Here is a 57,671-nt window from a genome sequence, read left to right as displayed (position 1 = left end):
TGCCGGCATAGTCTGCAAACCCAGCATAAAAAACACCGCATAGCCGCACACGCCGACGGAAGCAGCCGCCGTCAAACCCAGCCATTGCCGCGCCGACAAAGCTGCCAAAGTTGCAAACCTGCTGCGCGCAAACAACCAGCCCAACAACAAAACCGAAGCCAGTACAAACCGAACCGCCCCGCCCGTCAGCGGCGGCAGCGACTGCCCCAGCATCCGCCCCATCGGCCAAGACGCGCCCCACAGCACCGCCATCCCCAGCAGTTTCAAATGTACAGAATAACGTTCCATCTCATTCCTTTTATCGACAAAGGCCGTCTGAAAATGTTTCAGACGGCCTTTATCCACTTAGGATTTCACAATACGACCATTAGGGTAAATACTGCGGTATACAGCATAGGGGAGTAATAAATAAATTACACAAAGAGGTAAAAAAAATATTAACAGAAAAACAGAAATTATCCATCCATCCAGTACACCAATTAATGCACCGAATAAAAAGAACAAGATAAACATCCCTATAGTAAAAACCAATATTGCCGGAATATTAAGTATAACAGCTTTGAAATTGGCTTTGATAGCATCCCATGCATTCATATCATCTAAAACGATTAAAGCAGGTGTCAATAAGAATAAGATTAGAGCAACAAATGAAATCAATGACATGAACGGAAGAATTGCTACCCCACCCCATCGATCTGTCAGAAAAAACATTGGTAAAATGAGTGACCCTACAATAACACCAAATAGCATTTGTAATAAATACAAAATAAAGAAACTCATTTTCTTATGTTGAAAGACAATAAAAAAATCCTGTGTATTAAAGATATTATGATTACTGGTTCTATGTGCGACAAACATTACCCCTCCGAGCAGACAAATACCCACCCAACCTAACACAATATTTTTTAAATTAGAAAGCACATCAATTTCCAGAAAATCCACAATAGAGGCTACAAGTCCTACAATAATATAAAGAAATAATACACCTATCCATTTCCACGAATGAAGTTTGAAAATACCGAAAGCATCGGTAATCCATTTTATACCAGCAAAAGCAGAAAGGCGTTTAGGTTCATGATACCGAACTTCCTGTGAAGTAAGTATTTGGTTTTCCATAAAATTCCTATTATAAAATCAAAAATTTAAACACAATAAAGGTAGCCAGCGCATACTGACTGCCTTTGGACAATTATTTTGCTTGCCAAGAATCTTTCAACGTCACCGTGCGGTTAAACACCGGCGTGTTTTTGCTGTGTTCTTTGCGGTCGGTTACGAAGTAGCCGATACGCTCGAACTGCCAACGGCTTTCCGCCGGCAAATCTTTTGCGACAGGCTCGGCGTAGGCGGTGATTTCCTTGATGGATTCAGGGTTGAGAAAATCGGTGAACGGCAGGTAGTTGCCGTCTTCGCCGCGCACGGCATCGGGACGCTCGACGGTAAAGAGGCGGTCGTACAGGCGGACTTTGATTTCGGCGGCGTGTTCGGCGGAAACCCAGTGAATCACGCCTTTAACTTTACGGCCTTCGGGATTTTTGCCCAAGGTATCGTGGTCGATGCTGCATTTGAGTTCAACCACATTGCCTGCCTCATCTTTGACTACTTCATCACACTTAATCACATAGCCGTGGCGCAAACGTACTTCGCCGCCAGGAATCAGGCGTTTGAAGCCTTTAGGCGGATTTTCGGCAAAGTCGTCGGCTTCGATGTAGATGGTTTGGGAAATAGGTACTTCGCGATCGCCCATTTCTTCGTGGTTCGGATGGAACGCGGCACGGCGGCTTTGGGTTTTGCCGGTTTCAAAGTTGGTCAGGGTCACTTTGAGCGGATTCAAAACCGCCATCAGGCGTGGCGCAGAGTTTTCCAACTCTTCACGAATCGCGCCTTCCAACACGCTCATATCGACGATGTTTTCAGATTTGGAAATACCGGCGCGTTTGGCAAACAGGCGCAGGCCTTCGGGCGTGTAACCGCGACGGCGCATACCGGAAATGGTCGGCATACGCGGATCATCCCAGCCGGAAACGTGGCCGTCTGAAACCAGTTGGTTCAGCTTGCGTTTGGAGGTGATGGAATATAAAAGCTCCAAACGCGAAAACTCGTATTGGCGCGGACGCGTGGCATGCGGCGCGGGGATGTTGTCCAACACCCAGTCGTACAGCGGGCGGTGTGCTTCAAATTCGAGTGTACACAAGGAATGCGTGATGCCTTCGATGGCATCGGAAATGCAATGCGTGTAGTCGTACATCGGGTAGATGCACCATTTGTCGCCGGTATTGTGGTGATGGGCGCGGCGGATGCGGTAGATGACGGGGTCGCGCATATTGATGTTGCCTGAAGCCATATCGATTTTCAGGCGCAAGGTTTTGCTGCCGTCGGGAAACTCGCCGTTCTTCATGCGCGTGAACAGGTCGAGGTTTTCTTCGATGCTGCGGTCGCGGTAAGGACTGTTTTTGCCCGCTTCGGTCAGCGTGCCGCGGTATTCGCGCATTTCTTCGGGCGTCAAATCATCGACATACGCTTTGCCGTCTTTGATTAAACCGACGGCGTAGTCGTAAAGCTGGTCGAAATAGTTGGAAGCGAAACGCGGCTCGCCCGCCCAATGGAAACCCAACCACTCAACATCTTCTTTGATGGCGTTGACGTATTCGTCGTTTTCTTTTTCAGGATTGGTGTCGTCGAAACGCAGGTTGCACAAACCGTCATAAATATAAGCCAAACCGAAGTTCAAGCAGATGGATTTGGCGTGGCCGATGTGCAAATAGCCGTTCGGCTCGGGCGGGAAACGGGTTTGGATGGCTGTATGTTTACCACTTTTGAGGTCTTCTTCGATAATGGTGCGGATGAAATGGTTGTCCGCAAATTGGTCTTTATTCAACATAATATTTCTTTGATGGGAAAATGATTTTCTGTTTTCAGACGGCCTGAGCATTCAATCAGGCCGTCTGAAAGGAATGGAATGATGGCTCAATTGTACCTGACTTGGCTACTTTGATACAGGGTCGGCAACCTGCCACGCCACTCCGCGTTCGTTTAGGGTTTTCTGCATGGCGGCGGATGGTGTGCGGTCGGTAAACAGCTTATCGAATGCGCCAATATCGCCCAGTCTGACCAAGGCATTGCTGTTAAACTTGCTGTGGTCTACGCCAAGATAGCGCACGCGGGCATTGTTCACCATTGCCTGCATGACGCTGACTTCCTTGTAATCGTCATCCAAAAGCGAGCCGTCGTTTTCTATGCCGTGGGTACTCATGATGGCATAGTCGACTTTGAATTGGTTGATGAAATCGACGGTCGCCACGCCGGTAATACCGCCGTCCAAGGGGCGGACCACGCCGGAAGCGATGATGACCGTGTAGTCGGTACGCGCCGCAGTGATGGAGGCGGCGTAGATATTGTTGGTGATAATCCGCAGGTTTTTACGCTGTCTGACCAACTCGGCGGCGACGGCTTCCATGGTGGTGCCGATGCTGATAAAGAGCGAGGCATTATCGGGAATGGTGGAAGCAATCAATCGGGCAATGGCGTTTTTTTCCTGCTGCTGATGGTTGCGCCGCTCCTGCCCTGCCGTTACGACTGAAACGTCGCCCAAAGATGCGCCGCCGTGATAGCGTTTGAGCTGTCCGGTCTCGCTTAACTCCTGCACATCGCGGCGTATGGTTTGCGGCGTAACATCCAAATTCGCCGCCAATTCTTCCACCGTCATAAAGTTATGTTCGCGGACAAGGCTGAGGATATGTTCGTGTCTTTGGATTTTTGGTTTCATGGCGTTTCGCTTTGTAGGGATAAACCAATGGCCGTCTGAATATTTCAGACGGCCTTGTTATTGTCAAACCGATTACATCTCGAGTTTTTGTTCCAAGCGTTCCATACACGCGCCTAAGTGGCGGCGCATGACTTTGGTCACACGGTTGCGCTTGCCTGCCAGCAATAAATCGAGGATTTCTCGGTGTTCATGGTGCGAATTGGAATCGATGTTGCGCTTTTCTTTGCGAAGCGGATCGGAAACAGCCACAATCAATGAAGAACGCGCGCACAAGGTATTCATGATTTCAAACAGGACATCGTTGTCCAGCAGCCGCGCCAATTCGACATGGAAGGCATTGGACAGGCGGTTCCAACCCACGCGGTCGCCGCTTTCGGAGGCTGCGCCCTCTTGCTCAATCATGGCATAAAGCGGTTGCAGACGCGTTTCCAAATCAGGCATATCGATGAGGACGCTCAGAATCATGCTTTCCATTTCGATACGCGTGTTGAACACGTCTTTCATTTCTTTCAAGTCCGGCACATGGACAAATGCGCCGCGGTTGGGCTGCAAATCGACGATTTTATCGTGCGCCAAAAGCGACAATGCGCCACGCACGGTATTGCGCGAACAAACCATTTGTCGGCAAAGCTCGGACTCGGTCAGTTTTTTGCCCGGCAGCAGCAGATGGTCGGTAATGCCGTCCAAAATCAATGCGTACACGCGGAAGAGTTCCGAATCGTGACGCTCTTCCAAAATAAGCGATGAAGTTGCAGGCGCAACGTTGGTATTATTTTCGTAATCCATAATGTTTCCCCAGTATCCGTATTAAGGCGCAAGCGTTTACAAACCTGCATCTTTCGGGGTTGTTTAAAATATAATTAAAAATTGTTGACAATGTTAAACGAAACTTGCACAATGAGATCAACAAGCCAAGTTATAAAGGCTGATAGAGAGAGAGAAAAAGGAATAAAAAGCAAGCAGATATATTCATGTTAATGCGTGAATATATCTGCTTTTTTGTGTGCAGCCGTCTCACGCTCCGGCTTTTTCCTTGAAAACCGCCTTATTCTGTTTCGACAATCTCGAAGCTGTGGCTCATTTTTGCCGCTTTGCCCAGCATAATCGATGCGGAGCAATATTTTTCGGCAGACATCTGTACGGCGCGTTCAATCGCACTTTCTTGCAAATCCCGACCATACACTTTGAAATGGATATGGATTTCGGTAAACACGCGCGGCGCGGTGTCGGCGCGTTTGGCAGTCACTTCGGCACGGCAGTCGGTGATTTTTTGGCGTTGTTTCTCGGCAATCATCACGACATCGATGCTGGAACAGCCTGCTACACCCAACAACAGCATTTCCATCGGGCTGGGGCCGCGTTTGACTTCGCCTTCAGCCGCCGCACCTTCCATCACAACGCTGTGTCCGTTTGCCGTTGTACCGACGAAGCACATTCCGTCTATCCATTTTGAAGTAACTTGCATGGTGTCTTTTTTATCCGTAAAAGCATTAATCCAATATTGTAAACAATTTCAAGTGATAAACCTAGTCAGGCCGTCTGAAAAATACAATCAATTACAATCGGCCTAAACGCATTATTCGTCCCGATACGCCCAATGATTGACCGGCCCATGCCCTGCCCCGATGCCCAAAGGATGGGAAATGGCGGCGGCAATATAGTTTTTTGCCGTTTGAACCGCCTCGGGCACGCTAAACCCTTTTGCCAACTCGGCAGTGATGCAGGCAGAAAACGTGCAGCCCGTGCCATGCGTATGCGGCGTTGGGAAACGTTTGCTGTTCAGCTCGATGGTCTCGTATGGCGTAAACAGCCAGTCGGTGCAATATTCGCTTTGGCTGTCGGCAAGATGTCCGCCCTTAATTACTACATTTTTCACACCCCAATCCTGAAGAATTTTGGCGGCGCGTTCCGCATCTTGGCGGTTTTCAATATTAATACCCGTCAATGCCTGCGCTTCGGGCAGATTGGGGGTCAATACGTCCGTATGCGGTAGCAGCAGGCGTTTCATGGCTTCGACGGCTGAATTTTCCAACAACGGTGCGCCGCCTTTGGCAATCATGACCGGATCCAACACGCGTTTGCCGAAATCGCATTCGGCAGTTTGTTCCGCCACGCATTCGATGATTTCCGCCGTACCCAGCATGCCGATTTTATAGGCGCGGATTTGGAAATCCTCCTGAATCGCGGCAATTTGTGCGGCAATCATGTCGGTCGGTATCGGATGCACTGCCGATACGCCCAAAGTATTTTGTGCGGTAACCGCTGTCAGTACGCTGGTGCCGAACACGCCGCGCATCTGAAATGTCTTCAAATCCGCCTGTATGCCCGCGCCGCCTCCGGAATCGGAGCCGGCAATCGTCAGCGTTTGAATAAAAAGTTCGTCCATCATATCCTCCTGTTTTTCAGACGGCCTTGTGTTTATCGTTGTTGAGAGCAGTTTGGTTTTATCCGCAAACAAAGGCATTCGCCGTCTATCTTTCCGAATGCCTTATTTGTTGTTTTACCCAAAACAAACGTACGTTCTCGGGCGAAATATCTTAACAAACAAAAGGCCATCTGAAAACTATTTTCATTTTCAGACGGCCTGTTCAATTTTAAACCTATTCAGGCTTATTCTTCGTATGCGTCAATCGGCAAGCAGGAGCAAACCAGATTGCGGTCGCCATACACTTCATCTACCCGTTTGACGCTCGGCCAGAATTTGTGTTCGCGGACAAACGGCAATGGGAAGACGGCTTCTTCGCGGGAGTACGGATGCGCCCATTCACCGGTTACATCTGCTGCGGTATGCGGAGCATTCACCAGCGGATTGTCCTCTTTCGACCATTCGCCACGCTCGACTTTCAGCACTTCCTGTTTAATTTGTTTCAGGGCGGCGATGAAGCGGTCGAGTTCGGCTTTGCTCTCGCTTTCGGTCGGCTCAATCATCAGCGTACCGGCAACAGGGAAGGAAACCGTCGGCGCATGGAAGCCGTAGTCCATCAGGCGTTTGGCGATGTCGGTTTCAGTGATGCCGCTTTCGGCTTTAAGCGGACGTAAATCGACGATACATTCGTGCGCGACGCGGCCGTTTTTGCCTGTATACAGGATCGGATAGTCTTCGCTCAGACGCTTGGCAACGTAGTTGGCGTTGAGCAATGCCCAGCGTGTCGCCTGTTCCATGCCTTGTTTGCCCATCATGGTCAGGTACATCCAAGTAATCGGCAGGATGGACGCAGAACCGAAGGCCGCAGCAGCAACGGCGGTTTGGTCGGCACTGGCGCTGCGGGTGTCGGTCAAGGCGTGTCCCGGTGCAAACGGGGCAAGGTGGGCTTTCAAACCGATAGGACCAACGCCCGGGCCGCCGCCGCCGTGGGGGATACAGAAGGTTTTGTGCAGGTTCATGTGCAACACGTCCGCGCCGACTTCGGCAGGCTGCATGATGCCGATTTGGGCGTTGAGGTTGGCACCGTCCATGTAAACCTGTCCGCCGTTTTCATGGATGATGCGGCAGATGTCGCGGATGCCTTCTTCGTACACGCCGTGGGTGGACGGGTAGGTAATCATGATGGCGGACAAAGCGTCGCGGTATTGCTCGGCTTTGGCTTTCAAATCGTCGATGTTGACGTTGCCGTGTTCGTCGGTATCGACAACGACGACTTTCAAACCCAGCATAGCGGCAGTCGCAGGGTTGGTGCCGTGGGCGGATTTGGGAATCAGGCAGATGTTGCGGTGTCCCTCGCCGTTGGCTTCTTGATAGCGGCGGATGGAGAGCATGCCGCTGTATTCGCCCTGCGCGCCGGAGTTGGGCTGGAAGGAAATCGCGTCAAAGCCGGTGATGGCTTTCAGGCTGTTTTCCATATCAGCAAGCAATTCGCGGTAGCCGGCGGTTTGCGCTTCAGGAGCGTAAGGGTGGATGTCGGTGAACTCTGCCCAAGTAATCGGCAACATTTCCGCAGTCGCATTGAGCTTCATGGTACAGCTGCCCAATGAAATCATGCTGCGGTTCATCGCCAAGTCGCGGTCTTCGAGTTTTTTCAGGTAGCGCAACATTTCGTGTTCGGTATGGTAACTGTTGAACACAGGATGTTGCAGAATGTCGTCTTGACGCAGCAATTCTGCATTCAGACGGCCTTTGACGTCATCGGCAAATGCGAACGTATCCTTGCCGGTAAACGCGCGGTACAAATCAACCAAATCTTCGTATGCCGATGTTTCATGGAATGCAGCCGCAACTTGAGTATCGTTGACGCGGCGCAGGTTGTAACCCGACGCCAAAGCAGCGGCAAACACTTGGTCTGCTTTCTCTTTGCTGCCGAAATCGACGGTAACGGTATCGAAGAAGACTTTGTGAACCACATTCAGGCCGTCTGAAACCAGCGCATCGGCAAAGGCAGAAGCCAACGCATGGATACGGTTGGCAATGCGTTTCACGCCTTCAGGACCGTGGTAAACGGCATACATACCGGCCAAGTTCGCCAGCAATGCCTGTGCGGTACAAATATTGGATGTCGCTTTTTCGCGGCGGATGTGTTGCTCGCGTGTGGACAAGGCCATGCGCAAGGCAGGTTTGCCCGATGCGTCTTTGGATACACCGATGATACGGCCCGGGGCAGAACGTTTGAACTCGTCTTTAAATGCGAAATAAGCGGCGTGCGGACCACCGAAGCCCATCGGTACGCCGAAGCGCTGGGTGTTGCCCAAAGCAATATCTGCGCCCAATTCAGCCGGAGACTTCAGCAAAACCAAGCTCATGATGTCGGCGGCAACGGCAACGATTGTGCCTTTTGCTTTCAGACGGCCGATAACATCCTGCAAGTCTTGCACATCGCCGTCTTTGCCGACGTATTGGAATAGCGCGCCGAAGTATTCGCCCTCGTCGGCTTGGGCAAAATCGCCGACCACCAGTTCAAAGCCGAAATATTTGGCGCGGGTTTTCATCACGTCCAAAGTTTGCGGATACACGCGCGCATCCACAAAGAAACGCTCGGATTTCACTTTGCCCACGCGGTGCGCCATCGCCATCGCTTCGGCGGCGGCAGTCGCCTCGTCCAGCAAAGACGCGCCTGCCACAGGGAAACCAGTCAAATCGATACACACTTGTTGGAAGTTCAACAAAGCTTCCAAACGACCTTGGGCAATTTCCGCCTGATACGGGGTGTAGGCAGTGTACCAACCCGGATTTTCCAATACGTTGCGCAAAATCACGTTCGGCACGCGGGTCGGGTAATAGCCCAAACCGATATAAGACTTATTGATCACGTTTTTAGACGCGATGCCTTTCAATTTCGCCAACGCGTCCGCCTCGGTCAGGGCTTCTGGCAAATCGAGTTCGGACGGCATACGGATGCTTTGCGGCACGGTATTGCCGACAAAATCATCCATGCTCTTCTCGCCGAGCGCTTCCAAAAGCGCAGCCTCGTCGCCAAAGCTCAAATGGCGCGCGGCAAATTCGTTCGGGTTGAACAATTCAGATAGTTTCATTTCTACTCCTTCGGTGTTATCGATATCAACACTGTTTTTTCTTGCAGATGTTGTTTCAGACGGCCTCCGCCCACTTTGGACGACATGCCAATATTTCCCTATAAACCGGACAGGTTTCCACATGCGCGCCGGGCAGGTAGCCGGTACTCATCAGAAATTCGCCGACGATTTCGCCGCCGACAAATTTGAAATGTTTTTTAAACAGCTTCACCCATTCAGCCTTGTCGAGCGGATGGTTCGCATCCAACCAGTTTTTGAATGAGCCGTATTCTTGCTGTATTTGTTTGATTTGGCGCGCGTTATAAATGGCTGCGTTGATTTTCAGGCGGTTGCGGACGATGCCTGCATCGGCAAGCAGCCGCTCAATATCGGCTTCGTCAAATGCGGCAACCGTATCGATGTCAAAACCTTTAAATGCCGTCTGAAATGCCTGCTGCTTCTTCAGCATCAGCGTCCAGCTCAATCCTGCCTGATTGATTTCCAATACCAGCCGCTCAAACAATTCATTGTCGTCCTCAATCGGAAAACCGTATTGCGTGTCGTGATAATGTTGGTTGGGATTGTCCGTATCGTCAGGAAGCGTGGCGACAAATTCGCAGTAATTCATGTTTGCTAAGGAAAAATTGAAACAAAGGCCGTCTGAAAGCATTTTTCAGACGACCTGAGACCTGCAATATCAAACAGGCGCAAAACCTGTTTGGATGTTTGCAAAAATCAAGCTACTTCGCCTGCGTATTGTTCGGCAGTCAGCAGACCGTCGTAATCGGCAGGGTTGGCAGGTTTGATTTTGAAGAACCAGCCTGCGCCGTAAGGGTCGCTGTTGGCAGTTTCCGGAGCGCTTGGCAAATCCTCGTTGACGGCAACGATTTCGCCTGCAATCGGAGCGTATACGTCAGATGCGGCTTTTACAGACTCAACCACACCTGCTTGCTCTTCGGCAGCCAGGCTTGCACCGACTTCTGGCAGCTCGACAAACACGATGTCGCCCAACAGCTCTTGCGCGTGGTGGGTAATGCCAACGGTGATGGTACCGTCTTCTTCAAGGCGCAGCCATTCGTGGCTGGCAACGTATTTCAGTTCTGCTGGGATGTTGCTCATGGTTTGATACTCCATTGATAGGGGGTTATTTTCAGACGGCATCTGCACAGCTTAGCGTGCGCAGATACCTCGTGCGATTAATTCTTCCAAACGTCCGTAATGGACGGCAATCATATTGTTTTTATCTTGTTCCAATTTTTGCTTTTGGGAGGAAAGAAGTTTAGGGGATGCAGAATAATCCAAATATGCTTCGTTTATCTTGCGCTTGTTACTTGCCATTACGCCGCTTGCGCGGAATACAACGATTCCTTGTTTGGATCTCATATTGTCTGCAACGGCAACCTTCAGACCTTTGCTGCGGTAATCTGCACAAATGCCTGTAACAGCCGATACTTTATCCACTTCAACTGTGCCCGCATAACGGCTGAACGCATACAGGGTAAATGATTTCGCTTGCAACAATGATTTCAGGTCGGAAGCACGGCTTCTACCCTTATTATCTTGCACGGCAATACTCAAATCATCATTCATGCGGATAATATCAAGAGCATATTCCCCGTCTATCGTCACCTCGCCGGCAATCTTTCCATTGCCGCCAACGGTTTTCATAAATATTGCAGTACGGGATTTTCCTTCTGTATCGAAAAACATCAATCCGCGCTCGCCGGCAGACGAAGCGCAAGCCGATAACATCAATAACAACAATAAACTGCCAAAGGTTGCTTTCATAGGAAATAACAATTCCTTAAAACCTGCTTTCAGACGGCCCTTAACAAAAAAGGCCGTCTGAATCGATATTAATCAAACTGTTTTTGACCGTTGCGCACAAACGGCAGCTTCAATACGCGCACATCGACTTCCTTGCCGCGAATCAGAACTTTGGCGGTATTGCCGTCAAAATCTTTCGGTACGCGGGCGATGGCGATGGATTGTTTCAGGCTGGGCGAGAATACGCCGCTGGTGGTTTCGCCTTTGCCTTTGTCGGTCAACACTTCCATATGCGCGCGCAGGATGCCGCCTTTGTCGAGCAGCAAACCGACTTGTTTGACGGCAACGCCTTTTTCTTTCAATGCCAGCAAGGCGGCTTTGCCGACGAAATCGCGGTTTTCGTCTTTCAAATCAACCGTCCAGCCCATGCCTGCTTCGAGCGGGCTGGTATTGTCGTCCATATCGTTGCCGTAGAGGTTCATACCGGCTTCCATGCGCAGGGTGTCGCGTGCGCCGAGACCGCAAGGCTGTACGCCTGCTTCTTGCAGGGCTTTGAAGAATGCGACGGCTTCGGTGCCGGGCAGGATGACTTCGACGCCGTCTTCGCCGGTATAGCCTGTACGGGCGACAAACCAGTCATTGCCCAAGTCTGCACCTTGGAACGGTTTGAGGCCGTGAATCACGTCCGCCCATTCAGGTTTGACGGTCAGGAGTTTTTCGATGGCTTTCGGGCCTTGTACGGCAAGCATGCCGAGGTCGTAGCGCGGATTGAAGGCAACGCCGAATTCTTGTCCGACTTTATGGAACTGGGCGGTGTCTTTTTCGCGGGTCGCGCCGTTGGACACGATGCGGTATTGGGTTTCGGCTTCATTGGTGCGGTAAACGATCAAATCGTCAATCACGCCGCCGTTGTCGTTGAGCAAAGCGGAATAAAGGGCTTTGCCGACAAAAGCGAGTTTGGCGACATCGTTGGCAATCAATTTGCGGAAAAAGGCTTTGGCATTTACGCCTGCTACGTCGGTAACGAGCATATGGGATACGTCAAACATACCGGCATCGGTACGCACGGCTTCGTGTTCGGCGATTTGTGAACCATAATGGATGGGCAGCTCCCAGCCGGCAAAATCTACCAGCTTCGCGCCTGCATCTTGATGGGCTTGATGAAATGGGGTGGTTTTCAGAGCAGTCATTCTCAAGTTTCTCCGGATTTTTTGTTCAGATGCCGCCCGCGCACCTGTGCGCGGATGACCCTATCTGTCCTTGAACCTGAGATTTTCGGCCGTATCCGCATGATGGCAAACCAGTCTGCTCACTGCTTTGCGCGGTTGTCTGAATGGTGGTTCAGACGGCCTTCTCCCCTTCGGTGGACGTTATTCTAACGCCGCTCTCCAGATTGTTTGTTTCAATGTGCAGTCCCTGATACCTGAGCGATTTAAGGGTGTCTGCGCCTTCGGTGGTTACATTGTAGTTGGTTGTAACACTCTCCTGCACATTTCCCGATTATGTCTTGAATCGGCAGTTTGGGCAAGTAGCCGACGAATATTTATGATGTGAATATCCGTCTTTTTATTGGGGCGGCAAAACTTGAGCCTTTATAAAATTGTTAGCTATGCGGCAAATGTTTTTGCAAAAGTCTCAGGCCGTCTGAAGCCCTTACCCGTTTTTCCTATATAATTCTGTTTTTTCGATTTATCCGCGCCCATCATGAACCGTCTCAAACGCATCAAAACCATCCTCTGCACGCTCTACCGCTACCGCCTTGCCGAGCTGATTGCCTCGCTGGTCCGTCCGGGTTGGGCGCGGACTTTCCTCAATATGCTGCCGCAGTCGTCCAAGTTCAAACACGAAATGCCTGCCGTGCGCCTGCGTTTGGCGTTGGAAAGCCTGGGGCCGATTTTCATCAAATTCGGACAGGTATTATCGACGCGTCCCGATTTGATTCCGCATGATTACGCGATCGAACTGGCAAGGCTGCAGGATAAAGTACCGCCGTTTGACGCGCAGCTTTCGCGCTCGCAAATCGAAAAATCGCTGGGCCAATCCATCGACACTTTATACGCAGAATTTGAAACTGAGCCTGTTGCCAGCGCGTCCATCGCCCAGGTACACAAAGCCCGCCTGCATTCGGGCGAACAGGTTGCAGTGAAAGTCTTGCGTCCCAACCTTTTGCCCGTTATCGAACAGGATTTGTCGCTGATGCGCTTTGGTGCAGGCTGGGTAGAGCGTTTGTTTTCAGACGGCAAGCGTTTGAAGCCGCGCGAAGTGGTGGCCGAATTTGACAAATACCTGCACGACGAATTGGACTTGATGCGCGAAGCCGCCAATGCCAGCCAGCTCGGACGCAATTTCCAAAACAGCAATATGCTGATTGTGCCGAAGGTGTTTTACGACTACTGCACCAGCGACGTGCTGACCATCGAATGGATGGACGGCACGCCGGTATCCGATATTGCCAAACTCAAAGCCGACGGCATTGATTTGCACAAACTTGCCGATTACGGCGTGGAAATCTTCTTCACGCAAGTCTTCCGCGACGGTTTTTTCCATGCGGATATGCACCCCGGCAATATTCTGGTCGCCGCCGACAACCGCTACATCGCCCTCGATTTCGGCATCGTCGGCACGCTGACCGATTACGACAAGCGCTATCTTGCCATCAACTTCCTTGCCTTCTTCAACCGCGATTACCACCGCGTCGCCACCGCCCACATCGAATCGGGCTGGGTACCCGCCGACACGCGTGCGGAAGAATTGGAAGCCGCCGTCCGCGCCGTGTGCGAACCGGTGTTCAACAAACCGATTTCGCAAATTTCCTTCGGCTTGGTGCTGATGCGCCTATTTGAAGTCAGCCGCCGCTTCAACGTCGAAATCCAGCCGCAGCTTGTGTTGCTGCAAAAAACGCTGCTCAACATCGAAGGTTTGGGCCGCCAACTTGATCCCGATTTGGATTTGTGGAAAACCGCCAAACCGTTTTTGGTGCGCTGGATGAACGAACAGGTCGGCCCCAAAGCCCTTTGGCGCAACCTCAAAAACGAAGCCCCCGACTGGGCGCAAATCATCCCTTCCCTGCCGCGCAAAATCAATGCGTTGGTTGACGAAAACCGCCAGCAAGAAATGCGCGATGCCTATGTGCATTTGGTCAAAGTACAGCAACGCCAAAGCCTGTGGCTGGCTGTGATTGCGGTTGTTTTATTGCTGATTTTGCTGTTTAAGTAAACTGAAATACAGCTTTAAACGACATATAAAAGGCCGTCTGAAATCTGATTTTCAGACGGCCTTTTATATGCCTATCTATTCTTTTTTCTCATGCGGAACATGTCCGCTTTCGGCTTCGATATGCCGTCTGAAGCGCAAACCTGCGGCATGGTAAAACGGATGCGGCGAGAATTGGCGCGAGACTTGCGAAGCGAAGATGCACGTCAGCAGCATCCAAAACAGCAAATTCTGTCCGCCCGTCATTTCCATTACCACTACGGCGGCGGTCAACGGCGATTGGGTCGCGGCGGCAAGGAATGCGGCCATGCAGAGCAAAACCGCGACATTGGACGCGTCGCCCAGTTGCGCAAAAGAAGCCATGTGTTCGCCTATCATCGCGCCGATGGTTAACGACGGCGTGAAGATGCCGCCGGGAATGCCTGCCCAGTAGCTGAACACGGTTGCCGCCCATTTTGCGGCGGCCAAGCCGATTGGTGCCTCATACGCGCCTTTGAGTGCGGCGGCGGCTTCGTGATAGCCCGTGCCATAGGTTTTGCCTTGATAAAACGTACCGAGCAGCGCCAGCAAAATGCCCATTACAAAGGCAACCACCAACAAATGACGGCGGATGAAACTGCGCCAGCGCACCGGTGCGAATGCCGCTGCGCCGCGATACAAAAAGCTGCCGAACAATCCGCCTGCCACGCCGCAGACGATGCCCGACACTGCGGCCCACATCAGCATATTTGGCAGCTCGTGTCCTTGAAACCCTGAAAAATACGGGTTGTTGCCCTGTATCGCCACTTGAATGAAACCGGCCGCCAACACGCCCATCAAGATTTGGCGTTCCCAACGCAAAATCACGCCGCGTCCCAATTCTTCGATGGCAAACACCACGCCGGCCAAAGGCGCGTTAAACGCCGCCGCCAAACCGCCGGCCGCGCCTGCGGCAATCAAATCGTTTTCCTGCATACCCCTAAACGCCAGCCCGTGCTTTTTACACCACGCGCCCCAAGCGTTCATGACCGCCGCACCCACTTGTACAGACGGCCCTTCCCTACCGATCGACGCCCCCAAAATCATGCCCAAAAACGTCAGCGGAATCTTAAAAAAGGTTTCGCCCAGACGAATCAGACGGGTTTTCTGCGCGCCATACGGCAAAGACAACGAAGCGATGACCTGCGGAATACCGCTGCCGGAAGTGTACGGCGCAAATTTGCGCGTAAACCACGCCAAAAGCGGCAAGCCCAGCGGCAAGGCCACCCACGCAAACCACGGATATTTGCCCGCCAGCAAAGCATTCCATTCCAAAGCCAAATCCGCCAGACGCGCAAACAGCAAAGCCGTCAGGGCAACCAGCGCCGAGCCTACCAGCAAAAACAGAAAAGCCATGCTTTTTTTCGACAGGCGTTTGGTTTGGCGGATTTTGTGGGCGAGGCGCGCCGCCCAAGTCTGTGGAAATTTCATAATAGGCACGCAGTCAATGTGTTCAGACGGCCTTGATGTTTTTCTCAAAGGCCGTCTGAACACAAGGATAAAGGTTTTTAAGAACGGTAATCCGCGTTAATCGACACATACTCGTGCGACAAATCGCAGGTATAAACAACCGCCTCCGTATCGCCGCGTTGCAAATCGATGCGGACGGTGATTTCCGGACGGTTCATCACGGCTTGCCCTGCTTCTTCGGTATAGCTTTCCGCACGGCCGCCGTTTTCGGCCACCAACACGTCATCCAGCCACATTTTCAAAGCATCGACATCCAAGTCTTCAATACCGGCATAGCCGACGGCGGCCAACAGACGGCCCAAGTTCGGGTCAGAGGCAAAGAACGCGGTTTTCACCAAAGGCGAATGGGCAACGGCATAAGCCACTTTGCACGCCTCTTCGCGGGTTTTCGCGTTTTGCACTTCAATCGTGATGAACTTGGTTGCGCCCTCGCCATCACGGACAATCGCCTGCGCCAATTCCAATGCCAGCGAACCGAGCAAGGCTTTAAGCTGGGCATAGCGCGGATCGGCGGTATTGTCGATTTCGCTCTGACCGCAACGGCCTGTCGCCATAATGACGAAGCTGTCGTTGGTGCTGGTATCGCCGTCCACGGTAATCGTATTGAAACTTTCGTCTGCGATTTCTTGCGTCATCAGCTGCAAAATCGGCTGGGACACTTTGGCATCGGTGGCGATAAACGACAACATGGTCGCCATATTAGGATGAATCATACCCGAACCTTTGGCGATGCCGGTGGCGCGGACTGTGTGTTTCTCGCCGACCAAGCCTGTGCGTGAAGCGGCTTTTGGTACAGTATCCGTCGTCATGATGGCACGGGCCGCATCCGACCAGAATGCAGGGCGCACTTGCGGCAAAGCGGCCACGATTTTATCCACAGGCAGCGGCTCCAAAATCACGCCGGTCGAAAACGGCATAATCTGATTGGATTGGCAGCCGACCTGCTCTGCCGCCGCCGCGCACACTTTAATCGCGTCCAGACGGCCTTGTGCGCCTGTACCCGCATTGGCATTACCCGTATTGATGACTAAGGCACACACGCCGTCTTGGTCAAACAGATGCGACTTGGCGATATGCACCGGCGCGGCGCAGAAACGGTTTTGCGTAAACACCGCGCCCACCGTATGTCCGCCGCCCAACACCATCAGCGTCAAATCGTCGCGGTCTTGTTGCTTGATGCCGGCACGACCTGTAAACAGACGGATGCCGTCGATTTCCAACAATTCGTCTGCACGTTTTTCAGTCAAATTTACAGCCATATCATTTTCTCCTGTTTACACTATTTTCAGACGGCCTAAACGCTATACGCCCAATAAGGGAATCAAGATAGGCACCAATACCGCCGTCAATACGCCGTTGAGCGTCAAGCCCAAGCCGGCATATGCGGCCATACGGCGGCCGTATTCCAAAGACGCCGCAATACCCATCGCATGTGAGGCCGTACCCAAAGACATTCCCACTGAAGAAGGCATATACAACGTCCCTTTCAACACTTTATATCCGGCCATCTGTCCAAAAAGCCCGGCAATAATCACCGTTGCCGCCGTAATCGCCGGAATACCGCCGATAGACGCCGTGATTTCGATCGCAATCGGGTTGGTCACGGATTTAGAAGCCAGCGACAGAATCACTTCGCGCGAAGCGCCCAGCCATTTGGCAAAATACACGCCCGTAACAATACCTGTCACGCTGCCCGCCAACTGCGACAGCACCACCGGCAACCACTGGCTGCGGATACGGTCCCAATTTCGATAAAGCGGCACGGCCAGCAATACGACTGCCGGTTTCAACCAAAAATCGATAAACTGCGCTGCGTCGTGATACAGCTCGTAATCGATGGTAAATACCTTCAAATACCCCATCAACACCAGCGTACTGATCAATACCGGATTACACAGCACATTCCCCGTGCGCTTCCGAATCTGCACTGCCAAAGCATATACGGCCAAAGTCAGGAACAGCATGACTGAGGGCATGCGCAACAGCCCGTCTATGTTCATCACATCCACCTCCTGACCCACTCATGCACTTTGCCGGTCACCAACAATACGCAGATCGTACTGCTGATTGTGGCCGTCAAAATCGAAAACCAGTCGTTTGCAATCACGTCCAAATAGCTGATGACGGCCACGCAAGGCGGCACCAAAAACAAAGTCAGGTTTGCCATCAAAATATCTGCCAGTTCTCCCACCCAAGACAATTTGACCCAGCCTGCCTGAAGCGCGGCAAACAGCAAAGCCATGCCGACAATACTGCCCGGCAGCTTCAACCCCAAAATCCAAACGGTTGCCTCGCCCAAAGCCAGGCAACCCAATACCACCAATAAAGCACGAATAATATTCATTAAGCCGGTTTCTCCTTATCCTTTTTCAGACGGCCTCAAAAAATTTATTAATCATTGAATCATATCGTGCCACAGGCCGTCTGAAAAGGGAAGAAACGGCTTCCTACAAGTTTAATGAAAGATAAGTATGATTACTCTAACGGATTGACTTAGGCAATGTTGAAACCCTTACCCTGCTTTTTGTCTTTAACGGCCGCTGCAAACCGGGCATTCGGGATTACGTCTCACCCCGTATTGCTGCCATTTTCCGCTCAACGCGTTATAGGTAGAAAGTTTGCCATGCGACGGCGTACCGATACCGATCAACACTTTAAGCGCTTCGGCAGCTTGGGTCGTTCCGATAACGCCGACTAATGGCGAAAAAACGCCGAATAATGCACAAGCGCCGTCGCTGGCTTGTTCGCCGTCAAACAGGCAGGCATAGCAGGGCGTATCGGGAAAATCGGGACGGTACACGGCGATTTGTCCGTCAAAGCCGACGGCCGCGGCGGAAACCAAAGGAGTGCGCGTGGCAACGGCGGCGCGGTTGACCGCCTGGCGTGTGGGATAATTGTCGGAACAATCGAGGATGATGTCGGCGGCGTTTGCCAATTCGACAAGCTTAGCCTCATCGAGAAATTCGGCAATGGCTGTAATGTGTGTTTGGCTGTTGATCTGTTTCAGACGGCCTTGCATGACCAAAGCTTTGTTTTTGCCGATGTCGGCTTCGGTAAACGTGATTTGGCGTTGAAGGTTGGTCTCGTCGATGGTATCGGCATCGGCAATCGTCAGGCGGCCGATACCGGCGGCGGCAAGATACGGCAAGGCCGCCGCACCCAGCCCGCCGCAACCGACAACAAGCACATGGGCGGCCAAGAGTTTTTCTTGGCCTTCGATACCGATTTCATCAAGCAGGATATGGCGGCTGAACCGCAAAAGTTGTTGATCGTTCATCATAACAATAAGGCCGTCTGAAACCCAACGTTCAGACGGCCTGAGTGGTTTAGAAATTAATATTTTCGTAGGCGTTGTCAAACAGGAAAGGACGGCCTTCGCTGCTGGTTTCGGATTCGAGGCGGATGCCGCTGAGCATCATATTGCGGTCAACGTCTTTCATCATGTCGTAAACGCTCAAGAGCGCCAAATTGAGGCCGGTCAGGGCTTCGGTGGCAATGCTGCCGTTGCTGTTCGCTTGGACGGTCAGCGTGGCCTTCAGGCAAGCCAGCTCAACGTTAATATCGAAATCAACCTGCACGCCGATGATACGGCCGGGCAGGTGTAGCGGAATCAGGTTGGCGGTCTGTTTGATGCTCTGAATGGCGGCAACGCGGGCGATGGTCAGGATACTTGCCTTTTCGGTGGCATTCTCTATCAACACCCGTATCGCCTGCTGGCTCATGTTGACGGTGCCGACGGCGACGGCGGTGTGTTGCTCAGGAAAATCGGGCTGGTTGGGAAATTCAATCATGGGTTTCTCGCCTCTGTTTTGATGGGCAATATTTTACGGCATTTTACAGACACCGGCCACGCGGCGGATACAGACGGCCGTTTTCCAGTTTGAAATGTATCGGACGGCAGCATTGGCAGTTTACAAAAATTTGCTATACAATGGATTCAGGACAAACCCAAATTAACATTTAAATAAGAGAAAAATCATGCAACTGCATATCTTAAACAATCCAAAAGATGCCGCTCTGGCGGCGGATGCGGAATTTTTAAAACAGTCTCTTTTCAATCTGCTGCATGAGGAAGCGTCGCCTTTGGTGGTCGAAACCGTTAAGTTATTATCGACTTCAGACGACAGCGCCGCCTTGATTGAAAAGGTGTTGCCGCAATTGGACGAACAACAAACCCACGATTTAACCTTGGCCTGCGGTCTGTTCGCACAGATTTTGAACATCGCCGAAGACGTGCACCACGAACGCCGCCGCCAAATCCACGAAGAGGCCGGACACAACAGTGCCGAAGGCAGCCTGACGGAAACCGTGCGCAAGCTCAAAGCCGGAAAAGTCAACGGCAAAGCGTTGCAACAACAACTGGACAATACAGTCGTTACCGCCGTTTTGACTGCGCACCCGACCGAGGTGCAACGCCAAACCGTCTTGAGCTTCAACCGCCGTATCCGCGCGCTGCTGCCGCAACGCGAACGCTGCACCAACCCCGAAGCGCTGGCTCAGTTGCGCCGCGAAATCGACACAGTCCTTTTGGGCTTGTGGCAGACCAGCGAAACGCGCCGCCACAAACTCAGCGTCAACGACGAGATCAACAACGGTGTATCCATCTTCCCAATGAGCTTCTTTGAAGCCCTGCCCAAACTCTACCGCACAATGGAACGTGATTTTCAGACGGCCTATCCCGGCGTCCGCGTTCCGAATATCCTTAAAATCGGCGGCTGGATCGGCGGCGACCGCGACGGCAACCCGTTCGTTTCTGCCGAAACCTTGCGTTTTGCGTTCAGACGGCATGCCGACGCAGTGTTCCGTTTCTATCGCGGCGAACTCGACAAACTTTACCGCGAATTGCCACTCTCCATCCGCCGCGTCAAAGTCAACGACGACGTGATGGCACTGGCCGCCCTCTCGCCTGACGAAGAAATCGCCCGCACCGAAGAACCCTACCGCCGCGCCATCGCCTACATCATGGCACGCGCCATGGGCAAGGCACGCTCACTCGGTTTGGGCATGGGCTGCAAATTCGGCTTCCTCGAGCCTTATGCCACGGTTGAAGAGTTCCTCAACGACCTGAAAAAACTGCAACGCTCGCTCCACGAAAACGGCAGCCAACTGCTGGCAGAAGGCCGTCTGGCCGACATTATCCGCAGCGTGTCCGTGTTTGGCTTCCACATGATGCCGCTCGACCTGCGCCAACACGCAGGCAAACACGCCGATGTGGTTGCCGAGCTTTTCCAACACGCAGGCTTGGAAGACTACAACAGCCTGAACGAAGAGCAAAAACAAGCCGCCCTGTTGCGCGAATTGAGCCATCAACGTCCGCTGTACAGCCCGTTCATCACATACAGCGACCATACCCGCCACGAACTGGCAATTTTCAACGAAGCGCGCAAAATCAAAGACGAATTTGGCGAAGATGCCGTTACGCAAAGCATTATTTCCAACTGCGAACAACCCAGCGACCTGCTCGCCTTGGCATTGCTGCTGAAAGAAAGCGGCCTGTTGGTAGTGGAAAACGGCAAACCGCACAGCCGCATCAACATCGTGCCTCTGTTTGAAACCATCGAAGCGCTCGAAAACGCCTGTCCGGTCATGGAAACCATGTTCCGCCTCGACTGGTATGATGCCCTGCTCGAAAGCCGCGGCAACATCCAAGAAATCATGCTCGGCTACTCCGACTCCAACAAAGACGGCGGCTACGTTACCAGCTCATGGTGTCTGTATCAAGCAGAGTTGGGCTTGGTCGAACTCTTCAAAAAATACGATGTCCGCATGCGCCTGTTCCACGGCCGCGGCGGCAGCGTAGGTCGCGGCGGCGGCCCTTCTTACCAAGCCATCTTGGCGCAACCCGCAGGCAGTGTTGCCGGACAAATCCGCATTACCGAGCAAGGCGAAGTCATTACCGCCAAATACGCCGACCCGGGCAACGCCCAACGCAACTTGGAAACCTTGGTTGCTGCGACTTTGGAAGCCAGCATCCTGCCGGATAAAAAAGACCCTGATGCCAAACTGATGCAGGATTTGTCGGACGTATCGTTCAAATACTACCGCGAACTGATTACCCACCCCGACTTCATCGACTATTTCCTGCAAACCAGCCCGATTCAGGAAATCGCCACCCTCAACCTCGGCAGCCGCCCCGCTAGCCGCAAAACCTTGGCGCGGATTCAGGATTTACGCGCGATTCCGTGGGTATTCTCATGGATGCAAAACCGCCTCATGCTACCGGCTTGGTACGGTTTCGGCAGCGCAGTGGAAACCTTGTGCGAAGGCAAACCCGAAACGCTCGCCGCCCTGCGCGAACACGCCCAAAGCAACCCGTTCTTCCAAGCCATGCTCTCCAATATGGAGCAAGTGATGGCGAAAACCGACATCACCTTGGCAGAAAACTATGCCGGTTTAAGCGAATCGCCCGATAAAGCAAAAGTCATCTTCGGCATGATCAAGGAAGAATACCAACGCAGCCGCAAAGCACTGCTCGACTTGTTGCAAACCGAAGAGCTCCTGCGCGACAACCGCAGCCTCGCCCGTTCGCTTGCCTTGAGGATTCCATATTTGAACGCCCTCAACGGCCTGCAAGTCGCCATGCTCAAACGCCTGCGCAAAGAGCCCGACAATCCGCACGCCCTGCTGATGGTTCACTTGACCATCAACGGCGTGGCGCAAGGTTTGCGTAATACCGGTTAAGGCAGCACGGAAAAAAGGCCGTCTGAAACAGTTTTCAGACGGCCTTTTATTATAAGAACACACCAGCATTGCGGCTGTTTTGAGTACCTCCACAATATGCTATAATCCGCCGTTAAACTTTTATCTTTTCAGGAAAAACCATGAGCTTGAAATGCGGCATCGTCGGTTTGCCCAACGTCGGCAAATCCACCCTCTTTAACGCGCTGACCCAATCGGGTATCGAAGCGGCAAACTATCCTTTCTGTACCATCGAACCCAACGTCGGCATCGTTGAAGTCCCCGATCCGCGTATGGCCGAATTGGCAAAAATCGTCAATCCGCAAAAAATGCAGCCTGCCATCGTCGAATTTGTCGATATCGCCGGTTTGGTTGCAGGCGCAAGCAAAGGCGAAGGCTTGGGCAACCAGTTCCTTGCCAACATCCGCGAGACGGACGCGATTGTTAACGTTGTACGTTGCTTTGACGATGACAACATCGTCCACGTTGCAGGCAAAGTTGATCCGATTGCCGACATCGAAACCATCGGCACCGAGTTGGCACTTGCCGACCTCGCCAGCGTCGAAAAAGCCATCGTCCGCGAAGAAAAACGCGCCCGCTCAGGCGATAAAGACGCGCAAAAACTGGTCGATCTGTGCAAAAAACTGCTGCCTCATCTGGACGAAGGCAAGCCTGTACGCTCCTTCGGTTTGGACGCAGAAGAACTCGCCATGCTCAAGCCGCTGTTCTTGCTGACTGCCAAACCTGCCATGTACGTCGGCAACGTTTCCGAAGATGGTTTTGAAAACAACCCGCACCTCGACCGCCTGAAAGAATTGGCTGCAAAAGAAAACGCGCCGGTTGTGGCCGTCTGCGCCGCGATGGAAAGCGAAATCGCCGAACTGGAAGACGACGAGAAAGCTGAATTCCTCGCTGAAATGGGCTTGGAAGAACCGGGCCTGAACCGCCTGATTCGTGCCGGCTATGACCTCTTGGGCCTGCAAACCTACTTCACCGCCGGTGTCAAAGAAGTCCGCGCTTGGACCATCCACAAAGGCGACACAGCCCCACAAGCCGCCGGCGTAATTCACACCGATTTTGAACGCGGCTTCATCCGCGCCCAAGTTATCTCCTACGAAGACTTCATCGCTTTAGGCGGCGAAGCCAAAGCCAAAGAAGCCGGCAAAATGCGTGTAGAAGGCAAAGAATATGTCGTACAAGACGGCGATGTGATGCACTTCCTGTTTAACGTATAAACCCAGCGTAACGTTTTTTCAGACGGCCTTTTCTAAGATTAAGGCCGTCTGAATTTATTTTCAGACAGCCTCATGTTTTGAAATATCAACAAAACAAGACATCATCTCCATAATAAATGCGGGCATAGCCCGTAATTTTTCTCTCTTTAAATCTCTCATCTCTTGCCAACACCTTACCTAAAAATAGCACAAGGTTACATCATCAATAACAATATCATTGATATGACAATAAAAAATTAAACAATACCACATCGTATTGATTCATTATAAAACAACATATTAAATACTATGTTGAAACTATCAACTGTATTCCTACTCTAATCTAATCCTATTCAAACGCATATCATCAGCAATCATTCTAAGAAGGCAAACAAACTGCCCAGTACTGACAAACGATGGCTGACCTCCAAAATGCTGCTATTCTCGGCAGGAATCACTTTTCAGACGACGCCATTAAAATAAACTAATTAAAATCAAAATATTATGAGCAAAGTTTTATCTTACCGCCCAGATATTGATACATTGCGTGCCGTTGCTGTTCTATCCGTTGTCATTTTCCATATTGAAAAAAACTGGCTGCCTGGCGGCTTTCTTGGTGTTGATATCTTTTTTGTTATTTCCGGCTTTCTGATCACGATGATTATCCATCGTGAAATGAGCAGTGGGATTTTTTCGTTCAAAAAGTTTTACATCCGCCGTATCAAGCGGATACTGCCCGCATTTTTTACCGTATTGACGGTAACGCTGATATGCGGCTTTCTTTTATTCACCAAAGATGATTTCTCCCTTTTATGGAGGACAGCCCTGTCCACCTTGGGGTTCATCTCCAATATCTTTTTTGCAAAGGGTCAGGGCTATTTCGACCCCATACAAGAAGAAAAACCTTTGCTTCACATTTGGTCTTTATCGGTCGAAGAACAGTATTATTTCGTCTTCCCGATATTGCTGTTACTGGTTGTCCGCAAAAGCTGGTGCACTCAGTTTGCCTTCCTCATCACGCTATGCGTATTCAGCATTTTGGCTTCTTTTATGCCGACTGCACTGGATAAATATTACCTTCCCCACCTGCGCGCCTGCGAAATGCTGATCGGCTCGTTGACGGCAGTGTGGATGCAATACCGGCAACAACAAGCGCTGGATACCGGCAAACAATATGCGGCGGCAGGCGCATTACTTTCCGTATGCGTACTGTTTGCCTGCCTGTTTACCTATACGGAAAAAACTGCCTATTTCCCGGGGCCTGCCGCCATCATTCCTTGTTTGGCCGCCGCCGCATTCATTTATTTCAATCAATTTGAACACCGGCTGAAAAAATTTTTCCAATGGAAGATTACTGTCGGCATAGGCTTGATTTCCTATTCACTATATCTCTGGCATTGGCCTGTATTGGCTTTTATGAGATACATCGGTTCAAACAATCTGCCTTCCTATTCGACTGCGGTCGCGATTGTCTTAATGTTTGCACTCTCTCTGCTTTCTTATTATTTTGTCGAGAAGCCGTTTAAAAACTGGAAGGGCTCTTTTGCCCAATCTGTGACATGGGTTTATGCCGTCCCCATGCTTGTTTTGGCCATTACGCCTTTTCTTGCCATGAAGCTCCCGTTTATGGAGCAATACGACCGCATGGGATTGGCACGTTCCTACACTTCTTGTCACAACAACACCGACAAACAGTGTATTTGGGGCGATACCGACAAACAGCCGGAATTACTGATTTTGGGCGATTCGCATGCCGACCAATATAAAACGTTTTTTGATACCGTCGGCAAAAAAGAAAAATGGTCGGCAACGATGGTCACGGCGGACAGTTGTGCCTATGTAGAAGGTTATGCCGCGCCCATATTCAAACAGAACGCCTCCTGCCGTGCCGTTTACGAGTATGCCAAAGAACATCTACCCCAATACTCAAAAGTGCTTTTGGCCATGCGCTGGGGCAGCCAAATGCCTGAAAACAGCCACTCCCTTGCTTACGATGCCGATTTTTTCAAAAAATTCGACCTCATGTTGCAAAAACTTTCTTCAGAAAAACAAGCCGTTTACCTGATGCTGGACAATCCCAACCTGTCCTACAACGGCTTGCGCGCCTATATCCTGTCTTACCGCATACCTGGATTTAGTCAAAATCTTGTTATTGATGAACAAAACACTTTTAAAGGAAACGAACGCATCAAAAAATTAGCCGAAAAATATGCCAATGTGCACATTATCGATGCCGTCGCCTATATTCCGCACAATTTCAAAATCAACGGATTGCCGGTTTATTCCGATAGAGACCACATCAACCCTTACGGCGGCAGAGAACTGGCCAAGCGTTTTTCCGAAAAACACACGCTTCTTCAGTAAGCCATAGCCATTCATCCGATGAAATTTGCTACAATTAGCAGTTTGTAAAACTGCTAATTTTTTTGGAAGACATCAATGAGCGTCATCAAAGACCTACAATCGCGTGGCTTAATCGCGCAAACTACCGACATCGAAGCCTTAGACGCTTTGCTAAACGAACAAAAAATTTCCCTCTATTGCGGTTTTGACCCGACGGCCGACAGCCTGCACATCGGCCACTTGCTGCCTGTATTGGCATTGCGCCGTTTCCAACAAGCCGGCCATACGCCGATTGCTTTGGTGGGCGGCGCGACCGGTATGATCGGCGACCCAAGCTTTAAAGCGACAGAACGCAGCTTGAATTCCGCCGAAACCGTTGCCGGCTGGGTAGAAAGCATCCGCAACCAACTGAAACCGTTTTTGAGCTTTGAAGGCGATAACGCTGCTATTATGGCCAACAACGCCGACTGGTTCGGCAGCATGAACTGCCTCGACTTCCTGCGCGACATCGGCAAGCATTTCTCCGTCAACGCCATGCTGAACAAAGAATCCGTCAAACAGCGTATCGAGCGCGACGACGTGGGCATTTCCTTCACCGAATTCGCCTACTCCCTGCTGCAAGGCTACGACTTTGCCGAATTGAACAAACGTCATGGCGCGGTTTTGGAAATCGGCGGTTCCGACCAATGGGGCAACATCACTGCCGGTATCGACTTGACCCGCCGTCTGCACCAAAAACAAGTATTCGGCCTGACCCTGCCTTTGGTAACCAAATCCGACGGCACCAAATTCGGTAAAACCGAAGGCGGCTCGGTATGGTTGAACGCGAAGAAAACTTCTCCATATCAGTTCTACCAATTCTGGCTGAAAGTGGCCGATGCCGATGTATATAAATTCCTGAAATACTTTACCTTCCTGTCCATCGAAGCAATCGACGCCATCGAAGCCAAAGACAAAGCCAGCGGCACCAAGCCAGAAGCGCAACGCATTCTTGCAGAGGAAATGACCCGCTTGATTCACGGCGAAGAAGCCCTTGCCGCCGCCCAACGCATTTCTGAAAGCCTGTTTGCCGAAGACCAAAGCCATCTTACCGAAAGCGACTTCGAGCAGCTGGCACTCGATGGCCTGCCGACTTTTGAAGTTTCCGAGAGCCTCAACGTGGTGGAGACTTTGGTGAAAACCGGTTTGGCGTCTTCCAACAAAGAAGCGCGCGGTTTTGTAAACAGCAAAGCGGTTTTGCTCAACGGCAAACCTGCTGAAGCCAACAATCCGAACCATGCCGCTGAAAAACCTGACGATGCCTACATGCTGACCGACGAACACAAACGTTTCGACAAATACACCATCGTCCGCCGCGGCAAACGCAACCACGCTTTGTTGGTTTGGAAATAATCTTTAAACATTAAACGCATCGTTTAAAATAATCATGCCGTCTGAAATCAGCCCACGCTTTTTTCAGACGGCATTTTCTATTGGTAGCATTCAATTTTCCAAAAAAGAAAAGGCAGGTATTACACCTGCCCTTCTATTAAGCCAATTTCCTTAAGAAACTTTTATCCCCTGCTTACTGCAAACGCTCATTCTCTTGACGGACGGCATTCACCACATCCGCACCAAACAAAGCGTTGACATCGGTTTCATCAAACACATACTTGGTATGGCAGAAATCGCAATCGATTTGAATGCTGCCTTGTTCTGCCACCACGCCACCGACTTCCTGACCGCCAAGCATTAACAGCATATCGCTGACTTTGCCGCGGGAGCAGGTGCAGGCAAACTCGATGGCCTCCGGTTCAAAAACGCGGGGCGGGGTTTCATGGTAAAGGCGGTAAAGGGCGTGATGCGCATCCAAACCGGTCAATTCTTGCGGAGTAAGCGTTTGCGCAAGCGTAGTCACATGTCCCCACGCGGCATCATCCAATTCTTCTTCAGGCAGGCGTTGCAGCAATAATGCACCTGCGGCTTGGTCGTCGGCGGCAAGCGTAATATAGGTATCGAGCTGCTCGGAACGTTTCATATAGTTGACCAGCATTTGCGCAATGCTGTCGCCTTCCAGCGGCACAACACCTTGCCATGGGTCGGCATCTTTAGGCTGATGGGTCAAAACGAACACGCTGTTTTCGCCCAACAGCGCAGTCAGGCTTTCATCATCACGAATTTCAGCGGTTTCGTCCCAACGCGCGGTAGCACGGACAGTATTTTCAGAAGTCGCTTCCACCACCAACATTTTCAGACGGCCCTGACCTTGAACCTGAACAATCAGCGTGCCTTCGTTTTTAAGGTTGGCAGACAATAAAGAGCCGGCGGCCAGCAACTCGCCCAAAGCGCGGCGGATGGCGACAGGATAATGTTTTTGGTTGACGATGTGTTGCCAAACCTTTTCGAGGCGGATGTGCATGCCGCGGATAGGCATATCGTCAAAGATAAAGCGTGTACGGATATCGCTGTGATTTTGTGTCATGTCAGTCTCTGAAAATAAATCAATGAATGCCGCTTATATGGTTGCAGCGGCGGATAAATCAAGCGAAACCGCGCCTGATGTTTTTCTAGTTCTTTTGGAAACAAGGGTTTAACGCAAAATAACAGCAGTTTTTTTGCCAAAAAGACGGTTTTTTAATACAATCAAGCAGATAACAAGAGAATGATACGGGATAACATCTCAGAAACCGGCAATGTGCCTGCAATCGGCAGGGAATGCCTTCTGAAACGGAAGTTTTATAATGAATTTTTTACTCCGGCTCGCAGCAGTTTGGACTTCGGTCGCCATGCTTGCGAGCGTCAATTTTTCTTACGCCGATGATTTGGAAAACCTGATTACCACCCGTCAGCGTGTTTTAAACCAATTCAACGACAACGCCAACGTTTACGGCAATACGCGTCAGGCAACCCCTGTCCATCCCACCAATACCTATCCTGCCTCAAGCAACAATACGCGCGCACCTTCGGGCAATGCAGATGAGTTAATCGGCAGCGCCATGGGCTTGCTCGGCGTGGCCTACCGCTACGGCGGCACATCAGCTTCTACCGGCTTTGACTGCAGCGGCTTCATGCAACACATCTTTAAACGCGCCATGGGCGTAAACCTGCCGCGCACCTCTGCCGAACAAGCGCAAATGGGCGTTGCCGTGAACCGTTCCGAGTTGCAGCCGGGCGACATGGTCTTTTTCCGCACCATGGGTCGCGGCCGTATTTCCCACGTCGGCCTTTACATCGGCAACAACAATTTCATTCACGCGCCGAGAACGGGCAAACGTATCGAAATTACCAGCCTTGGCCACAAATATTGGAACGGAAAATACGCCTTTGCCCGTCGCGTGAAGAAAAACGATCCATCCCGTTTCTTGAATTGAGGTGCACGATGGCGATGCCGCAAATACCTAAATGGTATGACGACGACGGTCAGATTGTTTCCTGCACCGAAAAAGTCAAAGTCATGACCGAAAACTTGAACGAACTGTACCAAATAGCGCAGGACGCATTTGAAGACGCGCTGCTGATGGGTTGCTCCGAAAAACAGTTGCGCGAATACTTCCGCGACTTAATGGCCGGACTGGAAAACCCTTATCAAAAAAACAGTTAGTTATTCGATCCATACAAAAAAGGCCGTCTGAAAGTTTTTCAGACGGCCTTTTCTTATTGGGCAGATCCTCTGCCCAATTGCTAACATTCCACCACGCGCACAGATACCGGTATGGCTTTTTTCTGCAAGGTAACGGCCAGGCCGGCGAGTGAGGTTTCTTTGTAGGTTGCCTTCATATCGCGGCCGGTTTGCAGCATGGTTTGAATCACTTCATCAAGTGAGACTTTTTTATCTGTGCCGTCTTCCAAAAGCGCAAGGGTGGCGAGCTTGAGGGCTTTTTCGGCGGCGATGCCGTTGCGCTCGATACAGGGGATTTGCACCAAGCCGCCGACAGGATCACAGGTCAGACCCAAGTGGTGCTCCATTGCCATTTCGGCGGCGTTTTCCACTTGTTTCGGGGTACCGCCGATGACTTCGGCGTATGCGCCTGCCGCCATGGAGCAGGCGACGCCGACTTCGCCTTGACAGCCGACGTCCGCGCCGGAAATCGACGCGTTGGTTTTGTACAAAATGCCGATGGCGCCGGCAGTCAGCAGGAAGTCTTCGACACGCGATTGGTTGGCGTGCGGATTAAATTTGCGGAAATAGTGCAATACGGCAGGAATGATGCCTGCCGCGCCGTTGGTCGGTGCGGTTACGACGCGGCCGCCGGCGGCATTTTCTTCGTTGACCGCCATGGCGTACACCATCGGCCAAAGTTGGGTATTGACGATTTCGCTCTCGCGCAGGACTTTGAGTTTGGCTGCCAACTGCGGCGCGCGGCGACGGACGTTCAAGCCGCCCGGCAGCTGCCCTTCCGCACCCAAGCCGCGCTTGATGCAGTTTTCCATCACATCGGCTACGGCAGCCACACGGCGGCGCACTTCCACTTCATCGCAACCTGCCAACGCTGCTTCATTGGCCAACACGACTTCGGAAATATTCAACTGGTTCAGACGGCATTGTGCCAACAACTCGTCGCAGTTTTTGTATGGATACGGCACATCGGCATTTTCCTGCGCTTCTTGTGCAAACCCCTCGTCTGTTACGATAAAACCGCCGCCAACCGAATAATAAATCTGTTCTTTCAGCTTCTGGCCGTCTGAATTGTAGGCGATAAAGTTCAAACCGTTCGGATGTTTGGGCAACACTTTGTCGCCGCGGATATCCAAATCTTTTTCAGGATTGAAGGCCATTTCGCGGCCGTTGAGTTTTAAAACGTGCTGCGTGCGGATGCGTTCCAAGCGTTGGGGGATGTCTGCAAGCGGAATATCGTGCGGCAGGCTGCCTTCCAAACCGAGCAATAATGCGTCGAATGTGCCGTGTCCGATGCCAGTCAAAGCAAGTGAGCCGTACACTTCAATGACAATGCGCGCCACTTGTGTATCCAAGTTTTCAGCATGCAGCAAATCGGCAAAAGCGGCCGCGGCCTTCATCGGGCCGACGGTGTGCGAGCTGGACGGGCCGATGCCGATTTTAAAAATATCAAAGATACTGATCATAAGGTTTTCCTATCATTGTGTGTGCGGGCTGGCTGTTTTTCAGACGGCCTTAAAGCCTAAAGAGGAATCTTTTGCACCGCTTGCCAATGCAAGTACCAAATGTCCGACAGTCATCAAAGGATCGCCTGCTTCCGGCGAGGTGTATTTCAGCGTCAGCGGTTTTTTACGCAAGGGTTCGTAATGGCTGACTTTACAATGCGGGTCTTCCAAACTTGTAGAACCGGCGCGGTATCTGTATGCCAACAGCCGTAAATCGTTCAAGTCCATCTTCATGCCGTTATCCAACAATTCGCGCAACTGGTTTTCCCAGGCAATATCGTTGCTTCCGTCTTTAATGGCAATCAAGATGGACTTTTCGAGGATTTTTTTGATGTGCTGGTTCAAGGAGCGGATTGGGAAATGCCCCAGCCACAACAAATCGGTCTCCGCAAATTGGGCGGAAAACTGCTCGATAAACCAGGAATGTAAACCTCGATAATCCGGCGAATGAAACAGGGTTGATTTAACCTTGTTGCCATCTTTATCCAACATGTAATGGCAGCCGATAATCACGCTGCAAGATTCGGCAGCCCATCTAGGAATAATGACTTTGGGGGTAAAGAGCGTTTCGAGGCGTTGCTCGGTAAATTGAGTGGTGAAATCGGGATTGTATTGCAACGATGTCGGCAAATAGCCGCGCCAAAGGTACATGCCGATCCTGTTTTCGCCGATGACATCCAAGAGTTGTTCCAGCATGGTACGGCTAGGACATGAAATAAATTCGTCCGCATCCAGCGGAAAAACGAAATCTATCGCTTCATCTTTTGCTACAAGCTGCTTCATAAGCAGGTTTACCAATTGCTCTTGATTGTACTTGAGCGCTTGATATTGATAGATAAATATCGGCAAACCTTCTTCTTTCAATTGAATCAGGATTTCCCTTGTTCCATCGCTGCTGCCGTGATCGATGATGTGCATTTCATCCATCAGCTCGAGATTATGACGGACAAACGATTCGATCACGTCGTTTTCGTTGCGCACCATGCTGATGCTGATTAATTTCTTTCCCATAAATTATGCAATGTATTGATAGGTTTTAATCATTTTTCAGACGGCCTTAATCCAACCGGCAATGCGTTTTTCAATCGCTTCGGCACTCAGTCCCAAGTCGTCCAACAGTTTTTTCGGGTCGCCGTGTTCGGTAACTTTGTCTTCTACACCCAGCAGCAACACCGGTTTGCAGATGCCGTGTTTCGCCAACACTTCCAACACCGCGCTGCCTGCGCCGCCTTGTTCGGCGTTTTCTTCGGCGGTAACGATGTAATCGTGGCTTCTGGCGAGACGGACGATCAGCTCTTCATCTATCGGTTTGACAAAGCGCATATCGGCAACGGTCGCGTTCAGCTTGTCGGCAGCGACCAATGATGGGGCAACCATGCTGCCAAAGGCGATAACGGCAATTTTTCCGCCTTCGCGACGGATGATGCCTTTACCGATTTCAACGGTTTCCAGGCCGTCTGAAACGGTTGCGCCCGTGCCTGTACCGCGCGGATAACGGACGGCGGACGGCGAATTTGCCTGATAGCAGGTTGAGAGCAGCAGGCGGCATTCGTTTTCGTCGCTTGGTGCGGCAATAATCATATTCGGCACGCAACGCAAAAAGCTCAAGTCGTACAAACCGGCATGGGTCGGGCCGTCTGCGCCGACAATACCTGCACGGTCGATGGCAAACAAAACAGGCAGGTTTTGCAAGGCAACGTCGTGTACCAACTGGTCGTAAGCGCGTTGCAGGAAAGTGGAGTAAATCGCCACGACAGGCTTGATGCCTTCACACGCCAAACCGCCTGCAAAGGTAACGGCGTGTTGCTCGGCGATGCCGACGTCGAAATAGCGGTCGGGGAATTGCTGTTCAAACTCAACCAAGCCGCTGCCCTCGCGCATGGCAGGCGTGATGGCAACCAAACGCTCGTCCGCCGCCGCTTGGTCGCACAGCCATTGGCCAAACACTTGCGTATAGGTCGGTTTGGCCGCGGCAGGTTTGACTTCCGGTGCAGGCACTTCGCTCGGCAGCTTGGCGACAGCGTGGTATTTGACAGGATCGTTTTCGGCGAATTTGTAGCCGTTGCCTTTTTTGGTGATGACGTGCAGCAACTGAGGGCCTTTGCGGCCGCGCAAGTCTTTTAATACGTCCACCAGATTTTCAACGTTGTGGCCGTCCACCGGGCCGGTGTAACGGAAACCGAAGTTTTCAAACAAAGACAGCGACTGTTTGGCGTGTTCCGCTTCTCCTGCCAAGGTTTTGATTTTGTTTTCGACTTTTTGGGCAAGCTCCATCGCGCCGGGCAATTTATCCAATACTTTGCTCGATTGGGCTTTAATGGTGCTCAACAGGCCGTGCATATCACGCACGACGTTGCTAGCAAGGTATTTCGGCAGCGCGCCAACATTGGGGGAAATCGACATTTCGTTGTCGTTGAGGATGACCAGCAAATCGACATCCATATCGCCTGCGCAGTTCAGGGCTTCAAACGCCTGACCCGCCGTCATGGCTCCGTCGCCGATGATGGCGACGCTGCGGCGGTTATTGCCCAACTGTTTGTCCGCAACGGCCATGCCCAAGGCCGCGCCGATGGATGTGGAAGAATGCCCCACGCCGAACGCGTCGTATTCCGACTCGCTGCGTTTCGGAAAACCCGCCAAACCGCCGTATTGGCGCATGGTGTGCATTTGATTTTTGCGGCCGGTGAGGATTTTGTGCGGATAGCTTTGATGGCCGACATCCCAGACCAAATGGTCTTCTGGCGTGTCGTACACATAATGCAGTGCAACCGTCAGCTCGACCGCGCCCAAGTTACTAGCGAAATGGCCGCCCGTCTTACCGACGGAATCCAACAGAAATTCGCGCAATTCGGCGGCGACTTGCGGCAGCTGTTTTTTCTCCAGACGGCGCAAATCCTGAGGCGTATCGATAATATCGAGCAAAGGGCTTGGGTTCATGATTTTTGGCGGTGAATTTTTGTGTAACGGACGATTATATCAAGAGATTGCACAACTTGTTACAAATGCTTTCAGACGGCCCGAACCTTTATCCTTTATAATACTGCCAACTGAAAACACAAGGCCGTCTGAAATGACCCAAAACGCAAACAATCTCTGCTGGCTCGATATGGAAATGACCGGCCTCAACCCGGAACACGACCGCATTATCGAAGTCGCCATGATCATTACCGATTCCGATTTAAACGTACTGGCACAATCGGACGTTTACGTCATCCATCAAAGCGATGAGTTGCTCGACGGCATGGACGAGTGGAACACCGCCACCCACGGCCGCACCGGCCTGACCCAACGTGTACGCGAATCCAAACTGACCGAAGCCGAAGTCGAGCAAAACCTGTTGGACTTCATGTCCGCATGGATACCCGAGAAATCCACGCCCATGTGCGGCAACTCCATCCATCAAGACCGCCGCTTCATGGTCAAATATATGCCGCGTTTGGAAGCCTATTTCCACTACCGCAACTTAGACGTATCCACGCTGAAAGAATTGGCTAAACGCTGGAATCCGGCAGTCGCCAAAAGCGTGGTCAAACGCGGTTCGCACAAGGCATTGGACGACATCCTCGAAAGCATCGAAGAAATGCGCCATTATCGCGAGCATTTCCTCAAACTCCCTTCCGAACAATAATCCCAAGGCCGCCTGAAACAGGTTTTACACCGTTCAGACGGCCTCATCGGCTTCCTTCATCTCATGAAAATCACCAAAATTTTTACCTTCGATTCCTCGCACATGCTCGACGGGCATGACGGCAAATGCCAAAACCTGCACGGCCACACCTACAAACTCGAAATCACCGTCTCCGCGCCCGTTATCCAAGGCGGCGCAAAAGACGGCATGGTGATGGACTTTACCGACCTGAAAGCCATCGTTAAACAACACATTACCGACCCGTTCGACCACGCCTTCATCTATCACGGCAACAACGAACGCGAAAGCCAAATCGCCGCGCTTTTGGAAGGCTGGAACATGAAACCCCTGCGCCTACCCTGCCGCACCACCGCCGAAAACATGAGCGTAGAAATGTATGGCCGTCTGAAAAACGCCGGTGTCAAAGTGTGCAGCGTGAAATTATGGGAAACGCCGACGTCGTGTGCGGAATATGAAGGGGAATAAACCGGCATTTTGTATTTTTCAGACGGCCTGTTCCCCAAACACGCCCATCCGCTAAACATCAAAAGGAATCTTCATGAAAATCATCTCCACCCTCCTCGTCCTCTTCGTCGCTGTCGAACATTTCTACATCGCCTGGCTCGAAATGACGCAAATCCCAAGCGAAAAAGCGTCAGAGCTGTTCAATATGCCTTACGAATTTATGGAACAAAAACGCGTACAAACCCTGTTTTCCAACCAAGGACTGTACAACGGCTTCCTCGCCATCGGCTTGGTATGGGCGCGCTTTGCCGCACCCGACAACGCCGTTTACGGCGCGACCATCCTGTTCCTCGGCTTCGTTCTCATCTCCGCCGCATGGGGCGCGTTTTTATCCGGCAACAAAGGCATTTTGTTCAAACAAGGCTTGCCGGCATTTTTGGCCGCCGCAGCCGTCATTGCCGCTTAAACACACCAGCCATTCTTTCCCCACGAACCAACAGAAAGAATGGCTGCCTCAACCGATTTCTTAAAACGCTTCACCACAATAATTAAAACCCGCACACCCGACATTCATGACCATTCAAATCACACCAAACAATCCACAATACCGCATTGTCGAAATCTTTGAAAGCCTGCAAGGCGAAGGCTGGAATACAGGCATGCCCGCCGTTTTCATCCGTTTGGGCAAATGCAATCTCGCGTGCAGCTGGTGCGATACCGACTACCTCAAATTCGGCATGATGAGCCTGTCCGATATTTTGGGTCGTCTGAAAACCTACACGGCGCGCAACATCATCATTACCGGCGGCGAACCCACCATCCAACCGCATTTGGATACCCTGCTCAATGCACTCAAAGCCGAAGGCTATTTTCTGTGTATAGAAACCAACGGCCTCAACCCCGCGCCACCGCAAATCGACTACGTTGCCACCAGCCCTAAAGCTTGCTATGCCGCCAAATATGAATCCGGCTGCATCGAGAAAGCCGACGAAGTGCGCATTGTTGCCGACGGCGATGTCATCGCATTTTGCCAAGAGATGGAACGCAAAATCCGCGCCCAACATTACTACCTCTCGCCTTGTGAGCAAGACGGTGTGATGAATATCTACGACACCATCCGCCAAATCGGCGTATTAAACAGCCGACCAGACGCCCCCGTCCATTGGCAACTAAGCGTACAGACACATAAATGGGCAGGAATAGAATAATTCGTTTGAAATCAATTAAAAACAAAACCTTTACAAAATATTGAATGTAAATACCTTTCGATATTCGACCAAATGCACTACTGGCAATGCTCTCAGGCCGTCTGAAAACCCAATTTCAGACGGCCTTTTTTGTTACAAACCTCTTGACCGATTACATAAGATTACGTAAAGTGTGCAACAGTTTTCATAAATTGGTAAAACCAATTTACCTGATAACTGATTGCATCTAAAAAGGTGGCAATCCTTATTCGAAAAACATCTATTACTCAACACATCGCATCAAACCGCCATTGATTGACGGTTATGGTGCTTGTTGCCCCGAGGATATTCCTATGGCTCTCTTTCTCAGCATTTTCCCCATCATCCTGCTGATTTGGCTGATGGTTAAGAAAAACAGTATGCCGTCTTACATTGCGCTGCCAATTACCGCTGCGCTGATTTACGTCATCAAACTGTTTTATTTCGGCGACAACGCCATGTTGCTCAATGCAACGGCAGCATCAGGCCTCGTTTCTACCCTGACCCCGATTACCGTGATTTTCGGTGCCATTATGTTCAACCGCATGATGGAAACCACCGGCTGTATCGACGTCATCCGCAAATGGCTGGCTACCATCAGCCCGAATCCGATTGCCCAATTGATGATCATCGGCTGGTCTTTCGCCTTTATGATTGAAGGTGCGTCCGGTTTCGGTACGCCTGCCGCCATTGCCGCGCCAATCCTGATGAGCTTGGGCTTCAACCCGTTAAAAGTAGCCATCTTCGCTTTGGTGATGAACTCCGTACCTGTTTCCTTCGGTGCAGTAGGTACTCCGACTTGGTTCGGCTTTGCGCCTTTGGGCTTGGATCAAAAGAGCATTATGGAAATCGGTATGCAAACCGGCGTAATGCACTTCTTCGCAGGTTTCATCATCCCTGTTATCGGCTTGAGCTTCATCGTACCTTGGGCTGAAATCCGTAAAAACTTGGGCTTTATCGGTATCGCCGTATTCTCCTGTACCCTTCCTTACGTTGCATTGGCGATGGTCAATGAAGAATTCCCATCTCTGGTTGCCGGCGCAATCGGCCTGATGGTGTCCGTATTCGCAGCAAACCGCGGCTGGGGCTTGAGCAAAGATTACGCCAAAGACCCGAATGCAGAAAAAGTACCTTTCGCACAAGTTGCCAAAGCACTGGCTCCTTTGGGTATGCTGATCGGCATGCTGGTGATCACCCGTATCAAACAGCTGGGCATCAAAGGCCTGCTGACCAGCAAAGAAGAATGGTTCAGCTTCCAACTGCCGTTTGATTTATCCAAAATCACCGTCAGCGACTCTCTGACCATCACCTTCGGCAACATCTTCGGCCAAGGCGTAAACGCTTCCTATCAAACCCTCTACGTTCCGGCTTGGATTCCGTTTGTCTTCACCGTTTGGATTTGCATCCTGCTGTACAAAACCAAATTCAAAGATGCGTGGTCTTTCTACGCTGCAACCTTCAACCAAACCAAAAAACCTCTGCTTGCCCTGATGGGTGCGCTGATTATGGTTCAACTGATGATGGTTGGCGGTGACGACTCCATGGTGAAAATCATCGGTAAAGAGTTTGCCGCTATGGCAGGCGAACACTGGGTGTACTTCTCCCCATACTTGGGCGCAATCGGTGCATTCTTCTCCGGTTCCAACACTGTATCCAACCTAACCTTTGGCCCGATTCAACAACAAATCGCGCTTGATACCGGCCTGTCCGTTACCCTCATCCTCGCCCTGCAATCCGTCGGCGGCGCAATGGGCAACATGGTCTGCATCAACAACATCATCGCCGTGTGCAGTGTGTTGAACGTGAACAACGCCGAAGGTGCGATCATCAAGAAAACTGTCATCCCAATGACCATCTACGGCATCATCGCCGTGACTGTGGCTGCAATTTTCTTCTTGTAAACCGCTTCATATCAAAGGCCGTCTGAACATTCAGACGGCCTTTTTTTGTATTCTTTCGCTATATTTCTTAAAGAATCATTAATGTATATATTCCGCAACAACCCACATAACTACTTTGCAACACCAAATCACAAACAACTTTCTATTAATAAACAATCGGGTAACCATAAGTAAACACTGTTTTGCAATTTACCTAATTGCCACTACCGACAAAACGCCTAAAATACGCTTCATCTGCAAACGGAAACCCTTTCTCACTTTGCAAGATAACACACAACCCTCATATGGAGCTTAGATCATGAAATTACTTTCTGTTATCACTGCAGCCGCATTGGCTACTGTTTCCTTCTCTGCTGCCGCTGCACCTGCCGGCTTCGTTTCTTACCGTTGTGACGGTGGCAAATCACTGAACGTGATGTACGGCTTTGACCGTAGCGGCCGTGCAGTTACTGCTGACGTAAACGCCGGTGGCAAAAAAGCCTCTTTGGTTGTCGACAAAAAACGTTCTGACAGCACTGGCACTACTTTCACCAACCGTAAAGGCTATGTAATGTCTGCCGGTTTCATCGACAAAAACACCCACACTACTTCTGAAGTAGTTGGCGTGAACGCCCCTAACGGCTCATTCCTGGTGAAAAACTGCGAACCACGTCCACGTTAATCCCAGTTTTCCTATTTAACCGAATCATCCCGGTTTGATAGAAAGGCCGTCTGAAAAACAATTTTCAGACGGCCTTTTTATTTAAGCCTATAAAAAAGAGCGTGTACCGTACACGCTCTTTTTGTTTGTTCGCACACCAATTAAATACGCATCGGCATCACGATATATTTGAAATTCGGATTGTTCGGCACGGTAAACAGCGTTGAACGGTTGGCATCGCCGAAAGCAAGCTGCATATCGTCGGAGTGGATGTTACGCAACACATCCATCAGGTAGCCGATGTTGAAACCGACTTCGAGTTCTCCGCCTTGGTAAGCGATTTCCAGCTCCTCGCGCGCTTCTTCCTGCTCGTTGTTGCTACATACGACACTCAGCAAACCAGGCTGCAGGAACAGTCGTGCGCCGCGGAATTTTTCATTGGCAAGAATGGCAGCACGCTCGAGCGCACCCAAAAACTGGGTACGGGACACGAGGAAAATCTTGTCGTTATCCAAAGGAATCACGCGGTTAAAGTCAGGGAACTTGCCATCGATGACTTTGCTGACAATGGTCGTACCATTACATTGGAAGCGTACTTGATTGTCCAAAAGCTCAACGGTGATGGACTCGGACGGATTGTTCAATAGCTTGAAGAGTTCCAATACCGTTTTGCGCGGCAGGATGACTTCGGTTTTGGGCAGTTCTACTTCAATTTGGCTGGCCGCATAAGCAAGGCGGTGGCCGTCGGTTGCCACAAGGCGCAGCTGGTTTCCTTCGACCTGCATCAGCAAGCCGTTGAGGTAATAGCGGATATCTTGAACCGCCATGCTGTATTGCACTTGCGAAAGCATGGTTTTGAAGGTTTCTTGAGTCAGCGAGAAAGTCGCGCTGACGTCGCTGCCGACATTCATCAACGGAAAGTCTTCAGCAGGCAGGGTTTGCAGGGCAAAACGGGATTTTCCCGCGCGCAGAGTCAAACGGTTATCCGCCCAATCCAGTGATACCAGTGCACTGTCAGGCAGGGCGCGCAAAATGTCTTGGAATTTTTTAGCGTTGGTCGTAATGCGGAAATCGCCTGCCTGACTTTCAGGGCCGGCGGTATTGATTTGGATTTCCAAGTCGGTTGCCAAAAGTTTGGTCTGTCCGTCTTTGCTTTCCAGCAACACATTGGACAAAATCGGCAGAGTATGGCGACGTTCGACAATACCGGTAACGGCTTGCAACGGCTTGAGCAGACTGTCGCGATCGGCTTGTAAAATCAGCATGTTCCATTCCTTTGAATTTGAAATCGGTTGATTTGGGTATTTTAAAATATTTTTTGTTTTCAGACGGCCTCATATTGACATCAGGCCGTCTGAATATTGCATTGGGTCAGTTCTGAATCAAAATCAGCAGTTTTTCGTAGTCTTGCGCCAATTCAGGATCTTCTTCGCGCAGTTTCGCCACCGCTTTGACGCCGTGCATCACAGTCGTGTGGTCGCGACCACCAAAGGCATCGCCGATAGAAGGCAGACTGAGCGTGGTCAGCTCTTTGGTCAGGCTCATGGCAACTTGGCGCGGACGGGCGATGTTGCGCGTGCGTTTTTTGCCCAATATATCGCTGATTTTAATACGGTAGTATTTGGCTGTTGCATCGATGATGATGTCGGCGGTAATAACTTTGTGTTTCTCGGCAATAATATCCTGCAAAGCCGTACGCGCCAAATCCATGTCGATGACAGGGCGGTTCATAAAACGGCTGCTGGCGCTGACACGGTTGAACGCGCCTTCCAGTTCACGCACATTGGAGCGGATCAGATTGGCGATAAACAGAGCGGCTTCGTCTTCGATACTGATACCGGCCGCTTCTGCCTTTTTCTGCAAAATCGCCACGCGCATTTCCAATTCGGGCGGTTCAAGTTCCAAAGTCAAACCCCATGAGAAACGGGACTTGAGACGGTCGTCCATACCTTCGATTTTGGCAGGCAATACGTCGCACGTCAGGATCAGCTGTTTTTTCTCGTTGTGGAAATGGTTGTACAAATAGAAGAATTCTTCCATCGTACGGTCTTTCCCTTTGATGAACTGAATATCGTCGATAATCAGCAGGTCATATTGTTTGTATTGTTGCTTGAACACATCGTAAGTGTTGTTGCGCACAGCCTTCATAAAGCTGCGGATATAGTCGTCTGAGTGCATATAGCGCACTTTGGCATCAGGACGGTTTTTCAGCAATTCGTTGCCAATGGCTTGCACCAAGTGGGTTTTACCCAAACCGGTACTGCCGTATAAGAAAAACGGGTTGTAGCCCTGCCCCGGATTTTCAGCAATCGCTTGGGCGGCTGCGGCGGCAAGGCGGTTGCCCTTACCTTCCACCAAGGTTTCAAATGTATAGTCGCGCGACAGATTGGTCTGTTCGTAGCGCGCTTCTTCCGCATCGTGCTGCGCATCAGTTTTGGCTTTGGCAACTGCTTTAGACTCAGCCGGAGCGGCAGTTTGTACTTGAGGCTCATGCGGCAGGTTTTTCATGCGTTGCGCCAAAATCTCGGCAGCCGTCATAGCAGTGGCAGGCTTGAAAACCGTTTCAGACGGCCTATCTTCTTCCACTGCCGCAACAGTTTGCAAAGACATTTGAACAGGCTCTACAAATTCTTCAACTTCAATGACTTCTTGCACTTGCACCGGCGCAACAGCCTGAGCCGCCATTTCATAATGCGTACCTACGCCCGGCTTAAACGCAAACGCAGCCTGCTGAGGCACCAATTCGGCACGCACGGCATCAATTTTGGCGGCAAACTGGCTTTTGAGCATATTGCAGGCAAATTGGTTTTTACCATACACCACCCATACGCCGTTTTCTTCGCCCACGGTCAAAGGCGCAATCCATTGCGCAAACTGCCCGGCAGGCAACATTTCGTGAAGGCGGCAAAGGCACAGCGGCCAAAATTCAGCTAACGTCATGAGATTAAGCTCGGAAAATGGAAGATTTGGGAAATACAAGAAGGCAGAGCAGACAGGCAATCCGATAAAAATCAAATTTTTACGATACTCCCGCTGCTTTCAGACGGCCTTGCGCACAGAGAAAAGCAAGGTTGGGCGATTATACCCATTCCGCTCTTTTTTATCCACAACCGCCGCAAAATTTTATCCACAAATTCTATCAATGTATAAAACCCGTTGTCACACTTTAGCCAACGAAAAGTTTTTATATTGATTGACAAAAGCGGCAAATTGGAGTGTAATTCACGGTTTAATTATCTACCAATTTTTAGGAAACATCATGAAACGCACTTATCAACCTTCCGTTACCAAACGCAAACGCACCCACGGCTTCTTGGTTCGCTCCAAAACCCGCGGTGGTCGCGCAGTATTGGCTGCCCGTCGCGCCAAAGGCCGCAAACGCCTGGCTGTATAATTTTGAATTACGGCTTCTCGAAGCAGTATCGCTTATTAAAAACGGATGATTTTTCATCCGTTTTTGCGTTGAAAAACCGACGCAGCCGCGATTTACTGCAAGTCTCCCAGTCCGCAGACAACGCGCTCGGCCATCCGCGCCTTGGTTTGGTCGTCAGCAAAAAGACCGCAAAACGCGCCCATGACCGCAATTATATGAAGCGCGTCATCCGCGACTGGTTCAGGCTGAATCAACACCAGCTGCCGCCGCATGATTTTGTTGTGCGCGTGCGTCAGGCGTTTAATCGTGAAACAGCCCCGGAAGCCCGAAACCAACTTGCCCAGCTGATGAAAAAACGCCGATGAATACCCTGCTTTCCAAGCTCTTCCTTGCACTCATCCGCTTTTACCAATACTGCATCAGCCCCATCATCCCGCCGCGCTGCCGCTATACCCCGACCTGTTCACAATACGCAGTCGAAGCCGTCAAAAAATACGGCGCATTCAAAGGCGGATGGCTGGCAATCAAACGCATCGCACGATGCCATCCTTTCGGCGGACACGGACATGACCCTGTTCCATAATGCTGCTGTCAACCATTTAAAGAACACGATTTCCTTTAATTTCCCGTCGGTTTCTATATAATGCCGTCTGAAGCAGTTTTCATCTCGATTACCTATCCGTCAATTCCAGGAATCTCTTATGGATTTTAAAAGACTAATGGCGTTTTTTGCCATTTCAGTGGCAATTTTTGCCGGCTGGGAACATTTCTTCCCCAGCCCCAAACCTAATCCGGCGCAACAAGCCGCGCAACAGCAAACGGCCGCTGCTCCGGCAAAAGCCTCTGCTGAAGCCGCGCTTGCCCCGGCCTCTCCTATTACCGTTACCACAGACACAGTTAAAGCCGTCATCGATGAGAAAAGCGGCGACCTGCGTCAGCTGACCCTCTTGCAATACAAAGCAACCGGCGATGAACACAAACCTTTTGTCCTGTTTAACGACGGCAAGGAATACACCTACGTTGCCCAATCCGAGCTTTTGGACGCACAAGGCAACAACGTTCTGAAAGGCATCAGCTTTACCGCTCCGCAAAAACAATACAGTTTGGAAGGTGACAAAGTTGAAGTCCGCCTGAGCGCACCTGAAACCAACGGCCTGAAAATCGACAAAGTTTATACTTTTACCAAAGGCAGCTACTTGGTTAACGTCCGTTTCGACATTACCAACAGCAACGGCCAACCTGTCAACCTGAGCGCAGACTACCGCATCGTCCGCGACCACAGCGAACCTGAAGGCCAAGGCTACTTCACCCGCTCTTACGTCGGCCCGGTGGTTTACACCCCTGAAGGCGGCTTCCAAAAAGTCAGCTTCTCTGATTTGGACGACGATGCCAAATCCGGCAAATCCGAAGCCGAATACATCCGCAAAACCCCGACCGGCTGGCTCGGCATGATTGAACACCACTTCATGTCCACTTGGATTTTGCAGCCTAAAGACGGCCAAAGCGTTTGCACCGCAGGCGACTGCCGTATCGACATCAAACGCCGCAACGACAACCTGTACAGCGCAAGCGTCAGCGTGCCTTTAGCCGCCATCCAAGCCGGCGCAAAAGCCGAAACTGCCATCAATCTGTATGCCGGTCCGCAAACCACTTCCGTTATCGCCAACATTGCCGACAAATTGCAACTGGCCAAAGACTACGGCAAAGTACACTGGTTCGCCTCCCCGCTCTTCTGGCTCTTGAACCAACTGCACAACATCATCGGCAACTGGGGCTGGGCAATCATCGTTTTGACCATCATCGTCAAAGCCGTCCTGTATCCACTGACCAACGCCTCTTACCGCTCTATGGCAAAAATGCGTGCCGCCGCACCTAAATTGCAAGCCATCAAAGAGAAATACGGCGATGACCGCATGGCGCAACAACAAGCCATGATGCAGCTTTACAAAGACGAGAAAATCAATCCGCTGGGCGGCTGTCTGCCTATGCTGTTGCAAATCCCCGTCTTCATCGGTCTGTACTGGGCATTGTTCGCCTCCGTAGAATTACGCCAAGCGCCTTGGTTGGGTTGGATTACCGACTTAAGCCGTCCGGATCCTTTCTACATCCTGCCTTTTATTATGGCAGCAACCATGTTTGCACAGACTTATCTGAATCCGCCATCAACCGACCCAATGCAGGCGAAAATGATGAAAATCATGCCTTTGGTTTTCTCCATCATGTTCTTCTTCTTCCCTGCCGGTTTGGTTCTGTACTGGGTAGTCAACAACCTCTTGACCATCGCCCAACAATGGCACATCAACCGCAGCATTGAAAAACAACGCGCCCAAGGCGAAGTCGTTTCTTGATGAAGGTTTAGGCAACACAAAGGCCGTCTGTTGTTCAGACGGCCTTTTTTATTTCCTCAAACAAATACAGTTTTAGATTGAGCCCAATCCAGTTCTAAGCGGCATGCAACACAAAAATCGTCGGGCGTTTTTTCAAATTTGGCATTTCTTTTCTTTTTCGCCACTGCGCAATCGTCTGGCTTATGATTTCCTGTGTCGGCAAGGTCAAGTCCGTGGCCACGCACAAGCGCGTTTCAGGATGCAGGTTTTCCACCGCATCAGCCAACAACGCATCGTTGCGATACGGCGTTTCGATAAACAGCTGCGTTTCATTCTGCTGGCGCGAACGTTGCTCCAAAGCCTTCAAACTCTGAATCCGCTCATTTTTTTCAGACGGCAGATAACCCTTAAACGCAAAGTTTTGCCCATTCGCACCAGAAGCCATCAGCGCCAGCAGCAAGCTGGACGGGCCGACCAAAGGCCGTACTTCAAAACCGTGTTTATGCGCCAATGCCACCAAATTCGCGCCCGGATCGGCAACAGCCGGGCAGCCCGCCTCACTGACAATGCCCATACTACGTCCCTCTTGCAAAGGTTTCAGCAATTCCGGCAAAGTCTTCAAATCCGTGTGTTCATTCAGCGTTTGCAAATTCAGTTCGCGGATAGGCGTAGTCACGCCCAAATGTTTCAAATGCGCACGCGCTGTTTTTTCCGCTTCAACGACAAAATCAGTCAGCCCGACAATCGCCTGTTGTTCATGCGGCAACAGGCATGGCGTATCAGGCGCACCCAAAGGGGTAGGAATTAAATACAAAATCGGTTTCATTCTTACAACTCCCAAAAATCTCAGGCCGTCTGAACACATTCAGACGGCCTCAAACTATAAAACTTCCACACCTTCGTTTTTCAAAAAATCAATCAGACGGAAAATCGGAAGGCCGATCAAAGCATTCGGATCCGTACTTTCAATCCGCTCCAACAAAGCGGCGCCCAAACCCTCGCTCTTCGCCGCACCGGCACAATAAACCGCATCCGGCTCGCGTTCCAAATATCGGCTGATTTGTCCCTGCGTCAACTGTCGCATAGCAACCACCGTATGATCGATATGATGCTGAACCTTGCCCGTAGCAGTATTCAAAAGTACGATTGCGCTGTAAAATTCAATCCGTTTTCCGCTCAAGTCCGCCAGCATCTGTTGTGCATTTGCGACGTTCATCGGCTTGCCCAACTGCCGTTCTTCGCACCATGCGACTTGGTCTGCGCCGATAATCAGCGCGGCAGGAAAAGTTGCCGCCAAAGAACGGGCTTTGCCTTCAGCCAAACGCAGCGCCGTCTCGCCTGCATGCTCACCCGCAATAGGCGTTTCGTCAAAATCAGGCGATGCCGTCTGAAAATCGATACCCAAACGGCGAAGCTGTCCGCAGCGGAAAACCGAACTCGACCCTAAAACCAAAGGTAGTTTTACTTCCATATTTTTACTTAAAAACATTGACGTTAGACTGCCGAAATTATATCATACTCCGTTTATGTCATACCCTAATTTGATTGACCCAGAAGTTTTCGCCGCCGAAGGGCAGAATCTGCAAGGCAGCTTCCTGCTCGAAGAATTGGATGAACGAGTCAGTTCGCACGATTATCCGGCCGACAAACAGACACGCGTGTCGTTTACGCTGCAAGGCGGTCGCGACCGGCTGCAACGTCTGTTTCTCGATTTAAACGTCAAAGCCGACATGCCCCTGATTTGCCAGCGTTGCATTACGCCCATGCCGTTTCTGCTCGATGAAACCAGCCGTATCGTCCTGTTTGCCGATGAAGAGAGTTTGGACGAAGCCATGCTTGCCGATGAAGAATTGGAAGGCATGCTGCTCGAAAAAGAGCTTGACGTGCGGACTCTGGTTGAAGACCAAATCCTGATGTCGCTCCCTTTCTCCCCTCGACACGAAGACTGCGGCAACAATGGAACACTGGACGAAGTCAATCGGGACAAACCAAACCCCTTCGCTGTTTTAGCAGGTTTGAAAAGCAGTTAATTAGGACACAGTTTATTTATCTAGGAGCTTGAAATGGCCGTTCAACAAAACAAAAAATCCCCTTCTAAACGCGGTATGCACCGTTCACACGATGCTCTGACTGCGCCTTCTCTGTCTGTTGACAGCGCAACCGGCGAAGTGCATCGTCCACACCACATTTCTCCAAACGGTATGTACCGTGGCCGTAAAGTGGTAAAAGCTAAAGGCGAATAATCCGTTCGTCTGACTGAAAAAGCCAGAATATTGCCATGCAATGACTGGCTTTTTTGCATTGCACCCTGTATTTTCCTCTTCGGAAGCACACCATGAAACGTAAAATCTGGTACACCTACGACGACATCCACCGCGTAATCAAAGGATTGGCGGAAAAAATCCAAAACTCCGGTACAAAATACGATGCCATGATTGCCATTGGCGGCGGCGGTTTTATCCCTGCCCGCATGTTGCGCTGCTTCTTGGAAATCCCGATTTACGCCGTGACCACAGCCTACTACGACAACGATCACGAAGGTCAAGTGACCGAGGAAGTGAAAAAAGTCCAATGGCTTGATCCCGTTCCCGATGTACTGAAAGGCAAAAACGTACTGGTTGTTGACGAAGTGGACGACAGCCGCGTTACCATGGAATTCTGCCTGAACGAATTGTTGAAAGAAGATTTCGGCACCATCGGCGTGGCAGTATTGCATGAAAAAATCAAAGCCAAAGTCGGCAAGATTCCCGAAGGCATCCCTTATTTCAGCGGCATTACCGTGGAAGACTGGTGGATCAACTATCCTTGGGACGCGCTGGACATCGACGAACACAACAAATTGGCCGCGCAAAACCAATAAATTTGGTACGACCATCGCAACAAGCCTTTTCATCTGATTTTCAATTCAATCTCCTGAAAATCAGATGAGCGTACTTGTCCGATTGTCTGAGGCCGTCTGAAACACACAAACCGGAGAACAACATGATTACACTGGCCGTAGATGCCATGGGCGGAGATGCAGGCCTTGCGATTACCGTCCCCGGTGCAGTGGATTTCCTGAAACAGCAATCCGACGTACATCTGATTATGGTCGGAGATGAAGCAGCAGTCCGCCAAGCATTAAGCTCTGCTGGCGCGCCTATGGACCGCATTACCGTCTGCCATGCAGCGCAAGTCGTTGAAATGGATGAAGCGCCTCAATCTGCGCTGAAAAATAAAAAAGAATCATCCATGCGCATCGCCATCAACCAAGTTAAAGAAGGCAATGCGCAAGCCGCCGTATCGGCAGGCAATACCGGCGCACTGATGGCGACCGCCCGATTCGTCCTCAAAACTATTCCCGGCATTGAGCGCCCTGCCATCGCCAAATTCCTGCCTTCCGACAGCGAACACGTTACTTTGGCTTTGGATTTGGGTGCCAACGTTGACTGTACGCCCGAACAACTGGTTCAATTTGCCATCATCGGCAGCGAGCTGGTACACGCGCTGCACCCTGAAAAAGGCAGCCCGCGCGTCGCCCTTTTGAACGTCGGTACAGAAGACATTAAAGGTACGGATGCCGTCAAACAAACCTTTAAACTGTTGAGCAGCAGCAAACTCAACTTCATCGGCAATATCGAAAGCAACAGCGTTTTGTATGGCGAAGCCGATGTCGTTGTCGCAGACGGGTTTGTCGGCAACGTTATGCTCAAAACCATCGAAGGCGCAGTTAAATTCATGAGCGGCGCCATCCGCCGTGAATTCCAAAGCACCCTATTCAACAAACTTGCCGCCATTGCCGCCCTGCCCGCGCTCAAAGGTTTGAAAGGCAAACTGGATCCGCGCAAATTTAACGGCGCCATCCTACTTGGCCTACGCGGTATCGTGATTAAGAGCCACGGCGGAACCGACGAAGTCGGCTTCCGTTATGCTTTGGAAGAGGCCTACCACGAAGCCAAATCCGCCGGCCTCGCTCAAATCGAACAAGGCGTAGCCACCCAGTTAGCTGCTTTGGAAGCCGCCAAAGCAGCAGCCGAACTGGAAGAAACCGCTACTCCAACAACGGAAGCTTAAGGCTGATATATACAGGCCGTCTGAAACTTCAAAATGTTCAGACGGCCTGTTTTTATCTTTAATCACCGACTTCATTCTTAATATTGGGAATTTTCCCATTTTCGCTTACAATACCCGACTATCTGAATCAACTCTCTAAAAAGGCCGTTCTCATGCAATATGCCAAAATTTCCGGTACAGGCAGCTACCTTCCTGCCAACCGCGTCAGCAATGACGACCTTGCAAAAAAAGTGGACACTTCCGACGAGTGGATTACCACGCGTACAGGTATCAAATTTCGCCATATTGCAGACGACAGCGAAAAAACCAGCGATTTGGCCGCCGAGTCAGCGCACCGCGCCTTGGCAGATGCCGATTTGCAGGCTGACGATATCGATCTGATTATCGTCGCCACATCCACTCCAGATATGCAGTTTCCTTCTACGGCAACCATCGTGCAGCAAAAATTGGGCATTGCCAACGGCTGCCCTGCCTTTGACGTACAAGCCGTGTGCGCCGGTTTTATGTATGCCCTGACCACTGCCAATGCCTACATCAAAAGCGGCATGGCGAAAAACGCTTTGGTGATCGGTGCGGAAACCTTCAGCCGCATCGTCGATTGGAACGACCGCACCACCTGCGTCCTCTTTGGTGACGGTGCGGGCGCGGTTGTCTTAAGCGCATCTGACGAACCGGGCATCATCCACAGCAAACTCAAAGCCGACGGCAACTACCTCAACCTTTTGAACGTCCCCGGACAAATCGCCAACGGCCAGATTTGCGGTTCGCCCTACATCAGCATGGACGGCCCCGGTGTATTCAAGTTTGCCGTCAAAATGCTGGCAAAAATTGCAGATGACGTTATCGAAGAAGCCGGTTACACCACCGATCAAATCGATTGGCTTGTGCCGCACCAAGCCAATAAGCGCATTATCGACTCTACCGCCAAACACTTGGGCTTGAGCATGGATAAAGTGATCTTAACCGTCCAAGACCACGGCAACACTTCCGCAGCCTCCATTCCACTGGCACTGGATGTCGGTATTAAAAACGGCCAAATCAAACGCGGACAAAACCTCTTGCTCGAAGGTATCGGCGGCGGTTTTGCCTGGGGTGCGGTTTTGGTGAAATACTAACGATTGAGCCGTCTGAATATCCCTTTCAGACGGCCTATTCTGCTAAAACCCATGAAATCCCTAACGTTTGCACTTTGCATCAGCAGCCTGTTTTTAAGCATAACGGTTGTAATATTGCCCAAACTGGCAATCGCCTATCTCGCACTGAGTGCATACGTTTTCCTGCTTTACTACCTAGACAAACAACGCGCACGCAACCACGGCAGACGCATACCCGAAGCAAAATTGCACCTGCTCAACCTGCTTGGCGGTTGGCCGGGCGGTTATTGCGGCTGCCTCGCATTCAGGCACAAAACCAGCAAACTCAGTTTTGTCCGCACCTTTCGACTGAGCGCTGCAACCAATACTGTCGCCACCCTCCTTCTGCTGGCAGACACCCTCAAATATTCAAACCAATAAGGAATTACCATGTCTTTCGCATTCTTCTTCCCCGGACAAGGCTCACAAAGCCTAGGCATGATGAACGGCTTTGCCGAGCAAGCCATCGTTAAAGCCACATTTGACGAAGCTTCCGCCGTATTAGGTCAAGACCTGTGGGCAATGATTAACGGCGAAGATGCCGAATTAATCGGACAAACCGTCAACACCCAGCCCATCATGCTGGCTGCCGGCATTGCCACCTATCGCGCCTACTTGGAAGCCGGAGGTAAAATCCCTTCCGTCGTTGCAGGCCACAGCCTCGGCGAATACACCGCCCTCGTCGCTGCCGGCGCATTAAATTTCGCAGACGCAGTCAAACTCGTCCGCCTGCGCGCCGAACTTATGCAATCTGCCGTACCGCAAGGCGTAGGCGCAATGGCCGCTATTTTGGGTTTGGAAGATGAACAAGTAAAAGCCATTTGTGCCGAAGCCGCACAAGGCGAAGTCGTTGAAGCCGTCAACTTCAACTCCCCAGGCCAAGTTGTGATTGCCGGCAACGCTGCCGCAGTCGAACGCGCCGTGGCCGCCGCCAAAGAAGCCGGAGCCAAACGTGCCCTGCCGCTGCCCGTTTCTGTTCCCTCTCACTGCAGCCTCATGAAGCCTGCAGCGGAAAAACTTGCCGAAGCATTGAAAGACATCACCATCAAACAACCGCAAATCCGCGTCATCCATAACGCCGATGTTGCCTCTTATGATGATGCCGACAAAATCAAAGATGCCTTGGTACGCCAACTGTACAGCCCAGTACGCTGGACAGAAACCGTCAACGCACTTGTCTCCGAAGGCATCACTGAATCCGCCGAATGCGGCCCCGGCAAAGTCCTCGCAGGCCTCGCCAAACGCATCAATAAAGAAGCCGCGTGCAGCGCATTGACCAATGCCGATCAAGTGACTGCATTTATCGAAGCCCACTAAAAATGTTTTCAGACGGCCTTATCCTGTCAGGCAAGGCCGTCTGAAAAATCAGCCCACTCCAATCCGAATACATTATGAAAAAAACCATTATTCTTGCCGTTCCCTACATGTACGGACTGGATCAATGTATCGAAAAAAATCTGCGTTTTCTTGATTTTGATGTCATTAATCTGTGCTATGACGACCGAGATTCCTATTACCCGAACTTGGGCAGCAGACTTAAAAACCTCTACCACAAACACATCACCAAAGACGGCAACTATAAAAAATACCTCAAATACAGCCGCCACCTCGACGACATTCAACAAAAATTGGCCTTGCTAAACGGTAAAAAAGCCGATTATGCGCTCTGTATCCGTGCCAATATTTACCCCAAAGAAATCATCGCCACCATCCGCGAACACAGCAATGTTTGCGTGAATTATCAATGGGATGGCGTAGGACGCTTCCCAGATATTATTGAATATTTGGATTATTTTGACCAATGCTGGGTTTTCGATCCCGACGATATTCAAAAATATCCACAATGCCGTTTCAAAGCCACCACTAATTTTTACTTTGACTTTCCCGTGGCGGAATATGCCCCCACCAACAAACTATACTTTTTAGGCGGCTACGAACTCAGACGCGAAGAACAAACCAAACGCTTTATCCAAGAAACCGAACGCCTCAACCTACCCTTGGATTTTCATATCTACTGCAAAGACGACAGGGCTGAAAAAGCCTTCGGACACAACGGCATCCGCTATCTTGACCGCAGCAGCATCCTCAGCTTTGAAGAAAACCTCAGCCAAGTGCAAAGTTGCGGCGCAGTCGTCGATTTTGCACAATTCGAACATTACGGCTTATCATTCCGTATCTTTGATGCGTTGCGTTTCGATAAAAAACTGATTACCACCAACAAACATATCTTGGAGACCGACCTATACCACCCAGACCGCGTGTTCGTATGGGACGGCGGTAATTTAGACGCATTGCCTGAATTTTTGGCACGCCCGTATCAGCAACCTGCCCCTGAAATCAAAGCCTATTATTCGTTTACACAATGGCTAAACCGCCTGCTCGGCATTGATTAACCCTATTGCCTATGGCAAATATACCTGCCTGACAAAATATTAAATTGAATACATTATGAGTAAGAAAAAAGTCATTCTCGCCATGCCGGAACTCTTCAAAATCCACGAACTCATTATTGAGAACTTGGAAAAATGCGGATTTGAAGTGCTGTCCCTGACCTATGAAGAAAAAGAGTTCAAATACAAAAATGTATTTCAACGGCTGAAAAAAATCTGGTATCGAAATATTCTTGGACAAAAAGACTTCAAAAAACGGACCATGTTCCGCGCCGTAGAAGAACGCCTCAATACCATGTTAAGCGAACATCCCGAACAAGCGGATTATTGCTTCATGATTTGGCTGGGCGCCTATCCGAAAGACTTCATCGCCAAGCTCAGAGCGCATTCAAAATTGATGGTGTACTACAACTGGGAAGCCCTGACCTTCTTAAAAGAAGACTTCGACAACATCAAATTTTTCGACAAATTTTACTTTTTCGATCCGTTTGACCAAGGCAAACACCCCGAATACGCCGAAAAACTCTTTCCAACCACCAGCTTCTACTTTGACAGCTTCAGGCCGTCTGAAAACCCGCAAAACAAAATCTTGTTTATCGGTTCGTACGCTGCCGAACGCAACAGCGACATCCGTGCATTTTGCGAAGCTGCACGTTCAATCGGTTTAGAAATAGATTTCCGCTTGGCCAGCAAGAAAATTGAAGAAGAAAAAGCGGCTTTAGGCATTCCAGAAGTCGAGTTCTTCTCATTTGAAAACGCCCTCTCCTATCGTCAAAACTTAGAAGAAGCGGCCAAATCCTCCGTATTGGTGGATTTCCTCAACCGCAAGCACTACGGCCTCTCTTTGCGGATTTTCGAAGCGATTGGTTTGGACAAAAAACTAATTACGACCAATCCGACCATCGTACATTACGATTTTTATCACCCGAACAATATGTTCTACTGGAATGGAAGCAACCTTGAAGAACTCAAAGCCTTCCTGACCTTGCCGTATGTACCACTTACCCCCGGCCTGAAACACAAATACAGCTTCAGCAACTGGATCAGCTGCGCATTTGATATTGAACCGAATATCCCTATCAGATTACCTGAAATCAATAGAGAAGTTGTGGAGAATTTAAATGTTTGATAGAGAAAAATTAGTATTAGAAACTGTTCATATCCGCAAACGAGAATTTATTGAACAGCCGAGACATATTGTTTATGCAGCCGATCAAAACTATATCAAACACATCGGCACTGCGTTACTTTCTGTGCTGCAAAACAATACCAGTCCAATACATTTTCATTTGTTAGTTAGTGGTTCAGAAGGTTATGATTTTAATATTTTCGATCAAATTGAAACATCAAATCAAAACTACGCGATAAGCGTTTACCATTTAAATACAGAATACTTTTCTACCCTGCAGACTACCCATTATTTTACTATCGCTATGTATTACCGTATGAGTATCCCTTGCTTATTAAAAGGTATTACTCATACTGCGCTTTATTTAGATACTGATGTACTGTGCTTGGGCAACATTGATGATTTATTTGAAATCGACATTTCAAATTCTTTGATTGCTGCCGTACCTGATGCAATCTTATACAGAGCATATATAAAACAACTCAATCAATTTGGTTTTACAGATACTGAGCCTTATTTCAACTCTGGGGTCATTCTATTCAATATTGACAAATGGAATGATATGGCAATAGATAAAATTTTGTCTGAAAAAATGCAAGCCGTAGAAAAACAGAATTTTAAACTCTCCTGTCCGGACCAAGATATTTTGAATTTAGCCTGTATAGGTCATGTACACTGGCTTTCAGAAAACTTTAACTGGATACATTGGCATCAAAAATACAGTGAATTAATCGACAATCCCAACAATATCCGCTTAGTCCATTTTGTTGGTCATATCAAACCGTGGCATCAATTAGGCTTCCACCCTGCATATGATCAATATTTTAAGAATTCCCCATGGAATAACGGATATCTAGAACAACCTCTATCAACTTGGTTGCCCTTTCCAAATCCTAAAAGGAAATTTAGACAAGCAGCCAAACGGCTTTGGAAACAAGGACAAAAAAAGCAAGCATGGGCATACTACAAAGAATATTTATTACGAAGAATCAACAAACGGCGGTATCAAACACCCTCCCTAGGTAAATAAGGCCGTCTGAAACCATTTTTCCCAATCGCAATTAAGGAATAAAACATGAGTACACAAGATTTGAGCGGCAAAATCGCTTTGGTAACCGGCGCATCACGCGGTATTGGTGCGGCGATTGCCGATACTTTGGCGGCGGCCGGTGCAAAAGTTATCGGTACAGCCACCAGTGAGAGCGGTGCGGCAGCAATCGGCGAACGCTTGGCACAATGGGGCGGCGAAGGTCGTGCATTGAATTCTGCCGAACCTGAAACCATCGAAAACCTGATTGCCGACATCGAAAAAGAATTCGGCAAACTGGATATTCTGGTCAACAACGCCGGCATTACCCGCGACAACCTCCTGATGCGCATGAAAGAGGAAGAATGGGACGACATCATGCAGGTTAACCTCAAATCTGTATTCCGTGCCTCCAAAGCCGTATTGCGCGGTATGATGAAACAGCGTGCCGGCCGCATCATCAACATCACATCTGTTGTCGGCGTGATGGGCAATGCCGGGCAAACCAACTATGCAGCGGCAAAAGCAGGCTTAATCGGCTTCTCCAAATCTATGGCGCGTGAAGTCGGCAGCCGCGGCATTACCGTCAACTGCGTCGCCCCGGGCTTTATCGACACCGATATGACCCGCGCCCTGCCGGAAGAAACCCGCAAAACCTTTGAAGCGCAAACTTCTTTGGGCAAATTCGGTGAAGCGCAAGATATTGCCGATGCAGTCTTGTTCTTGGCTTCCGATCAGGCAAAATACATTACCGGTCAGACACTTCATGTCAACGGCGGCATGTTGATGCCTTAAACCGTTTGTTTATTTAAAGGCCGTCTGAATATTTCAGACGGCCCTTTTTGTCAATCAAAACACTACTTTACATTCTATCTTGATATAATCTTAATAATCCGTTAGATAACGCTCGAAACAGTAAGTCCAAATAAGCATGATACGGGAAATCAAATCGCAGAAATGAAGTTCATTCTGTGCGTTTTTATTTGGGTTTGCTGTCGGTTTTCGACGTGTTTCAGACGGCCTATATAACAATAGCTACTTTTAACGAAAGGCCGCCCACTCTATGCACGAATTCTCCCTCGGTCCCATTGTCATTGTCCTGTTGGTTTCCGTCATTACGGTTATCTGCTGTCGCAAGTTCAACATTCCTTCCATGCTCGGTTATCTTTTGGTCGGTTTTATTGCCGGTCCGGGTATGTTCAAACTGATTCCGCAAAGCCACGCCACCGACTATTTGGGCGAAATCGGTATTGTGTTCTTGATGTTCAGCATCGGTCTCGAATTCTCCCTACCCAAACTCAAAGCCATGCGCCGCCTCGTATTCGGTTTGGGCGGTTTGCAAGTCATCATTACCATGCTCTCGATTATGGGCATTTTGATGGCAATGGGCACGCCGTTTAACTGGGCGTTTGCCACTGCGGGCGCACTGACCATGTCGTCCACAGCCATCGTCAGCCGCATTCTGTCGGAGAAAACCGAACTGGGTCAGCCGCATGGTCAAATGGCCATGGGCGTTTTGCTGATGCAAGATATTGCCGTGGTACCGCTGATGATTCTGATTCCGGCACTTGCTGGCGGCAGCGAAGGCAACTTATGGGTAGAGCTGGGCTTGGCCGGTTTGAAAATGTTGCTGACCTTGGGCATTTTGTTTGTTGTCGGCAGCCGTGTGATGTCACGCTGGTTCAGACTGGTTGCCAAACGCAAATCGTCCGAACTCTTCATGATCAACGTTTTGCTGGTTACTTTGGGCGTAGCTTATCTGACAGAGCTTGAAGGCCTGTCTATGGCATTGGGCGCATTCGTCGCCGGTATGCTGCTTTCCGAAACCGAATACCGCATTCAGGTGGAAGACGACATCCGTCCATTCCGCGATATCCTGCTGGGCTTCTTCTTCATTACCGTCGGTATGAAACTCGATATTCAGGCGCTGATCGGCAACTGGCAGCAAATCCTGATTTTGTTGGCAATCCTGTTGATCTTGAAAGCACTGGTCGTCTTCATCATCGCTTTGCGCATGAAAAACCCTGTGGGCGACAGCCTCAAGAGTGCGCTTTATTTGGCGCAAGGCGGCGAGTTCGGCTTCGTGATGCTGGCTATTTCCAGCAAAATCAATATGGTTTCGCCCGAATTGGAACAAGCGGCCACTGCAGCCGTCTTGCTCTCCATGATTGCCGCACCATTCATTTTGGGCAGCAGCGATGCCATCGTCAGCCGCTTCGTCAAATCCGACTGGGATATGAAAGCCTTGGACTTGCACTCCATGCTGGTGGAAACCATGAGCAAATCCGAACACGTCCTGATTATCGGTTTCGGACGCGGCGGTCAATCGGTCGCCCGTGTATTGGCGCAAGAAGGCATCCCCTACTTTGCCCTTGACTTGGATATTGCCCGCGTACAAGTGGCACGCAATGCAGGCGAGCCGGTTTCCTTTGGCGATGCCAAACGCCGCGAAGTCTTGGAAGCCGCCGGCTTGGGACGCGCCAAAATGGTGGTCATCACACTGAACAATATGCACGAGACCCAACATGTTCTCGGCAACATCATGTCCATGCATCCGAGCATGCCGGTTTATGTTCGCGCCACGAATGACGATTACGTTAAAACCTTTACCGAAATGGGTGCGGAAGAAACCGTCTCCGATACCAAAGAAACCAGCCTGGTGCTGGCAAGCTATGCCATGTTGGGCCACGGCCTTTCCTACAACCATGTTTATCAAACCATAACCCACATCCGTCACAGCCGCTATGCATCTTTGCAAGACTTGTTTGTCGGCAGTGATGATGACAGCTTCTCCGACGAAGACAGCAAGGCCGTCTGCCGCCATGCCTTCCCATTGCAAGGCGAGGCACATGCCATCGGTAAAACCATCCGTGAATTGCCCTTGACCGCCCATCATCTGAAACTATTGTTTATCCGCCGCAATACCGGAAAAATCCAAGACCTTGACCCTGATTTCGTTCTGGAAACCGGCGATATTTTGGTTGTCGCAGGCAAGCAGGAAGAAATTATTTCCTTTGAAAACTGGTGCTTGCAGGGAGACATCTAATTATCGGCAAATAAATCTTGCGTGCATCAGGATTTTTTGGTTTAATAGCGTCTTCGCAAATTTGCGCATGGGTGATTAGCTCAGTTGGTAGAGCGTCTGCCTTACAAGCAGAATGTCGGCGGTTCGACTCCGTCATCACCCACCAAGTTTCCTTTCATTGTCTTTGACAGTGGATGCGCGGTGGTAGCTCAGTTGGTTAGAGTACCGGCCTGTCACGCCGGGGGTCGCGGGTTCGAGCCCCGTCCGCCGCGCCATTATTTAAAGATACTGATTCCTCAGTATCTCCCTTTTTCGGGTGATTAGCTCAGTTGGTAGAGCGTCTGCC

55 protein-coding genes, 2 tRNA genes and 1 riboswitch (1 of these 58 only partly in view) are annotated in these 57,671 nt (G+C 50.5%); of the genes, 31 read left to right on the top strand and 26 right to left on the bottom strand.

All coding sequences use genetic code 11. The features are described 5' to 3' along the window. The 12 genes from HMPREF3022_RS05880 to gcvT form a co-directional block, all read right to left on the bottom strand. A protein-coding gene (locus tag HMPREF3022_RS05880; RefSeq protein ID WP_049332180.1) for a DMT family transporter crosses the window boundary here: on the bottom strand, positions 1-288 show its 5' end (the start). It extends 615 nt beyond the left edge of the window; 288 of the gene's 903 nt are visible here — the first part of the coding sequence; the start codon lies at positions 286-288; its stop codon lies beyond the left edge, outside the window. A 57-nt stretch (positions 289-345) separates the two neighbouring features. Further along, positions 346-1,116: a hypothetical protein gene (locus HMPREF3022_RS05875; protein WP_049332178.1), complete on the bottom strand. Its 771-nt coding sequence runs from the start codon at positions 1,114-1,116 to the stop codon at positions 346-348. Between the two features lie 73 nt (positions 1,117-1,189). Then, positions 1,190-2,878 carry a glutamine--tRNA ligase/YqeY domain fusion protein gene (locus HMPREF3022_RS05870; RefSeq protein ID WP_049332176.1) on the bottom strand — a complete coding sequence of 563 codons (1,689 nt, stop codon included), beginning with the start codon at positions 2,876-2,878 and terminating at the stop codon, positions 1,190-1,192. A gap of 105 nt (positions 2,879-2,983) precedes the next feature. Further along, entirely contained in the window at positions 2,984-3,763 is a 780-nt protein-coding gene (locus HMPREF3022_RS05865) for a DeoR/GlpR family DNA-binding transcription regulator (protein WP_049332174.1), read from the bottom strand. A gap of 72 nt (positions 3,764-3,835) precedes the next feature. Further along, entirely contained in the window at positions 3,836-4,549 is a 714-nt protein-coding gene (locus HMPREF3022_RS05860; RefSeq protein WP_004519550.1) for a GntR family transcriptional regulator, read from the bottom strand. A gap of 259 nt (positions 4,550-4,808) precedes the next feature. Continuing rightward, on the bottom strand, positions 4,809-5,228 hold the full coding sequence (locus tag HMPREF3022_RS05855; protein WP_003679886.1) for an OsmC family protein: 420 nt from the start codon (positions 5,226-5,228) through the stop codon (positions 4,809-4,811). A gap of 111 nt (positions 5,229-5,339) precedes the next feature. Continuing rightward, positions 5,340-6,149 carry a bifunctional hydroxymethylpyrimidine kinase/phosphomethylpyrimidine kinase gene (thiD, locus tag HMPREF3022_RS05850; RefSeq protein WP_049332169.1) on the bottom strand — a complete coding sequence of 270 codons (810 nt, stop codon included), beginning with the start codon at positions 6,147-6,149 and terminating at the stop codon, positions 5,340-5,342. A gap of 224 nt (positions 6,150-6,373) precedes the next feature. Further along, positions 6,374-9,226, bottom strand: coding sequence for an aminomethyl-transferring glycine dehydrogenase (gene gcvP, locus HMPREF3022_RS05845; protein ID WP_070765254.1), 2,853 nt, complete (start codon positions 9,224-9,226; stop codon positions 6,374-6,376). 55 nt (positions 9,227-9,281) lie between these two features. Next, positions 9,282-9,833, bottom strand: coding sequence for a DNA-3-methyladenine glycosylase I (locus HMPREF3022_RS05840; RefSeq protein ID WP_049332166.1), 552 nt, complete (start codon positions 9,831-9,833; stop codon positions 9,282-9,284). Positions 9,834-9,940: 107 nt separating this feature from the next. Further along, complete coding sequence (gcvH, locus tag HMPREF3022_RS05835) at positions 9,941-10,339, bottom strand: glycine cleavage system protein GcvH (protein ID WP_049332164.1); 399 nt, start codon at positions 10,337-10,339, stop codon at positions 9,941-9,943. Between the two features lie 36 nt (positions 10,340-10,375). After that, a complete protein-coding gene (locus HMPREF3022_RS05830) occupies positions 10,376-10,915 on the bottom strand; it encodes a hypothetical protein (RefSeq protein ID WP_141756500.1) in 540 nt (179 codons plus the stop codon). Positions 10,916-11,061: 146 nt separating this feature from the next. Then, complete coding sequence (gene gcvT, locus HMPREF3022_RS05825; protein WP_049332161.1) at positions 11,062-12,162, bottom strand: glycine cleavage system aminomethyltransferase GcvT; 1,101 nt, start codon at positions 12,160-12,162, stop codon at positions 11,062-11,064. Between the two features lie 210 nt (positions 12,163-12,372). Next, a riboswitch (glycine riboswitch) is annotated at positions 12,373-12,470 on the bottom strand. A gap of 206 nt (positions 12,471-12,676) precedes the next feature. On the opposite strand from gcvT, the gene ubiB reads away from it, so the two are divergent. Continuing rightward, positions 12,677-14,188 carry a ubiquinone biosynthesis regulatory protein kinase UbiB gene (gene ubiB, locus HMPREF3022_RS05820; protein WP_070765252.1) on the top strand — a complete coding sequence of 504 codons (1,512 nt, stop codon included), beginning with the start codon at positions 12,677-12,679 and terminating at the stop codon, positions 14,186-14,188. A gap of 75 nt (positions 14,189-14,263) precedes the next feature. Here ubiB and HMPREF3022_RS05815 read toward each other — a convergent pair whose 3' ends face one another. From HMPREF3022_RS05815 to HMPREF3022_RS05790, 6 genes are all read right to left on the bottom strand, one after another. Continuing rightward, positions 14,264-15,634, bottom strand: a complete 1,371-nt coding sequence (locus HMPREF3022_RS05815; RefSeq protein WP_070765251.1) for a chloride channel protein — start codon at positions 15,632-15,634, stop codon at positions 14,264-14,266. Between the two features lie 77 nt (positions 15,635-15,711). Then, positions 15,712-16,932, bottom strand: a complete 1,221-nt coding sequence (argJ, locus tag HMPREF3022_RS05810; protein ID WP_070765250.1) for a bifunctional glutamate N-acetyltransferase/amino-acid acetyltransferase ArgJ — start codon at positions 16,930-16,932, stop codon at positions 15,712-15,714. 42 nt (positions 16,933-16,974) lie between these two features. Next, positions 16,975-17,667 (bottom strand): LrgB family protein, encoded by a 693-nt coding sequence (locus HMPREF3022_RS05805; protein ID WP_141756501.1) that lies wholly within the window; start codon positions 17,665-17,667, stop codon positions 16,975-16,977. A 5-nt stretch (positions 17,668-17,672) separates the two neighbouring features. Further along, on the bottom strand, positions 17,673-18,017 hold the full coding sequence (locus HMPREF3022_RS05800; protein WP_070765248.1) for a CidA/LrgA family protein: 345 nt from the start codon (positions 18,015-18,017) through the stop codon (positions 17,673-17,675). Between the two features lie 186 nt (positions 18,018-18,203). Next, a complete protein-coding gene (locus HMPREF3022_RS05795; RefSeq protein WP_210399658.1) occupies positions 18,204-18,950 on the bottom strand; it encodes a HesA/MoeB/ThiF family protein in 747 nt (248 codons plus the stop codon). Positions 18,951-18,999: 49 nt separating this feature from the next. After that, positions 19,000-19,464 (bottom strand): cyclic pyranopterin monophosphate synthase MoaC, encoded by a 465-nt coding sequence (locus HMPREF3022_RS05790; RefSeq protein ID WP_004519536.1) that lies wholly within the window; start codon positions 19,462-19,464, stop codon positions 19,000-19,002. Positions 19,465-19,651: 187 nt separating this feature from the next. On the opposite strand from HMPREF3022_RS05790, the gene ppc reads away from it, so the two are divergent. The 4 genes from ppc to tyrS all read left to right on the top strand — a co-directional run bounded on the left by ppc (position 19,652) and on the right by tyrS (position 27,300). Next, positions 19,652-22,354: a phosphoenolpyruvate carboxylase gene (ppc, locus tag HMPREF3022_RS05785; RefSeq protein ID WP_070765246.1), complete on the top strand. Its 2,703-nt coding sequence runs from the start codon at positions 19,652-19,654 to the stop codon at positions 22,352-22,354. Between the two features lie 140 nt (positions 22,355-22,494). Then, positions 22,495-23,586, top strand: a complete 1,092-nt coding sequence (gene ychF, locus HMPREF3022_RS05780) for a redox-regulated ATPase YchF (protein WP_049330669.1) — start codon at positions 22,495-22,497, stop codon at positions 23,584-23,586. Positions 23,587-24,069: 483 nt separating this feature from the next. After that, positions 24,070-25,929 carry an acyltransferase family protein gene (locus HMPREF3022_RS05775; protein ID WP_049332609.1) on the top strand — a complete coding sequence of 620 codons (1,860 nt, stop codon included), beginning with the start codon at positions 24,070-24,072 and terminating at the stop codon, positions 25,927-25,929. 75 nt (positions 25,930-26,004) lie between these two features. Continuing rightward, positions 26,005-27,300 (top strand): tyrosine--tRNA ligase, encoded by a 1,296-nt coding sequence (gene tyrS / locus HMPREF3022_RS05770; RefSeq protein ID WP_070765245.1) that lies wholly within the window; start codon positions 26,005-26,007, stop codon positions 27,298-27,300. A 172-nt stretch (positions 27,301-27,472) separates the two neighbouring features. Here tyrS and hslO read toward each other — a convergent pair whose 3' ends face one another. Further along, on the bottom strand, positions 27,473-28,369 hold the full coding sequence (hslO, locus tag HMPREF3022_RS05765; protein ID WP_049332612.1) for an Hsp33 family molecular chaperone HslO: 897 nt from the start codon (positions 28,367-28,369) through the stop codon (positions 27,473-27,475). Positions 28,370-28,628: 259 nt separating this feature from the next. On the opposite strand from hslO, the gene HMPREF3022_RS05760 reads away from it, so the two are divergent. Both HMPREF3022_RS05760 and HMPREF3022_RS05755 read left to right on the top strand, forming a co-directional pair. Beyond that, complete coding sequence (locus tag HMPREF3022_RS05760) at positions 28,629-29,258, top strand: C40 family peptidase (RefSeq protein WP_049332615.1); 630 nt, start codon at positions 28,629-28,631, stop codon at positions 29,256-29,258. A gap of 8 nt (positions 29,259-29,266) precedes the next feature. Next, a complete protein-coding gene (locus HMPREF3022_RS05755) occupies positions 29,267-29,488 on the top strand; it encodes a hypothetical protein (protein WP_049332616.1) in 222 nt (73 codons plus the stop codon). Between the two features lie 80 nt (positions 29,489-29,568). Here HMPREF3022_RS05755 and HMPREF3022_RS05750 read toward each other — a convergent pair whose 3' ends face one another. Genes HMPREF3022_RS05750 through dxs form a run of 3 tightly spaced genes read right to left on the bottom strand, consistent with a single transcriptional unit; the run spans position 29,569 to position 33,945 of the window. Further along, a complete protein-coding gene (locus HMPREF3022_RS05750; RefSeq protein ID WP_049332618.1) occupies positions 29,569-30,969 on the bottom strand; it encodes an L-serine ammonia-lyase in 1,401 nt (466 codons plus the stop codon). Positions 30,970-31,008: 39 nt separating this feature from the next. Beyond that, positions 31,009-32,019 (bottom strand): glycosyltransferase family 2 protein, encoded by a 1,011-nt coding sequence (locus tag HMPREF3022_RS05745; protein ID WP_049332620.1) that lies wholly within the window; start codon positions 32,017-32,019, stop codon positions 31,009-31,011. A 36-nt stretch (positions 32,020-32,055) separates the two neighbouring features. Further along, complete coding sequence (gene dxs, locus HMPREF3022_RS05740) at positions 32,056-33,945, bottom strand: 1-deoxy-D-xylulose-5-phosphate synthase (RefSeq protein ID WP_049332622.1); 1,890 nt, start codon at positions 33,943-33,945, stop codon at positions 32,056-32,058. A gap of 133 nt (positions 33,946-34,078) precedes the next feature. On the opposite strand from dxs, the gene orn reads away from it, so the two are divergent. The 6 genes from orn to HMPREF3022_RS05710 all read left to right on the top strand — a co-directional run bounded on the left by orn (position 34,079) and on the right by HMPREF3022_RS05710 (position 38,889). After that, positions 34,079-34,636 carry an oligoribonuclease gene (gene orn / locus HMPREF3022_RS05735; protein WP_039862353.1) on the top strand — a complete coding sequence of 186 codons (558 nt, stop codon included), beginning with the start codon at positions 34,079-34,081 and terminating at the stop codon, positions 34,634-34,636. 63 nt (positions 34,637-34,699) lie between these two features. Continuing rightward, a complete protein-coding gene (queD, locus tag HMPREF3022_RS05730) occupies positions 34,700-35,122 on the top strand; it encodes a 6-carboxytetrahydropterin synthase QueD (protein ID WP_070765244.1) in 423 nt (140 codons plus the stop codon). A 73-nt stretch (positions 35,123-35,195) separates the two neighbouring features. Further along, on the top strand, positions 35,196-35,567 hold the full coding sequence (locus HMPREF3022_RS05725) for a DUF1304 domain-containing protein (RefSeq protein WP_049332624.1): 372 nt from the start codon (positions 35,196-35,198) through the stop codon (positions 35,565-35,567). Between the two features lie 106 nt (positions 35,568-35,673). Then, entirely contained in the window at positions 35,674-36,309 is a 636-nt protein-coding gene (locus tag HMPREF3022_RS05720; RefSeq protein WP_049332626.1) for a 7-carboxy-7-deazaguanine synthase QueE, read from the top strand. 332 nt (positions 36,310-36,641) lie between these two features. Continuing rightward, positions 36,642-38,228 (top strand): L-lactate permease, encoded by a 1,587-nt coding sequence (locus HMPREF3022_RS05715; protein ID WP_070765243.1) that lies wholly within the window; start codon positions 36,642-36,644, stop codon positions 38,226-38,228. Between the two features lie 298 nt (positions 38,229-38,526). Next, positions 38,527-38,889: an ACP-like domain-containing protein gene (locus HMPREF3022_RS05710; RefSeq protein ID WP_004520408.1), complete on the top strand. Its 363-nt coding sequence runs from the start codon at positions 38,527-38,529 to the stop codon at positions 38,887-38,889. A gap of 140 nt (positions 38,890-39,029) precedes the next feature. On the opposite strand, the gene dnaN is transcribed toward HMPREF3022_RS05710, so the two are convergent. Together dnaN and dnaA are read right to left on the bottom strand one after the other, a co-directional pair. Next, complete coding sequence (gene dnaN / locus HMPREF3022_RS05705) at positions 39,030-40,133, bottom strand: DNA polymerase III subunit beta (RefSeq protein ID WP_049332629.1); 1,104 nt, start codon at positions 40,131-40,133, stop codon at positions 39,030-39,032. A gap of 106 nt (positions 40,134-40,239) precedes the next feature. Beyond that, positions 40,240-41,808 (bottom strand): chromosomal replication initiator protein DnaA, encoded by a 1,569-nt coding sequence (dnaA, locus tag HMPREF3022_RS05700; protein WP_049332630.1) that lies wholly within the window; start codon positions 41,806-41,808, stop codon positions 40,240-40,242. A gap of 319 nt (positions 41,809-42,127) precedes the next feature. Between dnaA and rpmH the strand changes: the two genes are divergently transcribed. From rpmH to yidC, 4 genes are all read left to right on the top strand, one after another. Beyond that, on the top strand, positions 42,128-42,262 hold the full coding sequence (gene rpmH / locus HMPREF3022_RS05695) for a 50S ribosomal protein L34 (protein WP_002214728.1): 135 nt from the start codon (positions 42,128-42,130) through the stop codon (positions 42,260-42,262). Positions 42,263-42,264: 2 nt separating this feature from the next. Next, on the top strand, positions 42,265-42,606 hold the full coding sequence (gene rnpA / locus HMPREF3022_RS05690; RefSeq protein ID WP_003748912.1) for a ribonuclease P protein component: 342 nt from the start codon (positions 42,265-42,267) through the stop codon (positions 42,604-42,606). Further along, complete coding sequence (yidD, locus tag HMPREF3022_RS05685) at positions 42,603-42,824, top strand: membrane protein insertion efficiency factor YidD (protein ID WP_049332633.1); 222 nt, start codon at positions 42,603-42,605, stop codon at positions 42,822-42,824. Before rnpA ends, yidD begins: the two co-directional genes overlap by 4 nt. Positions 42,825-42,942: 118 nt before the next feature. Beyond that, the gene (gene yidC / locus HMPREF3022_RS05680) at positions 42,943-44,589 is read left to right on the top strand and encodes a membrane protein insertase YidC (protein ID WP_049332635.1); all 1,647 of its coding nucleotides are present in this window, start codon (positions 42,943-42,945) and stop codon (positions 44,587-44,589) included. Between the two features lie 94 nt (positions 44,590-44,683). On the opposite strand, the gene HMPREF3022_RS05675 is transcribed toward yidC, so the two are convergent. Together HMPREF3022_RS05675 and HMPREF3022_RS05670 are read right to left on the bottom strand one after the other, a co-directional pair. Beyond that, positions 44,684-45,394, bottom strand: coding sequence for an SAM-dependent methyltransferase (locus HMPREF3022_RS05675; RefSeq protein ID WP_049328886.1), 711 nt, complete (start codon positions 45,392-45,394; stop codon positions 44,684-44,686). Between the two features lie 54 nt (positions 45,395-45,448). Continuing rightward, on the bottom strand, positions 45,449-46,039 hold the full coding sequence (locus HMPREF3022_RS05670) for a Maf family protein (protein ID WP_049332655.1): 591 nt from the start codon (positions 46,037-46,039) through the stop codon (positions 45,449-45,451). A gap of 55 nt (positions 46,040-46,094) precedes the next feature. On the opposite strand from HMPREF3022_RS05670, the gene HMPREF3022_RS05665 reads away from it, so the two are divergent. The 14 genes from HMPREF3022_RS05665 to HMPREF3022_RS05600 all read left to right on the top strand — a co-directional run bounded on the left by HMPREF3022_RS05665 (position 46,095) and on the right by HMPREF3022_RS05600 (position 57,600). After that, positions 46,095-46,598: a YceD family protein gene (locus HMPREF3022_RS05665; RefSeq protein ID WP_004520416.1), complete on the top strand. Its 504-nt coding sequence runs from the start codon at positions 46,095-46,097 to the stop codon at positions 46,596-46,598. A gap of 33 nt (positions 46,599-46,631) precedes the next feature. Further along, complete coding sequence (gene rpmF, locus HMPREF3022_RS05660) at positions 46,632-46,811, top strand: 50S ribosomal protein L32 (protein ID WP_002240035.1); 180 nt, start codon at positions 46,632-46,634, stop codon at positions 46,809-46,811. 92 nt (positions 46,812-46,903) lie between these two features. Continuing rightward, positions 46,904-47,428 (top strand): phosphoribosyltransferase, encoded by a 525-nt coding sequence (locus HMPREF3022_RS05655; protein ID WP_049332638.1) that lies wholly within the window; start codon positions 46,904-46,906, stop codon positions 47,426-47,428. A 122-nt stretch (positions 47,429-47,550) separates the two neighbouring features. Further along, the gene (gene plsX / locus HMPREF3022_RS05650; protein ID WP_049332639.1) at positions 47,551-48,621 is read left to right on the top strand and encodes a phosphate acyltransferase PlsX; all 1,071 of its coding nucleotides are present in this window, start codon (positions 47,551-47,553) and stop codon (positions 48,619-48,621) included. Positions 48,622-48,773: 152 nt separating this feature from the next. Next, positions 48,774-49,736, top strand: a complete 963-nt coding sequence (locus HMPREF3022_RS05645; protein ID WP_049332641.1) for a beta-ketoacyl-ACP synthase III — start codon at positions 48,774-48,776, stop codon at positions 49,734-49,736. Between the two features lie 51 nt (positions 49,737-49,787). Further along, positions 49,788-50,135 (top strand): DUF1294 domain-containing protein, encoded by a 348-nt coding sequence (locus HMPREF3022_RS05640; protein WP_049332643.1) that lies wholly within the window; start codon positions 49,788-49,790, stop codon positions 50,133-50,135. Between the two features lie 9 nt (positions 50,136-50,144). Further along, positions 50,145-51,071, top strand: a complete 927-nt coding sequence (gene fabD, locus HMPREF3022_RS05635) for an ACP S-malonyltransferase (RefSeq protein WP_070765242.1) — start codon at positions 50,145-50,147, stop codon at positions 51,069-51,071. A gap of 74 nt (positions 51,072-51,145) precedes the next feature. Next, the gene (locus HMPREF3022_RS05630) at positions 51,146-52,147 is read left to right on the top strand and encodes a WaaS/CpsH family glycosyltransferase (RefSeq protein WP_049332647.1); all 1,002 of its coding nucleotides are present in this window, start codon (positions 51,146-51,148) and stop codon (positions 52,145-52,147) included. A 55-nt stretch (positions 52,148-52,202) separates the two neighbouring features. Then, positions 52,203-53,273: a WaaS/CpsH family glycosyltransferase gene (locus HMPREF3022_RS05625; protein ID WP_070765241.1), complete on the top strand. Its 1,071-nt coding sequence runs from the start codon at positions 52,203-52,205 to the stop codon at positions 53,271-53,273. After that, a complete protein-coding gene (locus HMPREF3022_RS05620) occupies positions 53,266-54,303 on the top strand; it encodes a glycosyltransferase family 8 protein (protein WP_049332651.1) in 1,038 nt (345 codons plus the stop codon). Before HMPREF3022_RS05625 ends, HMPREF3022_RS05620 begins: the two co-directional genes overlap by 8 nt. A 45-nt stretch (positions 54,304-54,348) precedes the next feature. Next, on the top strand, positions 54,349-55,095 hold the full coding sequence (fabG, locus tag HMPREF3022_RS05615; RefSeq protein WP_003682193.1) for a 3-oxoacyl-ACP reductase FabG: 747 nt from the start codon (positions 54,349-54,351) through the stop codon (positions 55,093-55,095). Positions 55,096-55,363: 268 nt separating this feature from the next. Further along, positions 55,364-57,346 carry a monovalent cation:proton antiporter family protein gene (locus tag HMPREF3022_RS05610; RefSeq protein WP_070765240.1) on the top strand — a complete coding sequence of 661 codons (1,983 nt, stop codon included), beginning with the start codon at positions 55,364-55,366 and terminating at the stop codon, positions 57,344-57,346. 69 nt (positions 57,347-57,415) lie between these two features. Continuing rightward, positions 57,416-57,491, top strand: a tRNA-Val gene (locus HMPREF3022_RS05605). A 32-nt stretch (positions 57,492-57,523) separates the two neighbouring features. Further along, positions 57,524-57,600: transfer RNA gene (locus tag HMPREF3022_RS05600), tRNA-Asp, on the top strand. Positions 57,601-57,671 lie beyond the last annotated feature (71 nt).

This window comes from Neisseria sp. HMSC065C04 (assembly GCF_001815375.1).
GTDB lineage: Bacteria > Pseudomonadota > Gammaproteobacteria > Burkholderiales > Neisseriaceae > Neisseria > Neisseria flavescens_D.
This window is presented reverse-complemented; position numbering and strand designations above follow the sequence as displayed.

Coding starts and splice junctions, on each gene's coding strand:
- HMPREF3022_RS05665 (WP_004520416.1), top strand. CDS start 46,095: ATGTCATACCCTAATTTGATTGACCCAGAAGTTTTCGCCGCCGAAGGG.
- gcvH (WP_049332164.1), bottom strand. CDS start 10,339: ATGGAGTATCAAACCATGAGCAACATCCCAGCAGAACTGAAATACGTT.
- HMPREF3022_RS05795 (WP_210399658.1), bottom strand. CDS start 18,950: ATGAACGATCAACAACTTTTGCGGTTCAGCCGCCATATCCTGCTTGAT.
- ychF (WP_049330669.1), top strand. CDS start 22,495: ATGAGCTTGAAATGCGGCATCGTCGGTTTGCCCAACGTCGGCAAATCC.
- HMPREF3022_RS05860 (WP_004519550.1), bottom strand. CDS start 4,549: ATGGATTACGAAAATAATACCAACGTTGCGCCTGCAACTTCATCGCTT.
- HMPREF3022_RS05610 (WP_070765240.1), top strand. CDS start 55,364: ATGCACGAATTCTCCCTCGGTCCCATTGTCATTGTCCTGTTGGTTTCC.
- yidD (WP_049332633.1), top strand. CDS start 42,603: ATGAATACCCTGCTTTCCAAGCTCTTCCTTGCACTCATCCGCTTTTAC.
- HMPREF3022_RS05745 (WP_049332620.1), bottom strand. CDS start 32,019: ATGGGAAAGAAATTAATCAGCATCAGCATGGTGCGCAACGAAAACGAC.
- dxs (WP_049332622.1), bottom strand. CDS start 33,945: ATGAACCCAAGCCCTTTGCTCGATATTATCGATACGCCTCAGGATTTG.
- dnaN (WP_049332629.1), bottom strand. CDS start 40,133: ATGCTGATTTTACAAGCCGATCGCGACAGTCTGCTCAAGCCGTTGCAA.
- dnaA (WP_049332630.1), bottom strand. CDS start 41,808: ATGACGTTAGCTGAATTTTGGCCGCTGTGCCTTTGCCGCCTTCACGAA.
- ppc (WP_070765246.1), top strand. CDS start 19,652: ATGCAACTGCATATCTTAAACAATCCAAAAGATGCCGCTCTGGCGGCG.
- hslO (WP_049332612.1), bottom strand. CDS start 28,369: ATGACACAAAATCACAGCGATATCCGTACACGCTTTATCTTTGACGAT.
- rpmH (WP_002214728.1), top strand. CDS start 42,128: ATGAAACGCACTTATCAACCTTCCGTTACCAAACGCAAACGCACCCAC.
- HMPREF3022_RS05675 (WP_049328886.1), bottom strand. CDS start 45,394: ATGAAACCGATTTTGTATTTAATTCCTACCCCTTTGGGTGCGCCTGAT.
- fabD (WP_070765242.1), top strand. CDS start 50,145: ATGTCTTTCGCATTCTTCTTCCCCGGACAAGGCTCACAAAGCCTAGGC.
- HMPREF3022_RS05755 (WP_049332616.1), top strand. CDS start 29,267: ATGGCGATGCCGCAAATACCTAAATGGTATGACGACGACGGTCAGATT.
- HMPREF3022_RS05725 (WP_049332624.1), top strand. CDS start 35,196: ATGAAAATCATCTCCACCCTCCTCGTCCTCTTCGTCGCTGTCGAACAT.
- HMPREF3022_RS05620 (WP_049332651.1), top strand. CDS start 53,266: ATGTTTGATAGAGAAAAATTAGTATTAGAAACTGTTCATATCCGCAAA.
- queD (WP_070765244.1), top strand. CDS start 34,700: ATGAAAATCACCAAAATTTTTACCTTCGATTCCTCGCACATGCTCGAC.
- HMPREF3022_RS05625 (WP_070765241.1), top strand. CDS start 52,203: ATGAGTAAGAAAAAAGTCATTCTCGCCATGCCGGAACTCTTCAAAATC.
- yidC (WP_049332635.1), top strand. CDS start 42,943: ATGGATTTTAAAAGACTAATGGCGTTTTTTGCCATTTCAGTGGCAATT.
- HMPREF3022_RS05840 (WP_049332166.1), bottom strand. CDS start 9,833: ATGAATTACTGCGAATTTGTCGCCACGCTTCCTGACGATACGGACAAT.
- fabG (WP_003682193.1), top strand. CDS start 54,349: ATGAGTACACAAGATTTGAGCGGCAAAATCGCTTTGGTAACCGGCGCA.
- HMPREF3022_RS05715 (WP_070765243.1), top strand. CDS start 36,642: ATGGCTCTCTTTCTCAGCATTTTCCCCATCATCCTGCTGATTTGGCTG.
- gcvT (WP_049332161.1), bottom strand. CDS start 12,162: ATGACTGCTCTGAAAACCACCCCATTTCATCAAGCCCATCAAGATGCA.
- HMPREF3022_RS05640 (WP_049332643.1), top strand. CDS start 49,788: ATGAAATCCCTAACGTTTGCACTTTGCATCAGCAGCCTGTTTTTAAGC.
- HMPREF3022_RS05670 (WP_049332655.1), bottom strand. CDS start 46,039: ATGGAAGTAAAACTACCTTTGGTTTTAGGGTCGAGTTCGGTTTTCCGC.
- HMPREF3022_RS05815 (WP_070765251.1), bottom strand. CDS start 15,634: ATGAAATTTCCACAGACTTGGGCGGCGCGCCTCGCCCACAAAATCCGC.
- HMPREF3022_RS05655 (WP_049332638.1), top strand. CDS start 46,904: ATGAAACGTAAAATCTGGTACACCTACGACGACATCCACCGCGTAATC.
- HMPREF3022_RS05865 (WP_049332174.1), bottom strand. CDS start 3,763: ATGAAACCAAAAATCCAAAGACACGAACATATCCTCAGCCTTGTCCGC.
- HMPREF3022_RS05775 (WP_049332609.1), top strand. CDS start 24,070: ATGAGCAAAGTTTTATCTTACCGCCCAGATATTGATACATTGCGTGCC.
- rpmF (WP_002240035.1), top strand. CDS start 46,632: ATGGCCGTTCAACAAAACAAAAAATCCCCTTCTAAACGCGGTATGCAC.
- argJ (WP_070765250.1), bottom strand. CDS start 16,932: ATGGCTGTAAATTTGACTGAAAAACGTGCAGACGAATTGTTGGAAATC.
- thiD (WP_049332169.1), bottom strand. CDS start 6,149: ATGGACGAACTTTTTATTCAAACGCTGACGATTGCCGGCTCCGATTCC.
- HMPREF3022_RS05855 (WP_003679886.1), bottom strand. CDS start 5,228: ATGCAAGTTACTTCAAAATGGATAGACGGAATGTGCTTCGTCGGTACA.
- tyrS (WP_070765245.1), top strand. CDS start 26,005: ATGAGCGTCATCAAAGACCTACAATCGCGTGGCTTAATCGCGCAAACT.
- HMPREF3022_RS05645 (WP_049332641.1), top strand. CDS start 48,774: ATGCAATATGCCAAAATTTCCGGTACAGGCAGCTACCTTCCTGCCAAC.
- HMPREF3022_RS05870 (WP_049332176.1), bottom strand. CDS start 2,878: ATGTTGAATAAAGACCAATTTGCGGACAACCATTTCATCCGCACCATT.
- HMPREF3022_RS05800 (WP_070765248.1), bottom strand. CDS start 18,017: ATGAATATTATTCGTGCTTTATTGGTGGTATTGGGTTGCCTGGCTTTG.
- plsX (WP_049332639.1), top strand. CDS start 47,551: ATGATTACACTGGCCGTAGATGCCATGGGCGGAGATGCAGGCCTTGCG.
- HMPREF3022_RS05720 (WP_049332626.1), top strand. CDS start 35,674: ATGACCATTCAAATCACACCAAACAATCCACAATACCGCATTGTCGAA.
- HMPREF3022_RS05830 (WP_141756500.1), bottom strand. CDS start 10,915: ATGTTTTTCGATACAGAAGGAAAATCCCGTACTGCAATATTTATGAAA.
- HMPREF3022_RS05875 (WP_049332178.1), bottom strand. CDS start 1,116: ATGGAAAACCAAATACTTACTTCACAGGAAGTTCGGTATCATGAACCT.
- HMPREF3022_RS05790 (WP_004519536.1), bottom strand. CDS start 19,464: ATGATTGAATTTCCCAACCAGCCCGATTTTCCTGAGCAACACACCGCC.
- orn (WP_039862353.1), top strand. CDS start 34,079: ATGACCCAAAACGCAAACAATCTCTGCTGGCTCGATATGGAAATGACC.
- gcvP (WP_070765254.1), bottom strand. CDS start 9,226: ATGAAACTATCTGAATTGTTCAACCCGAACGAATTTGCCGCGCGCCAT.
- ubiB (WP_070765252.1), top strand. CDS start 12,677: ATGAACCGTCTCAAACGCATCAAAACCATCCTCTGCACGCTCTACCGC.
- HMPREF3022_RS05760 (WP_049332615.1), top strand. CDS start 28,629: ATGAATTTTTTACTCCGGCTCGCAGCAGTTTGGACTTCGGTCGCCATG.
- HMPREF3022_RS05710 (WP_004520408.1), top strand. CDS start 38,527: ATGAAATTACTTTCTGTTATCACTGCAGCCGCATTGGCTACTGTTTCC.
- HMPREF3022_RS05630 (WP_049332647.1), top strand. CDS start 51,146: ATGAAAAAAACCATTATTCTTGCCGTTCCCTACATGTACGGACTGGAT.
- HMPREF3022_RS05750 (WP_049332618.1), bottom strand. CDS start 30,969: ATGATCAGTATCTTTGATATTTTTAAAATCGGCATCGGCCCGTCCAGC.